This window comes from Janthinobacterium sp. BJB446, assembly GCF_002735655.1.
In the GTDB taxonomy this organism is placed as follows: Bacteria; Pseudomonadota; Gammaproteobacteria; order Burkholderiales; family Burkholderiaceae_D; genus Janthinobacterium; species Janthinobacterium lividum.
This window is the reverse complement of the sequence record NZ_PDZK01000001.1, coordinates 2,453,405-2,508,088: the sequence shown is the minus strand read 5'-3', so window position 1 is coordinate 2,508,088 and position 54,684 is coordinate 2,453,405. Positions and strand designations below refer to the sequence as shown.

At 62.4% G+C, this 54,684-nt stretch carries 55 protein-coding genes and 4 tRNA genes (2 of these 59 only partly in view); 38 read left to right on the top strand and 21 right to left on the bottom strand.

What is annotated here, in order from left to right; all coding sequences use genetic code 11:
• A protein-coding gene (locus tag CSQ92_RS11070; RefSeq protein WP_099394135.1) for a cysteine hydrolase family protein crosses the window boundary here: on the bottom strand, positions 1–265 show its beginning. Its footprint begins 380 nt before the window's first position; only the first 265 of its 645 coding nucleotides appear in the window; it begins with the start codon at positions 263–265; the stop codon falls past the left edge of the window.
• A 142-nt stretch (positions 266–407) separates the two neighbouring features.
• Here CSQ92_RS11070 and CSQ92_RS11065 point away from each other — a divergent pair, with 142 nt between their 5' ends.
• Positions 408–1,376: a GlxA family transcriptional regulator gene (locus CSQ92_RS11065; protein ID WP_441326512.1), complete on the top strand. Its 969-nt coding sequence runs from the start codon at positions 408–410 to the stop codon at positions 1,374–1,376.
• Here CSQ92_RS11065 and CSQ92_RS11060 read toward each other — a convergent pair.
• The 3 genes from CSQ92_RS11060 to CSQ92_RS11050 form a co-directional block, all read right to left on the bottom strand.
• A complete protein-coding gene (locus CSQ92_RS11060; RefSeq protein ID WP_099394133.1) occupies positions 1,353–2,213 on the bottom strand; it encodes a tetratricopeptide repeat protein in 861 nt (286 codons plus the stop codon). The two genes, CSQ92_RS11065 and CSQ92_RS11060, sit on opposite strands and share 24 nt — an antisense overlap.
• Before the next feature lie 100 nt (positions 2,214–2,313).
• Complete coding sequence (locus tag CSQ92_RS11055; protein WP_070280276.1) at positions 2,314–2,958, bottom strand: response regulator transcription factor; 645 nt, start codon at positions 2,956–2,958, stop codon at positions 2,314–2,316.
• Entirely contained in the window at positions 2,951–5,053 is a 2,103-nt protein-coding gene (locus tag CSQ92_RS11050; RefSeq protein WP_143450346.1) for a sensor histidine kinase, read from the bottom strand. Before CSQ92_RS11050 ends, CSQ92_RS11055 begins: the two co-directional genes overlap by 8 nt.
• A 173-nt stretch (positions 5,054–5,226) precedes the next feature.
• Here CSQ92_RS11050 and CSQ92_RS11045 point away from each other — a divergent pair, with 173 nt between their 5' ends.
• Positions 5,227–6,303, top strand: a complete 1,077-nt coding sequence (locus CSQ92_RS11045; protein WP_099394131.1) for a GGDEF domain-containing protein — start codon at positions 5,227–5,229, stop codon at positions 6,301–6,303.
• A gap of 86 nt (positions 6,304–6,389) precedes the next feature.
• Entirely contained in the window at positions 6,390–8,042 is a 1,653-nt protein-coding gene (locus tag CSQ92_RS11040; protein WP_099394130.1) for a methyl-accepting chemotaxis protein, read from the top strand.
• A 25-nt stretch (positions 8,043–8,067) separates the two neighbouring features.
• Here the strand turns inward: CSQ92_RS11040 and CSQ92_RS11035 are convergent, their stop codons facing one another.
• Together CSQ92_RS11035 and CSQ92_RS11030 are read right to left on the bottom strand one after the other, a co-directional pair.
• On the bottom strand, positions 8,068–8,415 hold the full coding sequence (locus CSQ92_RS11035) for a hypothetical protein (protein WP_099378671.1): 348 nt from the start codon (positions 8,413–8,415) through the stop codon (positions 8,068–8,070).
• A gap of 148 nt (positions 8,416–8,563) precedes the next feature.
• Positions 8,564–9,064 (bottom strand): Lrp/AsnC ligand binding domain-containing protein, encoded by a 501-nt coding sequence (locus CSQ92_RS11030; protein ID WP_070222192.1) that lies wholly within the window; start codon positions 9,062–9,064, stop codon positions 8,564–8,566.
• Positions 9,065–9,169: 105 nt separating this feature from the next.
• Here CSQ92_RS11030 and CSQ92_RS11025 point away from each other — a divergent pair, with 105 nt between their 5' ends.
• From CSQ92_RS11025 to CSQ92_RS10965, 13 genes are all read left to right on the top strand, one after another.
• A complete protein-coding gene (locus CSQ92_RS11025; protein ID WP_034783073.1) occupies positions 9,170–10,459 on the top strand; it encodes a D-amino acid dehydrogenase in 1,290 nt (429 codons plus the stop codon).
• Positions 10,460–10,472: 13 nt separating this feature from the next.
• Positions 10,473–11,591: an alanine racemase gene (gene alr, locus CSQ92_RS11020; RefSeq protein WP_257219189.1), complete on the top strand. Its 1,119-nt coding sequence runs from the start codon at positions 10,473–10,475 to the stop codon at positions 11,589–11,591.
• An 88-nt stretch (positions 11,592–11,679) separates the two neighbouring features.
• Positions 11,680–12,237, top strand: coding sequence for an NADPH-dependent FMN reductase (locus CSQ92_RS11015; protein ID WP_070280283.1), 558 nt, complete (start codon positions 11,680–11,682; stop codon positions 12,235–12,237).
• Between the two features lie 142 nt (positions 12,238–12,379).
• The gene (locus tag CSQ92_RS11010) at positions 12,380–13,954 is read left to right on the top strand and encodes a sensor domain-containing diguanylate cyclase (RefSeq protein ID WP_099394128.1); all 1,575 of its coding nucleotides are present in this window, start codon (positions 12,380–12,382) and stop codon (positions 13,952–13,954) included.
• 135 nt (positions 13,955–14,089) lie between these two features.
• Complete coding sequence (locus CSQ92_RS11005) at positions 14,090–14,626, top strand: hypothetical protein (RefSeq protein ID WP_143450345.1); 537 nt, start codon at positions 14,090–14,092, stop codon at positions 14,624–14,626.
• Positions 14,627–14,667: 41 nt separating this feature from the next.
• Positions 14,668–15,093 (top strand): hypothetical protein, encoded by a 426-nt coding sequence (locus CSQ92_RS11000; protein WP_099394126.1) that lies wholly within the window; start codon positions 14,668–14,670, stop codon positions 15,091–15,093.
• Positions 15,094–15,206: 113 nt separating this feature from the next.
• The gene (locus tag CSQ92_RS10995; protein WP_099394125.1) at positions 15,207–15,548 is read left to right on the top strand and encodes a hypothetical protein; all 342 of its coding nucleotides are present in this window, start codon (positions 15,207–15,209) and stop codon (positions 15,546–15,548) included.
• 1 nt (position 15,549) lies between these two features.
• A complete protein-coding gene (locus tag CSQ92_RS10990; protein ID WP_257219188.1) occupies positions 15,550–16,908 on the top strand; it encodes a TolC family protein in 1,359 nt (452 codons plus the stop codon).
• Positions 16,909–16,910: 2 nt separating this feature from the next.
• A complete protein-coding gene (locus CSQ92_RS10985; RefSeq protein WP_099394124.1) occupies positions 16,911–18,293 on the top strand; it encodes a multicopper oxidase family protein in 1,383 nt (460 codons plus the stop codon).
• A gap of 183 nt (positions 18,294–18,476) precedes the next feature.
• Entirely contained in the window at positions 18,477–20,132 is a 1,656-nt protein-coding gene (locus CSQ92_RS29575) for a methyl-accepting chemotaxis protein (protein WP_099394673.1), read from the top strand.
• Between the two features lie 77 nt (positions 20,133–20,209).
• Positions 20,210–20,977: a transporter gene (locus CSQ92_RS10975; protein ID WP_257219187.1), complete on the top strand. Its 768-nt coding sequence runs from the start codon at positions 20,210–20,212 to the stop codon at positions 20,975–20,977.
• Positions 20,978–21,069: 92 nt separating this feature from the next.
• Positions 21,070–21,573 (top strand): hypothetical protein, encoded by a 504-nt coding sequence (locus CSQ92_RS10970; RefSeq protein WP_099388251.1) that lies wholly within the window; start codon positions 21,070–21,072, stop codon positions 21,571–21,573.
• A 15-nt stretch (positions 21,574–21,588) separates the two neighbouring features.
• Entirely contained in the window at positions 21,589–22,887 is a 1,299-nt protein-coding gene (locus tag CSQ92_RS10965; RefSeq protein ID WP_034783085.1) for an NAD(P)/FAD-dependent oxidoreductase, read from the top strand.
• A 41-nt stretch (positions 22,888–22,928) separates the two neighbouring features.
• Here the strand turns inward: CSQ92_RS10965 and CSQ92_RS10960 are convergent, their stop codons facing one another.
• A complete protein-coding gene (locus CSQ92_RS10960) occupies positions 22,929–23,444 on the bottom strand; it encodes a DUF6265 family protein (protein ID WP_143450344.1) in 516 nt (171 codons plus the stop codon).
• 147 nt (positions 23,445–23,591) lie between these two features.
• Between CSQ92_RS10960 and CSQ92_RS10955 the strand changes: the two genes are divergently transcribed.
• Positions 23,592–24,191 (top strand): hypothetical protein, encoded by a 600-nt coding sequence (locus tag CSQ92_RS10955; RefSeq protein WP_099394122.1) that lies wholly within the window; start codon positions 23,592–23,594, stop codon positions 24,189–24,191.
• Between the two features lie 27 nt (positions 24,192–24,218).
• Here CSQ92_RS10955 and CSQ92_RS10950 read toward each other — a convergent pair whose 3' ends face one another.
• Positions 24,219–24,932, bottom strand: a complete 714-nt coding sequence (locus tag CSQ92_RS10950; protein WP_099394121.1) for a sensor histidine kinase — start codon at positions 24,930–24,932, stop codon at positions 24,219–24,221.
• 309 nt (positions 24,933–25,241) lie between these two features.
• On the opposite strand from CSQ92_RS10950, the gene CSQ92_RS10945 reads away from it, so the two are divergent.
• Positions 25,242–25,637 carry a hypothetical protein gene (locus CSQ92_RS10945; protein ID WP_034783088.1) on the top strand — a complete coding sequence of 132 codons (396 nt, stop codon included), beginning with the start codon at positions 25,242–25,244 and terminating at the stop codon, positions 25,635–25,637.
• A gap of 88 nt (positions 25,638–25,725) precedes the next feature.
• Here the strand turns inward: CSQ92_RS10945 and CSQ92_RS10940 are convergent, their stop codons facing one another.
• Both CSQ92_RS10940 and CSQ92_RS10935 read right to left on the bottom strand, forming a co-directional pair.
• On the bottom strand, positions 25,726–26,709 hold the full coding sequence (locus CSQ92_RS10940) for a GGDEF domain-containing response regulator (protein WP_070256637.1): 984 nt from the start codon (positions 26,707–26,709) through the stop codon (positions 25,726–25,728).
• Positions 26,710–27,059: 350 nt separating this feature from the next.
• Positions 27,060–29,543: a hybrid sensor histidine kinase/response regulator gene (locus CSQ92_RS10935; protein ID WP_099394120.1), complete on the bottom strand. Its 2,484-nt coding sequence runs from the start codon at positions 29,541–29,543 to the stop codon at positions 27,060–27,062.
• Between the two features lie 427 nt (positions 29,544–29,970).
• Between CSQ92_RS10935 and CSQ92_RS10930 the strand changes: the two genes are divergently transcribed.
• The 4 genes from CSQ92_RS10930 (at position 29,971) to CSQ92_RS10915 (ending at position 30,598) form a co-directional block, all read left to right on the top strand.
• Positions 29,971–30,047 (top strand) — tRNA-Arg (locus CSQ92_RS10930).
• Positions 30,048–30,129: 82 nt separating this feature from the next.
• Positions 30,130–30,206: transfer RNA gene (locus CSQ92_RS10925), tRNA-Arg, on the top strand.
• A 78-nt stretch (positions 30,207–30,284) separates the two neighbouring features.
• Positions 30,285–30,361: transfer RNA gene (locus CSQ92_RS10920), tRNA-Arg, on the top strand.
• Between the two features lie 160 nt (positions 30,362–30,521).
• A tRNA-Arg gene (locus CSQ92_RS10915) sits at positions 30,522–30,598 on the top strand.
• Between the two features lie 55 nt (positions 30,599–30,653).
• Here the strand turns inward: CSQ92_RS10915 and CSQ92_RS10910 are convergent.
• Positions 30,654–31,526 (bottom strand): helix-turn-helix domain-containing protein, encoded by an 873-nt coding sequence (locus CSQ92_RS10910; RefSeq protein ID WP_099394119.1) that lies wholly within the window; start codon positions 31,524–31,526, stop codon positions 30,654–30,656.
• A gap of 115 nt (positions 31,527–31,641) precedes the next feature.
• Between CSQ92_RS10910 and CSQ92_RS10905 the strand changes: the two genes are divergently transcribed.
• Positions 31,642–32,601: a phytanoyl-CoA dioxygenase family protein gene (locus CSQ92_RS10905; protein ID WP_092605824.1), complete on the top strand. Its 960-nt coding sequence runs from the start codon at positions 31,642–31,644 to the stop codon at positions 32,599–32,601.
• 94 nt (positions 32,602–32,695) lie between these two features.
• Positions 32,696–33,841 carry an alpha-hydroxy acid oxidase gene (locus CSQ92_RS10900; RefSeq protein WP_099394118.1) on the top strand — a complete coding sequence of 382 codons (1,146 nt, stop codon included), beginning with the start codon at positions 32,696–32,698 and terminating at the stop codon, positions 33,839–33,841.
• 145 nt (positions 33,842–33,986) lie between these two features.
• Here CSQ92_RS10900 and CSQ92_RS28720 read toward each other — a convergent pair whose 3' ends face one another.
• The 3 genes from CSQ92_RS28720 to CSQ92_RS10890 all read right to left on the bottom strand — a co-directional run bounded on the left by CSQ92_RS28720 (position 33,987) and on the right by CSQ92_RS10890 (position 36,182).
• Entirely contained in the window at positions 33,987–34,475 is a 489-nt protein-coding gene (locus tag CSQ92_RS28720; RefSeq protein WP_143450343.1) for a hypothetical protein, read from the bottom strand.
• A gap of 229 nt (positions 34,476–34,704) precedes the next feature.
• Entirely contained in the window at positions 34,705–35,373 is a 669-nt protein-coding gene (locus tag CSQ92_RS10895; protein WP_099394117.1) for a hypothetical protein, read from the bottom strand.
• A 41-nt stretch (positions 35,374–35,414) separates the two neighbouring features.
• A complete protein-coding gene (locus CSQ92_RS10890) occupies positions 35,415–36,182 on the bottom strand; it encodes a CPBP family intramembrane glutamic endopeptidase (protein WP_099394116.1) in 768 nt (255 codons plus the stop codon).
• Positions 36,183–36,361: 179 nt separating this feature from the next.
• On the opposite strand from CSQ92_RS10890, the gene CSQ92_RS10885 reads away from it, so the two are divergent.
• The 8 genes from CSQ92_RS10885 to CSQ92_RS10850 all read left to right on the top strand — a co-directional run bounded on the left by CSQ92_RS10885 (position 36,362) and on the right by CSQ92_RS10850 (position 41,757).
• Positions 36,362–36,925: a GNAT family N-acetyltransferase gene (locus CSQ92_RS10885; RefSeq protein WP_099394115.1), complete on the top strand. Its 564-nt coding sequence runs from the start codon at positions 36,362–36,364 to the stop codon at positions 36,923–36,925.
• Positions 36,922–37,269 carry an SMI1/KNR4 family protein gene (locus CSQ92_RS10880; RefSeq protein ID WP_180276990.1) on the top strand — a complete coding sequence of 116 codons (348 nt, stop codon included), beginning with the start codon at positions 36,922–36,924 and terminating at the stop codon, positions 37,267–37,269. The genes CSQ92_RS10885 and CSQ92_RS10880 overlap by 4 nt, the downstream gene beginning before the upstream one ends.
• Before the next feature lie 15 nt (positions 37,270–37,284).
• Positions 37,285–37,824, top strand: a complete 540-nt coding sequence (locus tag CSQ92_RS10875) for a GNAT family N-acetyltransferase (RefSeq protein ID WP_099394113.1) — start codon at positions 37,285–37,287, stop codon at positions 37,822–37,824.
• Positions 37,821–38,522, top strand: coding sequence for a response regulator transcription factor (locus tag CSQ92_RS10870; protein WP_099394112.1), 702 nt, complete (start codon positions 37,821–37,823; stop codon positions 38,520–38,522). The genes CSQ92_RS10875 and CSQ92_RS10870 overlap by 4 nt, the downstream gene beginning before the upstream one ends.
• Complete coding sequence (locus tag CSQ92_RS10865; RefSeq protein ID WP_099394111.1) at positions 38,519–39,742, top strand: sensor histidine kinase; 1,224 nt, start codon at positions 38,519–38,521, stop codon at positions 39,740–39,742. The genes CSQ92_RS10870 and CSQ92_RS10865 overlap by 4 nt, the downstream gene beginning before the upstream one ends.
• Before the next feature lie 76 nt (positions 39,743–39,818).
• Positions 39,819–40,694, top strand: a complete 876-nt coding sequence (locus CSQ92_RS10860) for an extracellular catalytic domain type 1 short-chain-length polyhydroxyalkanoate depolymerase (RefSeq protein ID WP_099394110.1) — start codon at positions 39,819–39,821, stop codon at positions 40,692–40,694.
• Positions 40,695–40,759: 65 nt separating this feature from the next.
• Positions 40,760–41,248, top strand: coding sequence for a hypothetical protein (locus CSQ92_RS10855; protein WP_143450342.1), 489 nt, complete (start codon positions 40,760–40,762; stop codon positions 41,246–41,248).
• The gene (locus CSQ92_RS10850; RefSeq protein ID WP_257219186.1) at positions 41,245–41,757 is read left to right on the top strand and encodes a DUF1993 domain-containing protein; all 513 of its coding nucleotides are present in this window, start codon (positions 41,245–41,247) and stop codon (positions 41,755–41,757) included. Before CSQ92_RS10855 ends, CSQ92_RS10850 begins: the two co-directional genes overlap by 4 nt.
• Positions 41,758–41,760: 3 nt before the next feature.
• On the opposite strand, the gene CSQ92_RS10845 is transcribed toward CSQ92_RS10850, so the two are convergent.
• From CSQ92_RS10845 to CSQ92_RS10835, 3 genes are read right to left on the bottom strand one after another with little or no spacing between them, the layout of a single operon-like run.
• Positions 41,761–42,219 (bottom strand): hypothetical protein, encoded by a 459-nt coding sequence (locus CSQ92_RS10845; RefSeq protein ID WP_099394108.1) that lies wholly within the window; start codon positions 42,217–42,219, stop codon positions 41,761–41,763.
• Positions 42,216–43,193: a D-2-hydroxyacid dehydrogenase gene (locus CSQ92_RS10840; protein ID WP_099394107.1), complete on the bottom strand. Its 978-nt coding sequence runs from the start codon at positions 43,191–43,193 to the stop codon at positions 42,216–42,218. The genes CSQ92_RS10845 and CSQ92_RS10840 overlap by 4 nt, the downstream gene beginning before the upstream one ends.
• Positions 43,190–44,152 carry a LysR family transcriptional regulator gene (locus CSQ92_RS10835; protein ID WP_034783117.1) on the bottom strand — a complete coding sequence of 321 codons (963 nt, stop codon included), beginning with the start codon at positions 44,150–44,152 and terminating at the stop codon, positions 43,190–43,192. Before CSQ92_RS10835 ends, CSQ92_RS10840 begins: the two co-directional genes overlap by 4 nt.
• A gap of 189 nt (positions 44,153–44,341) precedes the next feature.
• On the opposite strand from CSQ92_RS10835, the gene CSQ92_RS29045 reads away from it, so the two are divergent.
• From CSQ92_RS29045 to CSQ92_RS10810, 6 genes are all read left to right on the top strand, one after another.
• Positions 44,342–44,512, top strand: coding sequence for a hypothetical protein (locus CSQ92_RS29045; protein WP_161784164.1), 171 nt, complete (start codon positions 44,342–44,344; stop codon positions 44,510–44,512).
• Positions 44,509–45,369, top strand: a complete 861-nt coding sequence (locus tag CSQ92_RS10830; RefSeq protein WP_052140188.1) for an alpha/beta hydrolase — start codon at positions 44,509–44,511, stop codon at positions 45,367–45,369. The genes CSQ92_RS29045 and CSQ92_RS10830 overlap by 4 nt, the downstream gene beginning before the upstream one ends.
• A 271-nt stretch (positions 45,370–45,640) precedes the next feature.
• The gene (locus tag CSQ92_RS10825) at positions 45,641–46,885 is read left to right on the top strand and encodes an efflux RND transporter periplasmic adaptor subunit (protein ID WP_034783118.1); all 1,245 of its coding nucleotides are present in this window, start codon (positions 45,641–45,643) and stop codon (positions 46,883–46,885) included.
• Between the two features lie 2 nt (positions 46,886–46,887).
• On the top strand, positions 46,888–50,088 hold the full coding sequence (locus tag CSQ92_RS10820; protein WP_092605785.1) for an efflux RND transporter permease subunit: 3,201 nt from the start codon (positions 46,888–46,890) through the stop codon (positions 50,086–50,088).
• Positions 50,089–50,132: 44 nt separating this feature from the next.
• Positions 50,133–51,578 (top strand): efflux transporter outer membrane subunit, encoded by a 1,446-nt coding sequence (locus CSQ92_RS10815; RefSeq protein ID WP_099394670.1) that lies wholly within the window; start codon positions 50,133–50,135, stop codon positions 51,576–51,578.
• Between the two features lie 175 nt (positions 51,579–51,753).
• Positions 51,754–52,311: a fasciclin domain-containing protein gene (locus tag CSQ92_RS10810; protein ID WP_099394106.1), complete on the top strand. Its 558-nt coding sequence runs from the start codon at positions 51,754–51,756 to the stop codon at positions 52,309–52,311.
• A gap of 67 nt (positions 52,312–52,378) precedes the next feature.
• Here the strand turns inward: CSQ92_RS10810 and CSQ92_RS10805 are convergent, their stop codons facing one another.
• The 4 genes from CSQ92_RS10805 to CSQ92_RS10790 all read right to left on the bottom strand — a co-directional run.
• Positions 52,379–52,651: a cell envelope biogenesis protein TolA gene (locus CSQ92_RS10805; protein ID WP_099394105.1), complete on the bottom strand. Its 273-nt coding sequence runs from the start codon at positions 52,649–52,651 to the stop codon at positions 52,379–52,381.
• Between the two features lie 42 nt (positions 52,652–52,693).
• Complete coding sequence (locus CSQ92_RS10800; protein ID WP_099394104.1) at positions 52,694–53,032, bottom strand: hypothetical protein; 339 nt, start codon at positions 53,030–53,032, stop codon at positions 52,694–52,696.
• 115 nt (positions 53,033–53,147) lie between these two features.
• Positions 53,148–54,167, bottom strand: coding sequence for a serine hydrolase domain-containing protein (locus CSQ92_RS10795; RefSeq protein ID WP_099394103.1), 1,020 nt, complete (start codon positions 54,165–54,167; stop codon positions 53,148–53,150).
• Between the two features lie 223 nt (positions 54,168–54,390).
• On the bottom strand, positions 54,391–54,684 hold the 3' portion of the coding sequence (locus CSQ92_RS10790) for a hypothetical protein (protein ID WP_092605777.1). It continues 48 nt past the right edge of the window; only the last 294 of its 342 coding nucleotides appear in the window; the start codon falls outside the window, past its right edge — the gene reads right to left on this strand; its stop codon occupies positions 54,391–54,393.

The window sequence follows — 54,684 nt, the reverse complement described above, 5'->3', positions numbered from 1 at the left end:
GGTCGGCGGTGAAGGCGGCCACTTGCGGATGCAGTTGCCAGCCGTCGCTGCCCTTGGCAAAGATGGGGGAAGCTTCCGGCGCATCGTGCTGGACGACGATCACGGGCACGCCGGCGGCGCGGGCGGCGGCCATGGCAGTGACGATGTTTGGCAGGGAAATATCGACGGACGGATATTCGATGGGCATGTCGCCCGTGAAGTATTCATTTTGTACATCGATGACGAGCAGGGCGCGGCGCGGGGTGGTGGATGTTGCGGCAGACATGGATAACTCCTGGCATGGTTGAGCGGGGAAGGCTTCCCCGATACCGTCATTGTCTGCGCGTATGCTGTCAATAAAAAGTGGCCCGAAGGCATATCTACGATAAAATCGGGCCATGACTACTATTCCCGCTTTTGCCTCTCCCTTGAGCGTGGCCGTGATCGCCTTTGACGGCATGACGCCGTTTCACCTGTCCGTGCCCTGTCTCGTGTTTGGCGCCCAGACGGACGAGGCCGATCTGCCGCCTTTCCACGTGCGCGTGTGCGCCGCCGATCCCGCACCCTTGCGCACGGCGGCCGGCTTCGGCATCACGCCCGAGTTCGGCCTGGAAGGACTGGAGGGGGCCGATATCGTCATCATGCCCGCCTGGCACGACGATTGCCGCGATGCGGCGGCGCCCCTGGTCACGGCGCTGCAGGCGGCCAGCCGGCGCGGGGCGCGCATGGTGGGCCTGTGCCTGGGCGCGTTTCCCCTGGCACAGGCAGGCTTGTTGGATGGCAAGAGCGCAGCCACGCACTGGGGCATGGCGGACCGGCTGGCGGCCCGTTATCCCAAGGTCAGGGTGGACCGGGAAGTGCTGTATGTGGATGATGGCGGCGTACTGACGTCGGCCGGCGTGGCGGCCGGCCTCGATTGCTGCCTGTATCTGCTGCGCCAGTTGGCGGGCGCCGAGGTGGCCAACCGGGTGGCGCGCCGGCTGCTGGTGGCGCCGCACCGCCAGGGCGGGCAGGCGCAATTCATCGCGCGCCCGCTGCCCGTGTCCGGCAGCGAAGGACGTTTTGCCGAGGTGCTGGCCTGCGTGACGGCCAATCTGGGCATCCCGCACAGCATCGATGCGCTGGCCGAACAGGCCGCCATGAGCCGGCGCAATTTTACGCGTCACTTCCGCCAGGCCATGGGCACCTCGTTCAAGCAGTGGCTGCTGAACCAGCGCCTGGCGCATGCGCAAGGCTTGCTGGAGAAAAGCGCGGCATCGATCGATGTCGTGGCGCAAGAGGCTGGCTTCGGCACGGCCCTGTCGCTGCGCCAGCATTTCCGGGCCAGCTTGCAGACGTCGCCATCGGCGTATCGCAAGCTGTTCCGGCAGCAGCTAATTCCTGCCGGACGACCATAGCGCCGCCGGGTCGCGGCTGCCCTGCGGCAGCTTCGCGCTGACGGCGATTTGCCGCGCAAGGAAGGCGGCCGGCTCGAAGGCGTAGCGCTCCTGGAAGGAGACGGTTTCCGCGCTCATCAGCTCGGCGTAGGTTTGCATCAGGGTCGAGGCGCCAACATGGTTGCCTTGCTCCAGGTAGGTGGCGATGGCGGCCAGCAGCACCGGGTAATCGGCATTTTCCTTGCTGCCGCCAAAGTTGAACGACAACTGCCCGCAGGCGCGCCAGATGGGGTCAAGTTCCCCCTCCGGCACCGCCTGCGTGCGCAGCCATTGCAAGGCCTTGAATGGCGGGCCGCCAAATGACGGCGGCGAAATGATCGCCTGGATGGCCACCTTGACGGCTTCATCGATTCTTCCCGCACGCACATACTGGCCGTGCAGCAGCACCAGCGCATCCGTATATTCGGGCACGATGGCGAGCGCCGCTTCCAGCAGCGCGATGGCCGCGTCCGGGTTGCGCTGCGCAATCAATTCCTTGGCCTCCAGATAGGCGGCGCGCGGCGAAGCGGGGTCGTCGGCCAGCGATGGCGCGCCGACATATTCGTCCTCCGCTGCCGCGCAGGCTTGCAAGAACGTCGTCAGGCTGGAAAAGTGCGGCTGGATGCGCCACTCGTCGTGCCACGTCTCGACGACGATCGGTTCCGCCGCTTCGCGGCCGATGGGCCAGTACAGGCCGAAGGTGTCGCCATTGCCCAGCGCGCCTTCGGAAAAGGGGGTGAAGCCGAGGGGCGGGTAAGGCGTGTCGTGTTGCCAGTCCTTGTCTGTCGAGATATGGGCGAGGCGTGCGGGTAATAGCATGGGGGCACCGGAGAATAAAACGCCAGTGTAGAACAAGAGGACGCCGCCGGGCGTCCGCCAGGGCGGGCTTGGCACGGCAGGCCCATCTGACTCGCCCCGATCAGCGTCCGCTGGCTTGCGGCTTGAGCAGGCGCAGGGTATTGATCGTTGTCATCAGGTCGGAGAAAGAGTCGGCCTGCATCTTGCGCATGACGCTGGCGCGGTGCAATTTGACCGTATGTTCCACCGTTCCCAGTTCCGCTGCGATTTGCTTGTTCAGCCGGCCAGCGACCACCAGTTCCATGACCTGGTGTTCGCGTTTCGTCAGCCTGCCCAGGCGCAGTTCGATGGAACGCAGCAGCGCCCGGTCCGCAGTGAGCCTGCCATTCAGCTTGAGCGCCAGTGTCACGGCATCGAACAGGCGCAGGGCGTCGACGGGCTTGGTCAGGAAATCAACCGCCCCCAGCTTCATGGCCTTGACGCTGCTTGCCACGTCGCCATTGCCTGTTAAAAAAATCACCGGCAGCAGCGATTCGCAGTGCAGCAGGTGTTCCTGGAGCAGGGGACCGGACATGGCGGGCATGGACAGGTCCAGGACGAGGCAGCCCGCCTGCTGCAGGTCGGCCTCGGCCAGAAACGCTTCAGCGGAAGAGAAGGACTGTACCTGGTGGCTGGTACAGGAAAGAATTCTTTCCAGTGCGCGCAGGATGAACGGGTCATCGTCGACGAGGAAAACGCAGGGCGCGGCGGCACTGGTGTTATTCATCAATGGGTATGGTGAATTCAATGGTGGAGCCGAAGGGATAGGCGGAGCGGGCCCAGATTTCGCCATAGTGGGCAGCGATAATTTTCTTGCAAATATTCATGCCCAGGCCCATGCCGCCTTCCTTGGTGCTATAGAAAGCATCGAATATCCTGTCGTGATGGTCGGGCGGCAAACCGACCCCCGTATCGCTGACGGTAAACAAGGCATATTTGCCCAGATAGTGGCGCACCGACAGGTAGATGCACTTGCGCTCGTCGGGCAAGTCCTTGACCGCGTCGATTGCATTGGCCAACAGATTGATGAGGACTTGCTGAATCTGCACTAGGTCTCCGCTGACATGCATTTCGTGGTCGCAATATTCCGTCAAGCGAATATTTTTGAGCGCCAGGTCGTGCCGCATGAATTGTCGTACGCTGGCCAGTACGTCATTGACGCGGATACGTTCCGTGCACTTCTTGCCGGGATACAGCAGTTTCCTGATTTTCGTGAGCACCGTGGCAGCCCGTTTGGTCTGATCGATGATGTCGCGGATGATCGCCAGTTGTGCGGGTTCATTGAAGTGCCGGTTCCTGATCATGAATTCCGCAGCCTGGGCATTGCCCAGGATGGAAGTGAGCGGCTGGCTCAGTTCATGGGCGATGGCGCCGCTCAATTCGCCGGCCAGGGTGACGCGCGATAGGTGCATCAGTTTGAGCTCGTTGTCTTGCAGCGCGATCGTGGATGTCATTTCGCGCGAGCTAGCCTCTTGCATCGCCTGCCGCATGATTTTCATCGAGTAAGCGATGGAAAAACTTAAGGCGATCACGGAAAAAATCGTGCTTTCCGCCATATGGAAATTATGTTCAAACAGATGCTGGGAGGTAATGAAGTTATCCAGGCTAAGTAGTTTTAAGGAAAGTGTTGTTCCAAGCGGAAAGAAAGCAATCAATAGAAAAATGGCATTCATATTTTTGTTCAGGCATAGAGGAATAAGCAGAATCAGAAGGACAAGTATATTGGTCTGCACGAGTATCGTATTGATGGTATAGCTGGCTGCATAGCCAATCAGGAATGCCAGCGGCGATGCCAGTAAAATGGCGACAGTGATGATGTTGTAGATTGTGATGAAACTGTTGGATGGAAGATCCGGCATTTTCAGATAGGATCTGGCGAAAATGAAAAAAAAGAACATGCACAGTGAAAAGAGGAATGGCAGTAGTGAATTGTTGAATTCGGGATTGCTATAAAAGAGAAATTCAGCGCTGGCACCATAATAGAAGAATGTGGTGGAACTCAGCAGGGCGAGAAATGCCGCGTAGATGATATGAATATTGTCTTTGGTGGAAATAAAAAGAAAGATGCTGTAAATGCAGAAGGCCAGCAGGCAGCCAAAATACATTCCCATCAAGAGTTTTTCCTTGGATTTCTGCAGGAAAAACGTATCGCTGGCCTGCACGGTAAGGGCAAGCGGTTCCTGAAAACCGTCCAGGCTGGCAAGCCTGGCATACACTGCCAGCTGTTGTCCGGCAGCGATGGCCAGCGGTAAGGACAAGGTCCAGGACTGTTGGTAGCGGAAATTGAAATTGCGCCGGTCGCCGCTATGGATGCTCGTCATGAGGCGTCCATCGGCCCTGTCCAGCACATGCCAGTCTACAAAATCCTGCAAGGGTGTGCCCAGGTCAACCGTCACCTGCGCCGGCTGCGGGCCAGAATTGTCGAGGTTGAACCTGATCCACCGGCAAGCGCCAGCGGGGCCGACGTTGGGCGGCTCCCCCGTCACGGAAATCCAGTGCGGGCTATGCCTGACGGCATCGACTGGCTGTTCACAGCTGCTGTCTTCCAGTGCCTGGTAGTGCCGGAGCAAACCTAAGCTCGTCGGCTGCGCCGCATCTATCGTCTCCCTCCCTTGCGCCCCGACATGCGCCGCAAATCCCAAGACACTGATTGCTATTGAAAAGACAATGTAGGTAATGAGAAGCCAGTAATTTCTTTTGAAAATAATTTTCCCATATTCCCTAAATAGCAACATTGCTGTTATCTCCATCAGTGAGACGATTTGGTTGAAGTTGCCGAGCGAAATGCTACGGATTTCGCGTGCCGCTATCAATAGAACCAAAGTGTAGTATCGCTTGCTTCAGGATAAATGTACCGTGTCGTGGTTAGATTTCCAAGTGGAAATATCATGATTGCATGGCGAATAAGGAAATATTAGTAAAATAAAATTTACAAAAAACGCACCCTTGCTTAAGCGGTAAGTATTTTTTAAATAATGGCGATGTGGGAGCGGAGATGCGTGCATTACACAAAAAAATGGCGGAAATATGCAGGGTGCCTCATGCCGGTGCGTATGATTTATCGCAGCAGCGATACTTTTATCTGGAATTGAAGACGCCGAGTCTGGCATTGCAATGCATGGCCTTTATTGGCATGCTCGCGTCATATTTCCTGGCTGGCAGATTATCTTATGCGGTGGGTCAGGAATATTTGATTTGTGTAGCCGGAGTCTTGCTTGGAATTGTGATCAGCTGCAGGGCAGGAAATTTACGGTATCTGAATATTGGCGGCCTGGTGACCGCCATTTTTTCCTGTGCCGGCTTTCGCGTGCTCATGTCGGCAAGCGGCATTAGTGGGTACTGGATGTTTCCACTCGGAGTCTTGATGACGGTTTCCATTTCGGCCATCGCCAGTGATCCATTGACGTATCTGGTGCTGATACTGGTTGTGTGGTTTTTACTGGGGCTGGGCGGTTTCGAGCAGGCATTGCTGGCCAGCGGCGAATGGTCGGTAATGTATGCGGCGGCGGGGGTGTTGATCGGCCTGCTTTTCAGCAGCTGTTTTTTTCGCCTGCGCTATATGCACCATGTCGCCACGGCGCGCCTGGAAGACATGGCTTACCGCGATTATTTGACTGGCATACCCAATCGCCGCTGTTTTCTCGATGCGCTGCATGCGGCAATGAGAGATGGCAAGTCGTCGCCTGCTTACCTGTTAATGGCCGATGTCGATGATTTCAAGATGATTAACGATGAATTTGGACATGATACCGGCGATATCGTCCTGCGGGAGCTGGGCCAGATTATTGCCGCGTCGGCGGCAGGTTGTCCGCACGGGCGGATCGGCGGCGAGGAATTCGCCATGCTGATCGATGCCGACCTGGCGTGCGTGGCCTACATTGCAGATCAGCTGCTGGACAGGGTGCGGCGCTCGACGGCAGTCAGGCGGGGCGTGACGATCAGTGTCGGTATCGCGCGCATGCAGGGAAATGCCGTGGCGGACAGTTTCCGCAGGGCCGATGAGGCGCTATACAGCGCGAAACTGTCCGGCAAGGATTGCGTGGTCTTTTTTCCCGACGCAGCGCCAGCTTAGGCGCCGTACCTCAAGCAATGCAAGCAAGAAGATGCGTGTGCAAGTGCGCAGGCCGCCGTGGCTATACCATTCACAGGGGAAATGATATGAATATCCGTACGATCAAGGGCAAATTGGCCATCGCCTTTGCCGGACTGGCGCTGATGGTGCTGGCCGTTTCCGGCATTTCCATCACCTCGCTGCTGGATGCGAATGCGCGTTTCGATTCCTATTTGTCCGAAACGAATGCCCGTTCCGTCCTGGTTGCCAAACTGCAGGAGGCGGTTGATAGCCGGGCCATCGCCGCACGCAACTTGCTGCTGTTTGTGAATGCACAAGATATCGCGCAGGAAAAGGAGCGCGTCGCCGAAGCCCACGCCCGGGTGCAGGCGCAGTTGCGGCAATTGCAGCGCAGCGCTGCGCAATCGGCCCAGATCACCGAGACCGCGACGAGACTGATACGGGAAATGGAAGCGGTGGAAGCCCTGTATGGGCCGGTGGCGTTGTCCATCGTCGATTTGGCGCTGACTGGTCAGAAGTCTGCCGCCATCGACAAATTGAACCGCGAATGCCAGCCATTGCTGATGCGCCTGGAAAGGACGACCAATGAGTACGCGCGTTATGCCGCGGCCAGGGCCGAGGCGCGCTTGCTGACGGGTAAGCAGGCGTTTGCCGCCCAGCGCAATCTGCTCGTCGGCGTTTGCCTGCTCGCTTTCATGGCGGCCGGCGGCGCCGGGCTGTGGATCGTGCGCACCTTGTTCCGTTCCTTGGGTAGCGAACCGGCGCTGCTGGGCGCGGCGGCTCAAAAAGTTGCCGGAGGGGATTTGAGCCATGCAGGCGAGCAAGTGCAGGCGCCGGGCGGCAGTGTCATGGCCTCGCTGGTGGCCATGCAAACAGCTCTGGCGACGATGGTGGGCCAGGTGCGCGAAGCGTCGCAGGCGATGTCCACGGGGGCAGTGGAAATCGCCATGGCCAATACCAGCCTGAGCATGCGTACGGAGGAGCAGGCGTCCAGCCTGGAGCAAACGGCGGCCTCGATGGAGGAATTGACTGGTGCTGTCAGCAATACGGCCAACGCGGCCAGGAAAGCTACCGAGCTGGCCAACTCCGCCTCGCGGGTCGCCAGCCGGGGTGCCGACGTCGTTGCCCGGGTGGTGCAGACCATGAATGCGATCAATGCGGGTTCCCAGCGCATTGCCGATATTCTTGGCACCATTGACGGCATTGCCTTCCAGACCAATATCCTGGCCTTGAACGCGGCCGTCGAGGCGGCGCGCGCGGGGGAGGAGGGACGGGGCTTTGCCGTAGTGGCCAGCGAGGTGCGTAACCTGGCGCAGCGCAGTGCCGTCGCGGCCAAGGAAATCAAGGTGCTGATCGACGCCTCCGTGGCCAGCGTGGCGTCGGGCAGCCGCCTGGTGCAGGATGCCGGCGTGACGATGGATGAAATCGTCGACAGTGTCGGCCATGTCATGGCCATGATAGGCGAAATCAGCACTTCGGCCAGGGAGCAGAGTGATGGGATCGGCCAGGTCAATGTGGTAGTGAGCCAGCTTGATCGCATGACACAGGAGAATGCGGCAATGGTGGAGCAGACGGCGGCCGCCGCCGAGCAGTTGAAGGAGCAGGCCATCCAGATGGCGGCACTGGTCGGTACGTTCAGGCTCGGCGACGAGCGCGATGGGGCGGGCAGTCCACAGGCAATCGATGCCGGCGCGCGCAGGCTTGCCCTGGGCGCCGTTGCCGCACCATGCCCGGCCTGAGCCGTTTATTCACGGGCGCAGGTGTCTACTTGCGCGGCTCGTGTATCCGGAATTTCCTCACGATGCCCGCCTGGTCGAACATGACGGCCACTTCGCGCGTGCCTTTTTCGCCCAGCAGGGGGATCAGGCGCGTCATCTTGGGCGCTTGCAGCTGGTTCTTGTAGACCCAGACTTCATAGCCGGGATCGAAGCTGACGACGGTGGCGTTGCCCAGGGCAGCGTCGAGGTCGAGGCGGGTGGTCTTGCCCACCTTGATGTTTTGATAGATGGCGCCATTGTCCGGCGCGCGGTTGACCTTGTATTCACTGGCGGTGCACATGGCCACGGCCAGGCCCGCGAGGCAGGAAGCTGCCAGTTTTATCAATGTGTTCATACGGACTCCCAGTGTGCATCACTGCTTCCAATCTCAGAGGGGACGGGCGTGATGTCAGGACAGGAGTGTGCTTGCGTGGCCGCGAATGTGCTACAAGATTATACAAAGGCGCAAAATTTGATGCTGTCGGTACCGGCAGGCGGTACCTTCACCGATTTTGCAGCACGTCGGTCGACAGCGCCAGGGTTTCCTTGATTTCTTCCATCACCACATAGCTTTTCGATTGCGCGGCGCCGGGCAGCTGCAGCAGCATGTCGCCCAGCAGCTTGCGGTACTCGGCCATTTCATGGATGCGCGCCTTGATCAGGTAATCGAAGTCGCCCGACACCAGGTGGCATTCCTGTACCTCGGGAATTTGCAGCACTTCGCGGCGGAATTGCTCGAAGGCGGACGCGGATTTTTGATTCAGCGTAATCTCCACAAAGACGAGCAGCTTGGCGCCCAGCGCGGCCGGGTTCACCTTGGCATGGTAGCCCGTGATGACGCCGTCGCGCTCCATGCGCTTGACCCGCTCGATGCAGGGCGTGATGGACAGTCCCACCTGTTCGCCCAGGTCTTTCATCGAGATACGGCCATCCTGTTGCAGGATGCGCAGGATGTGGCGATCCAGCTTGTCGAGGCCACGTGCCGATTCTTTAAGGATTCTCATGATTTATTGCTGAATATCTCGATTTATACGTGAACAAATACTGGCTCTTTCCCAATATGATAGCGGTTAATCTGGCGTCAGCCTAAAAAATATAATGAGGAAACTATGCGTATCGTGATTCTGGGTAGCGGCGTCATCGGCGTCACCAGTGCTTACTATCTGGCCAAGGCAGGACATGAGGTGACCGTCATCGACCGCCAGCCGGGCCCGGCACTGGAAACCAGCTTCGCGAATGCGGGGCAAATCTCGCCCGGCTACGCTTCGCCATGGGCTGCGCCCGGCATTCCCCTGAAAGCCGTGAAGTGGATGATGCAGCGCCACGCACCGCTGGCCATCTCGCTCGACGGCAGCGCCGCCCAGCTCAAGTGGATGTGGCAGATGTTGCGTAATTGCACACCGGAAGCGTATGCGGTGAACAAGGAACGCATGGTGCGCCTGGCCGAATACAGCCGCGATTGCTTCAAGGTGCTGCGCGCCGAGGCCGGCATCACGTATGAAGGCCGCCAGCAAGGCACGATGCAATTGTTCCGCACCGAAAAGCAATACAACGACGCCGCCAAGGATATCGAAGTGTTGAAAGACGCGGGCGTGCCATATGAAGTGTTGCAGCGCAACGAGCTGTCGCGCGCCGAACCGGCCCTGGAAGCGGTCAAGGATAAACTGTTCGGCGGCTTGCGCCTGCCCAACGATGAAACGGGCGATTGCCAGCTGTTTACCACGCGCCTGTCCGAAATGGCCGTGGCGCTGGGCGTGAAGTTCCGCTATGGCGTCGCCATCGATGCATTGCTGACGCAGGGCGATGAAATCGCTGGCGTGCAATGTGGCGCGGAAATCGTCAAGGCCGACTCCTACGTCGTGGCGCTCGGTTCCTACTCGACGGGCTTCATGAAGCCGCTGCTCGACATCCCCGTGTATCCGCTGAAGGGCTATTCGATCACCGTGCCTATCGTCAACGCGGCCAAGGCGCCCGTGTCGACCATCCTCGATGAAACCTACAAGATCGCCGTGACGCGTTTCGACGACCGCATCCGCGTGGGCGGCATGGCGGAAATCGCTGGCTACAACCTGAACCTGAACCCGCGCCGCCGCGAAACCCTGGAAATGGTCGTCAACGACCTGTTCCCCGGCGGCGGCAACACGGCCGAGGCCACGTTCTGGACGGGCTTGCGTCCGATGACGCCGGACGGCACGCCGATCGTCGGCCGCACGCCGCTGCGCAACCTGTTCCTCAATACGGGCCACGGCACCCTGGGCTGGACCATGTCCTGCGGTTCGGCGCAATTGCTGGCCGACCTGATGTCGTCGAAAAAGCCGGCCATCCTGGCCGACGACCTGTCCGTCAGCCGCTACAGCGGCGCACAGGGCAATGGCAAACTGCAACACGCGGTGGCCTGAGATGGGGGCCAGCATGCCTCCAAAGGAACGTAGCGGCGCCATCCTGACGGTGGACCTCGACGCCGTGCGCGCCAACTACCGCTTGTTGCGCGACAAGGCGCATCCTGCCGCCTGCTCGGCCGTCGTGAAGTCCGACGCGTATGGCCTCGGCGCCGCGCAAGTGGGCGCGGCCCTGTATGAAGAAGGTTGCCGCCATTTCTTCGTGGCCCACCTGGAAGAGGGTATCAGCCTGCGCCCGCATGTGGCGCCGGATGCCGCCATCTTCGTGCTGCACGGCCCGCCCGTCGGCACGGAAGGCGAATTCACGGCCCATGGCTTGACGCCAGTGCTCAACAGCGAGCCCCAGGTGGCCGGCTGGCGCGCGCATGCGAAGGCGCTGGGCAGTACCCTTGACGCCATCGTGCAGGTGGATACGGGCATGTCGCGCATGGGCCTGTCGCCGCAGGAAATCGACGCCTGGCTGCTGGACTCGCATTTTCTCGACGGCATCAAGGTGCGCTACATCATGAGCCACCTGGCTTGCGCCGACGAGCGCAGCAACCCCATGAATGGCGAGCAGCTGGCCCGTTTCACCGCCATCCGCGCCCGTCTGCCGCAGTACCGCGCCAGCCTGGCCAATTCCTCGGGCATCTTTTTATCACCCGATTTCCACTTTGACCTGGTGCGTCCCGGTGCGGCCCTGTATGGCATCGGGCCGCAGGGCGGCGAACCGAATCCCCTGCGCTCCGTGGTGCGCCTGCAAGGCAAGGTCATGCAGACGCGCACGATTGCCGCCGGCGACCACGTGGGCTACAGCCGCCGCTACACGGCCAGCGAGCCGCGCCAGGTGGCCACTGTTTCCGTCGGCTACGCCGATGGCTGGCTGCGCAGCATGAGCAACCAGGGCCTGGCCATCGTCGACGGCGTGAAAGTGCCGCAGATCGGCGCCATCTCGATGGATTCCATCACGCTCGACGTGACTGCCATCGCCGGCGACCGCGTCGCGCCGGGCAGCCTGGTCGACCTGATCTGCGCCGAACATCCGGTCGACGCGGTGGCGGCCATGGCCAATACCATCGGCTATGAGGTGCTGACCAACCTGGGCGGACGCTATTACCGCGAGTATCGAGGCCTGGCTGGCGGCGCACGCTAAGCAGCGCAAAACCGATGATTGTGTGGCAAGATAGCCCCGGTGTGAACTCCACTCCGGGGCTTCTTTTTAATCATCATCGGGGATTTATATGAGTCAATATAACGTTGCTATCATCGTCGGCAGCCTGCGCAAGGATTCCTTCAACCGCAAACTGGCTGATGCGCTCGTCAAGCTGGCGCCGCCCGAATTTTCCTTCAAGCACATCGAAATTGGCGACTTGCCGTTGTACAACCAGGATGACGATGGCGCGCAGTCCGAGCAGGTGCTGCGTCTGAAGTCGGATATTTCTGCTTCGCAAGCTTTGCTCTTCCTCACCCCCGAATACAACCGCTCGATCCCCGGCGTGCTGAAAAACGCTCTCGACCACGGCTCGCGTCCATATGGCCAGAGCGTGTGGGGCGGCAAGCCGGGCGCAGTGCTCGGCGTTTCCGTGGGCGCCACGGGCACGGCGCTGGCGCAGCAGCATTTGCGCAATGTGCTCGCTTACCTGGACGTGCCGCTGCTGGGACAACCGGAAATGTTCATCCAGGCCAAGGAAGGCTTGTTCGACGAGCATGGCGGCATCGGCCCGGCCAGCCTCGGTTTCTTCCAGGGCTGGATGCAGCGCTACACGGACTGGGTCCGCAAGCACGCCATCCACGCTTGACGCATATCAAGGCGGCAGCGCTCTGCGTTGCCGCTTGTACACATTCTTTGACCATGGATGCCAACATTTCAATATTGGCACGGGTGTCTCGGTATAATGCGCCCTTTCTTTAGCGCAATACTTTCCGATTTTTTGCCGACCCATGTGGACTAAACCTGTTCTGCGCATGAATTTGCGCCGTTTGATCGTGCTCGTGGCCTTCGCCAGCGCCCTGGTGTCCCTGGCCAATACCTTCTATGCCAGCTACAGCGTGCAGCGCCAGTTGCTGATCGATACCACGCTGGAAGCGAACCACGCTTACGCGAGCAAACTGGCCAGCACGGCCGAGGATTTCCTGCAGTCGGCGCGCCAGCAACTGGCCTACAGCGCCGGCAGCCTGCCATCGCGCATGGGCGACGAGCACTGGCTGACGGACGAGGCGCAGCGCCTGCGCCTGCAAACGAACAGCTTCAATTCCGTGCTCATCGTCGATGCCCAGGGCAAGGTGCTGGGCGTGTCGCCGGAAACGCTGGCCCTGAAAAACCGCACGCTCGATTCGGCCGGTGCCGTGCAGGCGCTGCGCGAACGGCGCCCGCTGGTGACGCAGCCGTACGTCTCCTCGGCCGGCAACCTGGTGGTCTTCATTTCGCATCCCATCCTGGGCAAGGATGGCCGCTACCTCGGTTATGTGGGCGGCAGCATCTACCTGAAACAGAAAAACATCCTGTACACCATGCTGGGCCAGCATTACTACCGCGACGGTTCCTACCTGTACGTGGTCGACCAGAGCCGGCGCCTGCTGTACCACCCGGACCCCGAGCGCCTGGGCGACGTGGCCGGCAGCAATGACGTCATCGACGCCATCATCGCGCAGCAGGGCGGCGGCAACCGGCGCATGCACAACAGCCTGGGCGTGGACATGCTGGCCGGCTACGCCATCATGCCGTCGACGGGCTGGGGCATCGTGGCGCAGCGCCCCACGGCCATGACCCTGGCCCCGCTGAACCAGCTGATGGCCAACACGGTATGGCATTCCCTGCCGATTGCCTTGCTGAGCCTGCCATTCATCTGGTGGCTGGCCAGCCTGATTTCGCGGCCCCTGGTGCAGCTGGCCGAGGGCGCGCGGCGCATGGATGCGCCCGGCACTGCCGAGCACATCGCCGCCATCCGCTCCTGGTACGTGGAGGCGGCGCAAATCAAGAAAGCCCTGCTGAAGGGCCTGGCGCTGTTGCAGAACAAGATCGGCAAGTTGAAGACCGACGTGCAGACGGACCCGCTGACGGGGCTGTCGAACCGGCGCGGCATGGCGGCGGCGCTGGATGCGTGGCAGGCACAGGCGCGGCCGTTTTCCGTCATCGCCATCGATATCGACCATTTCAAGCAAGTCAACGACCAGTGGGGCCATGCCGTGGGCGACGAAGTCATCCTGCGCCTGGCGCAGCTGATGCGCGCCTGTTCGCGCGATGCCGACGTGCTGTGCCGCAATGGCGGCGATGAATTCATCATGCTGCTGCCCGATGCCGACCTCGACGTGGCCATGCAGGTGGCCGAGCGCTTGCGCGCCAAGGTAGCCGCCGCCGTGATTCCCGGCGCGGGCTTTGTCACGGTATCGCTGGGCGTCGTATCGTCTGAACAGGAGGCGGGCAATACGGACGCCGTGCTGCGCGCCGCCGATGCGGCCCTGTACGTGGCCAAGGAAAATGGGCGCAATTGCGTGGGCATCACGGAGCCCGCCTGACAGGCGGGCCGTGCGGCATGAACTGATACGCTGTTTTCTGTTGCATCTGAGCCTGTTTCGTTTGCCTGCCAGCGCTTACCATATAGCCCTGATGAGGTACAACGAGGATAACGGACATGGCAGGGTTGGATGTTGATGACGTTTGAGCAAGAACTTGGTATCCGCTGCGACGTCAATGGGCGGCCACACCCGCTGGCCTTCCTCGGATGCCGCGGACTCAACTATGGCCAGCACAGCGTGCTGCCGCTGCACCCTTTTCGCCTGAGCGTGCCGGAAACGGCGCTGGCGGGCCTGCTTGACGAGCCGTTCAACAGTTTTATCCAGACTTGCCGCGAAGACGACCTGCAGGACGAGGAAAGCGACTTGCCCGAGCTGATGCAGGCCGGCTATCCCGACATCACGGCCATGCTGGCGGGCCACCGGCCGCTGCTGGCCGAAATGCTGTACGACTTCATGATCAGCGATTTGATGGACGCGATCGGGCGCGCCAGCGGCTACCGGCCCCTGCGCGCACGCTACTGGGGCGATGTCGAGGCGGCAGATGCCCGCGCGTATTTCACCGTCAATGAAGTGCAAAAAGTGTCTTTTGCCGATGGCCAGGCCATCTTCGAAGGGCAGGGCTACTACGGCATCTATGTCATCTGGCTGACGCACGGCTACGGGCGTAAATAGGGGCTTGACCTTCCTCATGTGGGAAGGTTTATAGTGGCGCCATGAACCGTGCCTTTTTCCGCTTTCTCGCCCGCTCGCTGCTCTGGCTGCTGGCCGTCACGCTGCCCATGCAGGGCTTTGCGTCGGCCATGCGCAGCTGCTGCGTGGACGAGCTGGCGGCCGCCGTCACGGTTGCCGTCGAGGCCATGCAGGCACCCCAGTGCCATGACATGGGCGACATGGCCGGCATGCACATGCAGGACCAGCCGATGAGAATGGCCATGGACGATGGCGGCGCCACGCACCACGGCCACGATTGCAGCAACCATGGCGCGTGTACGGTGGGCGCCACGGCGCCGCCCGGCATGCCAGCTTTGCACGCCTGGACCCTGCGCGCGCCGCCTCCCGCGCTGGCGCCCGATTCCCTGTTCGCCGGGCATATCCCGCCTGGTCCCGAACGTCCCCCGAGAAGCACGCGCTCCGCCTGACCGCCCGTTGAACTTGGCGGTGCCGCCGTCGCACGTCCCTGCACGTTGCACCGGCCGCGCCAGCGTTCCAGCCGCGCGCCCGCCGCGCCACACCCTGTCATTCAAGGAATACCATGAAACACCTGTTCAGCCTTGCGCTGGCTGTACTGCCGCTGGCCGCCGCAGCGCAATCCCCGTCCGCCCCGCAAGAGGCGCAGGCATCCGTGCCGGCCACCACTTACCGCTCCGCCTTCCTGGGCTACCGTCCCGCCGCCGAGGACGACGCCACGCCCGACCAGGCCTGGCGCGCCGTCAACGAGAAAGTCGGCAAGGCCGGCGGCCACATGGGCATGATGAAGATGGACGGCCACAAGATGGATGGCCACAAGATGGAGGGGCACAACATGCCGATGGATAAGCCGGGTCCCAAGCCCGATGCCCAGCCCGCCCCGCAACACCAGCATGAAGGACACTGACATGACGCGTTTCAAACAATCGTATTGCCTGACGCCATTGGCGCTGGCGGCCGTCCTGCTGCTGAGCGGCTGCGCCAGCTTCAGCCAGGATGGCGGCATGCAGGCGGTGTCCGCGCTGGCCGACGCCCGCACGGGCGCTCGCGCAGCGCTGGCCGACAAGGGCGGCGAGGAAAAATTGGCTGCCCTGCTGGCCCAGCCTCTGGATGCCGACAGCGCCGTGCGCATCGCCCTGATGAACAACCACGGCATGAAGGTGGCGCTGGCCGAACTGGGCGCGTCCGAAGCGGATCTGGTGCAGGCGGGGCGCTTGCGCAATCCCGGCCTGTCGTTCGGCCGCTCGCATGGCAGCCATGGCAACGAAATCGACCGCGGCGTCAGCTTCGACCTGGCCGGCCTGCTGACCATGCCGATGCGCGTCAACATCGAGAAGGGCCGTTTCGAGCAAGCCAAGCTGCAGGCCGCCAATAGCGCCGTGCAACTGGCGTCGGACACGCGCCGCGCCTACTTCAATGCCGTGGCCGCCGTGCAGACGGAAGCTTTCATGCAGCGGGCGCTGCTGTCGGCCGAGGCGGGCGCCGAACTGGCCACGCGCTTGCAGCAGGCGGGCAACTGGAGCCGCCTCGACCAGGCGCGCCAGCAAGTGTTTTATGCGGACGCCGTTGGCGACCTGGCCCGCGCGCGCCACCAGGCCACGGCCACGCGCGAGCACCTGACGCGCTTGCTGGGCCTGTGGGGCAAGCAAACGGCCTTCACCTTGCCGTCGCGCTTGCCCGATTTGCCAGCCAAGCCAGCCGAGGCGGGCAATATCGAGGCGCAAGCGATGGAGCAGCGCCTCGACGTGCAGATGAGCAAACTCGACGCGCACGCCACGGCCAGCGCGCTGGGCCTGTCCAAGGTGACGGGTTTCATCAACGTGCTCGACGTGGGCTACACCAACAAGAGCACGAGCGAGGCGCCGCGCGAAAATGGCTATGAAGTTTCGCTGGAATTGCCCCTGTTCGACTGGGGCTCGGCGCGCAATGCCAAGGCGCAAGCGTTGTACGAGCAGTCGCTGCAGCGCACGGCGGGCACGGCCGTACGGGCCCGCTCGGAAGTGCGCGAGGCTTATTCGAGCTACCGCACGGCCTATGACCTGGCGCGCCACTACCGCGATGAAGTTGTGCCGCTGCGCAAGACGATCTCGCATGAAGTATTGCTGCGTTACAACGGCATGCTGGCCAGCGTGTTCGAACTGCTGGCCGATGCGCGCGAACAGGTTGCCAGCGTCAACAGTGCCATCGAGACCCAGCGCGATTTCTGGATTGCGCAAACTGAACTGCAAGGCGCCATCAATGGCAGCGGCCCAGCCAACAAGGAATAATGATGATTACACGTAGAAACTTTTTCATGAACGCGGGCGCTGTCGCCCTGAGTGCCGCCGCTGTCAGCAGAGTCGGTGCGGCATCGTTGCCGGAAGCCGTCAGCATGGCTGGCGCCGCCACCAAGGCGCCGCCACCGCCGCCGAACGGGCGTCCATACAACCCCGTCGTCACCCTGAATGGCTGGTCCTTGCCCTGGCGCATGAACAACAATGTCAAGGAATTCCATCTGGTGGCCGAGCCCGTCGTGCGCGAACTGGCGCCCGGCATGATGGCGAATCTATGGGGCTACAACGGCCAGTCGCCAGGGCCCACCATCGAAGTGGTGGAGGGCGACCGCGTGCGTATCTTTGTCACCAATAAATTGCCGGAGCACACCAGTGTGCACTGGCATGGCCAGCGCTTGCCCAACGGCATGGATGGTGTCACGGGCCTGACCCAGCCCGGCATCGCCCCGGGCAAGACCTTCGTCTATGAATTCGTCGCCAAGCGGCCCGGCACCTTCATGTACCACCCGCATGCCGATGAAATGACGCAGATGGCCATGGGCATGATGGGTTTCTGGGTGACGCACCCGAAAGACCCGAACTTCATGAAGGTGGACCGCGATTTCGTCTTCTTGCTCAGCAACTACGACATCGATCCTGGCAGCTACACGCCGAAGATCATGACCATGACGGATTTCAACCTGTTCACGTTCAACAGCCGCGTCTTCCCCGGCATCGACCCTATGGTCGTGCGCCAGGGCGACAAGGTGCGCGTGCGCGTGGGCAATCTGACCATGACGAACCACCCGATCCACATGCATGGCCATGAATTCGAGGTGACGGGCACGGATGGCGGCTGGACGCGCCCCGAATCGCGCTGGCCCGAAGTGACGACGGACGTGGCCGTGGGCCAGATGCGCGCCGTGGAATTCACGGCCACGGACCTGGGCGACTGGGCCTTCCACTGCCACAAGTCGCACCACACGATGAATGCCATGGGGCATGACGTGCCCACCATGATCGGCGTCGACCACCAGGGCGTGGCCGCAAAGATCAACCAGCTCGTGCCCGGCTACATGGTGATGGGCGAGCGGGGCATGGCCGACATGGGCGAGATGCAGATGCCGATCCCCGACAATACCTTGCCGATGATGGCCGGCGACGGCCCGTTCGGCGCCATCGGCATGGGCGGCATGTTTACCACAGTCAAGGTGCGCAAGGACCAGAAACCGGGCGACTACCGCGACCCGGGCTGGTACAAGCACCCGGCCGGCAGCGTGGCCTATGAATGGACGGGCGCCTTGCCGGAACCCGTGCGCGGCCAGGGTGCGGGCAAGCAAGTGGTGAAAGGCGGCGTCGAGATGACGGTGCGTAAACCTGGCGCTCACACGGGCCATTAACGCGGGCAATCAGGTACCGTCCTGAACGGCTTGCCTAGCATGGCAAGCCGTTTCGTGTGTTGCTATAAATCAATGAATTGTTGTTTGGTGACAATCCGAGCATTTTTTTCCGTGTTTTTTCTTTATATTCAAGCCAGTACGCTCCAGTTACATCGAGTATCGGCCAGTCTTATGGGAGAAATCATGTTGAACCGGATGAAGGTGGGAACGCGTTTGCTGGCGGCTTTTTTTTGCGTCGCGCTAATGGGGGCCATCGTGGCCGGCATCGGTATCTTCAACATGGGCAAGATCGATACCATGGCGGGGCAGATGTACAACCATGAATTGCTGGGCTTGTCGTACATCAAGGAAGCCAATATCGCCTTGATCAAGGTGGGCCGCGCGCGCAGCAATTTCTTGCTGGCGACGACCGCCGAGGAACGCGCCACGCGTCAGGCCGACATCGCCAAATTTCTCGATTCAAACAGGGCCTATCTTGCCAAGGCCCAGCCGCTGTTCGTCACGCCGGCCGCCAAGGAACTGTTTGCCCGCTTTGCCGCCGTCGAAGCCGAGTACGTCGTCACCATGCAGCAGGCGCTCACGCTGGCCGCGGCCGAACCGCTGGCCCAGCGCAGCGCGCAGCTGATCGAACTGCTCAACAAGACGCGCCTGCATGCCGATGAGCTCGACGGTGTGCTCGACAAATTATCATTGCAGAAAGAAGAGCGCGCCAAGGCCGCTTCCGAGCAAGCCTCGGGCGTGTACCAGGCCAGCCGCAGTTTCATGATCGCGCTGGTGCTGGGCAGCGTGGCCGCCGGCCTGGCGCTGGGCGCGCTGATCACGCGCGGACTGACGCGCCAGCTGGGCGGCGAACCGGCGTATGCCGTCAAGATCGCCGGCGCCATCGCCGAGGGCGACCTCACCGTCGATATCCGCACGGCCAGCCACGATAGCGCCAGCCTGTTGTTTGCCATGAAAACCATGCGCGACAAGCTGGTGGGCATCGTCAGCCAGGTGCGCTCGGGAACGGACACCATCAACACGGCCTCGGGCGAAATCGCCCAGGGCAACCTCGACCTGTCGTCGCGCACGGAAGAGCAGGCCAGTTCGCTGGAAGAAACGGCGTCATCGATGGAGCAGCTGACGTCGGCCGTGCGGCAGAACGCGGACAATGCGCGCCAGGCGAATGCGCTGGCCGGCGCCGCGTCCGACGTGGCGGGCAAGGGCGGCGCCGTGGTGGGGCAGGTGGTGCAGACGATGGAATCGATCAACGCATCGTCGCGCAAGATCGTCGACATCATCAGCGTCATCGACAGCATCGCCTTCCAGACGAATATCCTGGCCTTGAACGCGGCCGTGGAAGCGGCCAGGGCGGGCGAGGAGGGGCGCGGATTTGCCGTCGTGGCATCCGAAGTGCGCAACCTGGCGCAGCGCTCGGCCAGTGCCGCCAAGGAAATCAAGACCCTGATCGGCGACTCCGTCGAGCAGGTGGAGATCGGTTCCAAACTCGTGCATGACGCGGGCAAGACGATGGATGAAGTGGTCGCCAGCGTGCGCCAGGTGGCCGACATCATGCAGGAAATCACGGCCGCCAGCGCCGAGCAAAGTGCCGGCATCGAGCAAGTCAACGAGGCCGTGCTGCAGATGGACCAGGTGACGCAGCAAAACGCGGCCCTGGTGGAAGAGGCGGCGGCTGCCGCCGAATCGCTGCAAGACCAGGCGCAAACCCTGACGGAACTGGTGGGCGTGTTCCGCCTGCATGCCCAGGCGCAGCAGATGGCCGTGCCCGCGTCCAGCAACGTCACGCCGCTGCGCCGGCCGGCGCCACCCGCCAGGCAGCGGGTGCGGCGCCTGGCCTGACGGCGGCGGGATCGGGCGCAATCGGCGCGGCGGTGGTAGGCTGTCGCTATTGCGCGTTTACCACTTCCGGGTCTTTCATGCCGTCTTCCTGCTTGCTGTGCTTACCTCTGCTGTTGCTGTCCCTGGCGCCCCTGGCGCAGGCGCAGGACAGCGATCCCGTCCTGCCTTACCGTCCTTCGGTGGCCAGTCCCGCCCAGCTGCCCGTGCCGGGCCAGCTGGAATTCGAGGCCGGCGGCCTGCTGTCGAAAACGGACGACACGCGCCGCGCCAGCCTGCCGTACACGTTCAAACTGGCGTTTACGCCCGAATGGGGCGTGCTGCTGGAAGGCGAGGGTTTTGTGCGCGCGCGCGACGCAAGGGGCCGGCGCGAAACGGGCGTGGGCGACACGACGGTCGTGCTCAAGCGGGCCTTTTTGCTCGACAGCGCCACGGCGCTGGGTCTGGAGCTGGGCTGGAAGTTGCCGACAGCCAAGGACAGCATCGGCAGCGGCAAGAGCGACGTGTCGCTGAACGGCATTCTCAGCCGCGACCTGGGCGCCGTGCACGTGGATGCCAACCTGAACGCCACGCGCCTGGGGGCATCGGACCCTGGCGCGGGCAGGGTGCAAACGGGCTGGGCGACCTCCTTTTCCACGCCCGTCAGCGACCACTGGGGCGCCACGGCGGAAGTGTCGGGCACGCGCTTGCGCGGCGCGCCGGCCACGGCGCAGCTCTTGTTGGCCGCCACCTACAGTCCCACGCCGCGGCTGGCCATCGATATCGGCTTGGCGCGCGGTGTGACGGCGTCGTCGCCGGACTGGTCGTTGTTCAGCGGCCTGGTCGTGCCGTTGGGTAAGCTGTGGTGAGATTGCCACGGCTTTCCTTATGTGTCCTTGCGAACAAACAGTTGGTTGTACAAGGTCTACAATTGCGGCATAACTGATAAAAGGAGTGCCCCATGAAAACCCTCATTCTCGCCGCCGTCTTGCTGTCGGCCGCTACCGCTGCCGTCGCCCAGGTTGGTGTCTCCGTCACCGTCGGCCAGCCGGGCTTTTACGGACGCATCGACATAGGCGATTATCCAGCGCCGCAATTGATCTATGCCCAGCCCGTCATCGTGCAGCGCCCGCAATACTATTCGGCGCGCCCCATTTATCTGCGCGTGCCGCCCGGCCATGCGAAAAACTGGTCGAAGCACTGCCGCAAGTATAATGCCTGTAACCAAGAGGTATATTTCGTCCAGGATAGTTGGTATAACAACCAATATGTGCCCCGTTACCGCCAGCAGCATGGCGACCATGGCCGTCCCGATTATGGTGACCGCGGCCGTCATGACAACAAGCATGACAAGCACTTTGACAAGCATGATGACAAGCGCGACAAGCATGACAACAAGCATGACAACAAGCCGGGCAAGGGCCATGGCAATGGTCACGGCAATGGCAACGGGCACAGGGATTAACACGCAGGAGGATCTTTGCACAGTAAAATCGTTATCGTAGGGGGAGGAGCAGGCGGCCTGGAGCTGGCCTGCAAACTCAGCCGCAAGCTCGGCGCCGGCCAGGTCACCCTGGTCGACAGCCGGCTGTACCATATCTGGAAGCCTTCGCTGCATGAAGTGGCGGCCGGCACCCTGGACATTCATCAAGAGGGCCTGTCGTACCAGATGCTGGCGCATGACAATGGTTTTACCTATGTCTATGGTCCTTTGATCGGGCTCGACGCCGCGTCGAACAGCCTCACCGTGGGCGCCATCGCCACCGACAAGGATGAGCAGCTGCTGCCGCAGCGCACTGTCAGCTACGACCAGCTGGTGCTGGCCGTGGGCAGCACCTCGAATTACTTCGGCGTGCCCGGCGCCCAGGAAAACACGATTTCCCTGAATGCCACGGAAGATGCCGAACGTTTCCGGTTGACCCTGCTGAAACTGCTGGCCATGGCCGAGCAGCGCCAGGGCGACGCGGGCCACCCCGGTGTCGACATCGTCATCATCGGCGGCGGCGCCACGGGCGTGGAACTGGCGGCCGAATTGCGCGAAGCGAGCGGCGTGTATGCGGCGTATGGCTTCCAGAATCTCAACGCCATCAAGGATGTGCGCATCACCCTGCTCGAAGGGGCGCCGCGCATCCTCGCGCCGCTGCCCGAGCGCGTGTCCATCGCCGCCTCGAAACTGCTGCATAAACATGGCATCACGGTGGTGACCGACACGCGCGTCACCACGATCGAAGCCGACAAGGTGACGGTGGCCAGCGGCACCAGCTATGCGGCCGACATCTGCGTGTGGGCCGCCGGCATCCGCGCGCCGGAATTCCTGTCCACCCTGGGACTGCCGACCAACCGCGCCGGCCAGCTGGAAGTGACGGGCATGCTCAATGTGCAGGGCCACGCGAATATTTTCGCGCTCGGCGATTGCGCCGCCTGTACGGGACCCGATGGCAAGCTGGTGCCCCCACGCGCCCAGGCGGCCCACCAGCAAGCCGATTACCTGCTGAAAACGTTCCTGCTGCAAGCCAAGGGCAAGCCGCCGCAAACGAAGCCGTACGAATACCTGGACTACGGTTCGCTCGTGTCGTTTGGCCGCACCACCTCGGTCGGCACCCTGATGGGTTCCCTGAAGGGCCTGAGCTGGTTCGTCGAAGGGTTTGTCGCGCGCATGATGTATGTCAGCCTGCACCTGATGCACCACAATGCCGTGCTGGGCAGCGTGCGCACGGCCGTCATGGCCATGGGCCGTTTCCTGATCAAGCGCAGCACGCCGCAGGTCAAGCTGCACTAAGCCGTTGCTATCCCATCAAAAAGGGGCCTTGCGGCCCCTTTTTATTTGCCGCGCGCGATGGGCGCCGCTTCGCAGCGTCCCCGCGTCATGGGGAAATCGATGATGGTGAGCTTGCCCTTCAAGGTGCCGGTGATGCTGGCATGCAGGATGCGCTCGCTGTCGTGGCGGTAGATGATGCGGCTCGGGAAGTCATTGTCCAGGTTGGCGAAGATGAATTCATTCGGCTTGTCCTGGCGCAGCAGATTGAAGATCACGGGCGGCTGACCCGACGGCTGCACGATGTAGGCCAGCTGGCCCGGCTCGGTGAGGCGGATCTGCACGAATTCAAAGGCCGTCGTCTTGCCGCCCTTGACGGTGCGGCTGGTGCCGAGGATGGTGCCGCCGGCGGCCGTGCTCCATTGTTCGCCGGAGCCGGGCTCGGCGCCATCGACGTTCCAGCAGCCGGCCAGCCAGGCCAGCTTGTCCACGGTTTCCGGCGGCGGCACGGTGTTGTCGGCGGCCTGGGCGGCGCCCATGGCCAGCAGCGCTGCCAGCAAGGTCGTTGCGAGTCGTTGCATGCCATCTCCTGTCGTTGCGATGTTAGCGGTCACTAGGGCACGCCGGCGGCGCGCCTGCCCAGTGTAGCCGATGCTGGGCTGCACACGGCAAACACTTTATACTCGGGAAAGATGCCGACCGTCACTATCATCACGCCAAGGACAATCATGCACGATACTTCCACGCAGCCGCGCGGCGCCGCCAGGCCGGGCCAGTTCGACGAGCGCTACATCAGTCTGAAAAGTCTGGGCCTGGACCCGGAGCAGCTCGATTTTTACCAGCTGCTGCTGGCCTGCAGGGCGAAGGGGGAAGCCGGGGAAAGCCTGCGGCAGGTCGCGCGTTTCCGCACGGATGGCTATGGCAAGTCCCGCTTCATCAGCAGCCTGGATGCGTTGCCGGCGCCGTTGGCCACGTTTCCCCTGTGGCGCGCCGAGCTTGACGGCTGGCCCGGCGAACTGGCGCGCGAGGACTTGCTGGCGCGGGCCTGTGTAGCGCTGGAGCAGCCGGTCGGCGTCTTCCTCGCCTCGGCCGGCTGGCGCACGGCATTGCCCGACGTTTGGCAAACCCTGCTGGCGCTGGGATGGCGGCAGGCGGGTTCTCCGGCCGATGCCGCCCTGGTGGCGCAATTGACGGATGTGTTGCGTGTTGGACATTTCTTGCAGGTGCTGGCAGGTGATCGCACCAGCCTGGCCGGGCATGGCGCGCGTCGCGATGTGCTGGGGGCGCAACTGCTGTTGCCGGAAGAGGGGATGCCGCTGCCCCGTTGAGGCGGGCAGAGCGCCCGTTGCGGGAAATTATTCTTTTGGCGTAACGCGCGGCAAGACGACGGTCAGGGCCGTGCCGCCTTGCGGATTGGCCGTCAGGCTCAGGCTGCCGCCCAGGTAATGCACGCGCTCGCGCACGGAGCGCAGGCCGTGCTTGCTCATTTCGACGGGCTCGCTCTTCGGCAGCCCCACGCCGTCATCCTTGACGGTCATCATCAGCGCTTCCTCATTGTCGTCGATGATGATATCCACTTGCGTGGCGTGGGCGTGCGCGGCGATGTTGCCGAGCGCTTCTTCCAGGGTGCGCAGCAGGGCCACGCCCACGTTGCGCGGGCAAATCAGTTCATCTTCCGGCAGGCTGCAGCGCACGGTGATCTTGTGCTGTTCGGCAAATTGCGCGGCCAGCTCGCCCAGCGCCACATTCACGCCGAGAAACTCGAGCTTGTCGTTCCACAGCTTCATCTGCATCTGGCGGTTGGTCTCGATCACATTCAGCAGCAATTGCTTCATGGTCGCCGCGCGGTCGAGCAAGGCGGCTTCCTGCGGCATCTTTTGCGTCAGCAGCGACAGGTGCATGGTCAGCGCCGTCAGCGAGGAGCCGAGGCTGTCGTGCAACTGGCGCGACAGGGCGCGCCGTTCATTGTCCCAGCTGGTGTTGACATGACCCAGCAACTCGCTGAGGTCGGCGGCGCGTTCCGCATCGGCCTGGGCCGCTTCCTTGTTCGGATCTGTTTGTGCGGACATAGCGCCCCGTGAATGGTGAAAGGTGAGGACCAAATTCAAGTTGTGGATCATACATGAGGATTTCATCGCGGGGCGCATGGATGGAAAATTTCTGTCTTTTCGGCAATTTTGATCTCCTTCCATCATTTTTATATGATAGGCAATATTATCGCTTTCGCCAGCAGGCAAAGTTCCCGCCGTTACGTACGGCTGCGCACATACCGGGACGCTGCGCGCTGCCATAGTGGGGCTGTGCATCCCCATGCAGCATAGCCGCCCCGCGGCGCAGGGCGCGATACAGGCCCGCTTACCGAAACGAAAGGACATGCCATGAATATCGATACCATCGTCGACAAGGAATACCTCGACAAAAGCTTCCGCGACATCGTCAATGCGCCCATCAGCGCCCTGCGCGGCGTCAGCGCGAAGGATGCCAAGGCCTTGCAGCAAGCGTTTGGCGTGAACACCGTGCGCGAACTGTCCAACCTCAATTTCGTCAAATGGGCCAGCGCGCTGGCCATCCTGGCCGATGAGGAGGGCATGAGCGGCGAAGAGCGGGCCAAGGAAGAATTGCTCGATGATGCCGTGGAAATGACGTTCCCTGCCAGCGACCCGATTTCTGTCGATGCCGGCATCACGCGCATCGAAGTGCCGCCGGAAACCGTCAATGCGCAAACGGATCACCAGCATGCGGGCCAGCATGAAGTGAGCGCTGGCAAGAAATAAAGCGTCCAAAGCAAAAAAACCGGCTGGCCGTGAGGCTTGCCGGTTTTTTTACGTGCCGCTCAGTAAAGAACTTCAGGCGATCGGAACTTCAGGCGATCGATGGAATGCTGCTTTTCTGCATGTTGACCTGCGAGGCGATCACTTCGTGCGGCGTGCAGCAAAAGCGGTTCTTGCCGGCGCGCTTGGCTTCATACAGGGCAGTGTCGGCCGCGCCCAGCAGGGATTCGACGGTGCTGGCGTCGTCCGGGTAGATGGCGATGCCGATGCTGGTCGACAGGCGCAGGGTCAGGTCGTTGATGAAATACGGCTCGGAAATGACTTCGATCAGCTTGGCGGCCGGTTCGCGCGCGTCGCCCTTGCCGGCCAGGTTGCCCAGCACGATGACGAATTCATCGCCGCCGATGCGCGCCACCGTGTCTTCCTTGCGCGATGCGCCCACCAGGCGGCCCGCCACCATTTTCAGGATATCGTCGCCATAGCCGTGGCCGTAGCTGTCGTTGATGGCCTTGAAGCCGTCCAGGTCCAGGTACAGGATGGCGGACTTGCCGCGGTTGCGGGCCGATTGCTGCAAGGTATGCTCGATGCGGTCTTCCAGCAGGCGCCGGTTCGGCAAGCCCGTCAGCGGATCGTGCAGCGCCAGTTCCTGCTGCTGCTTGCTGTATTGCGCCAGTTCCTTGTACAGCAGGCGCACTTCCAGCATGTTGTGGATGCGTTTGTGCACTTCCATCAGGTCGAAGGGCTTGCTGATGAAGTCGCGCGCGCCCGCTTCCAGGGCGGCGATCTTGAAACTCGGCTGCGCCGTCAGGGCCAGCACGGGCAGGTAGCCGCCATGTTCGATTTCCTTCAAGCCTTTCATGACCTGGAAACCATTGAGTTCCGGCATTTGCAGATCCAGCAAGATCAGGTCGTAGCAATGCTCCTGGTGCAGGGGGCAGACCTGCGCCGGACGCATGGTGGCCGTGACATTGGTGTAGCCGGCATCGCGCAGGATTTCCAGCATCAGGTCGACATTGTCGGGTGAATCGTCAACGACCAAAATTTTGGCTTTCAAAATCTCATCTTGGCTGGGCATGTAGGGTCTCGGTTATACGGTCTATGCAACACTGGCTTCTACCGCAGCGAATAGGCTGGCGGCGCGGCTGACGGCGGTCGGATGATAGTAGCGCCTTGCAACAAGATAGGGCGCACAACAGCGCTTGAACTCGCTTCTGCCAATGACGGCAGCCAAGGTCGACAGTCTCCAGCCTGCCATGCAGGTGTGCTTCTGCATTTCAGTGTAGCAAACTTCAGCTTAGTTGCTTGTAGGACAGTGCCGCGTCTGAAAGTAGGAAGGCTAAACCACAAAATAGTTATTTTGTTCTGCACTATGTATTTCTTTGCATCATCTTTTTGCCGACTATCTTGCCGCCCTGGCGGCGCTGTTCAAGGCGGCGAGCCGGCCACGCGCGCGGCGGCCAGTTGCGCCACTGCCGCCACCAGTTTGGCCGGGTCGAGCGGTTTCGACACCCAGTCCTGGAAGCCGCTGGCCAGCGCCCGCTGGCGATCCTGCGGTTGCGCAAACGCCGTCAGGGCCAGCGCGGGCAGCCGGGCCGCCTCAGGGGAGGCGTGCGCGCGGACTTGGGCCAGCAAGTCGAAACCGTCGGCATCGGGCATGCCGATGTCGCTGACCAGCACATCCGGGCGCACCTGGTCCAGCAGTTGCAGCGCTTGCGCCACGCTGCCGGCGCTGTGCACTTCGGCGTTGTTGTCGCGCAAGATACGCTCCGTCAGCTCGCGCGCATCGGCTTCGTCATCGACCAGCAGCACCGTGACGCCGCGCAAGTCATGGCTGGCGGACGGGGCGCTGCCCGCCTGGCGCGCGGCAATGGCCGGCGTCCCCAGGGGCAGGCGCACGGTAAAGCTGGCGCCCTGCATGTCGCCGGCGCTGCTGACGGTGACCGTGCCGCCGTGCTGCTCCACCAGGTGCTTGACGATGGCCAGCCCCAGCCCCAGGCCGCCATGCCGGCGCGTGGTCGAGGCGTCGGCCTGGCGGAAGCGGTCGAATACGTGGGGCAGGAAATCTTTCTTGATGCCGACGCCGTTGTCGGCCACAGTGATGGCCAGGCGGGTCGCTTCGCGGTGCACGCCGATATCGACCCGCCCTCCTTGTGGCGTGAACTTCAGGGCATTCGACAACAGGTTCCAGATCACTTGCTGGATGCGGCTGGGGTCACCCGTGATGCGGCCCGCATCGCTGGCGATATTGCTGTGGATGGCGATGTGCTTGGCGTCGGCCGCCGGGCGCAGGGTTTCGACGGCCGAGGCGATGATGCTGGCGGGCACGATGGTTTGCAGGTCGAGCAGCACCTTGTCGGAGGTGATGCGGCTCATGTCGAGCAAGTCTTCGATCAGCTGCGCCTGCGCGCGCGCATTGCGTTCGATGCTTTGCAAGCCGCGGTGCAGGTCGGCCTCGTCGCGCGTGCCGCGCCGCAGCACCTGGGCCCAGCCCAGGATGGCCGACAAGGGCGTGCGCAGCTCATGCGACAGGGTGGTGAGAAAATCGTCTTTCAGCTGGTTCGTGCGCTCGGCCTCGGCGCGCGCCTCGCGTTCGCTGTCGAGCAGCACCTTGCGCTCTTCGGCGGCGCGCGTGGCGGCCGCGTACAAGCGCGTATTGTCGAGCGCGACGGCGGCCTGGGCCGCGATGGCCGAAACGATGCGTTCGCTGCGCGCACTGAACATGCCCGCCTGCGGATGACCGAGCAGCAAGCGCCCCAGCAACAGGCCCGAGCGCGAGCTGACGGGCAGGCTCAGGCAGCTGCGCAGCGGCGGTGCGCCGCCGGCGCTGGCGTCGGGCGCGGCCAGCAAGTCGTTCTGGCGCATGGCTGGTCCCTGGCGCAGTTCCGTGGCAATGGCATCGGCCTCGCACAGGCTGATGCCGTTGACGGCGCGCGCCGCGGGCAGCGGGGCGGCGCTGTCGTGGAGCTCGCCCGCATCGTCATAATACAAGGCGCCGAAGTGCGCGCCGCTGATGCGCGTGGCCGCATCGACGGTTTCCTGCAGCAGGGCCGGCAAGTCCAGGGTGCCGGCCAGGGCCGCGCCCGTATTGTTGAGCAACTCCAGCACGCGCGTTTCATCGCGCAGGGCTTCCTGCGCGCGCTTGACCTGGTCGACATCGGTGCTCGTGCCAAACCAGCGCAGCAGCTGGCCGCCCCGATCGCGCACGGGATTGGCGCGCGTCAGGAACCAGCGGAACTGGCCGTCGGCGCCACGGATGGGGAACTCCATTTCGAAGGGCGTGCCATCGCGCAAGGCGGCCTTCCAGGCATGCAGCATGGGTGGCAGATGCTGCGCGTGATAGGCGATGCTCCAGCCATCGCCCGCCATCTGTTCGGCGCTGGTGCCCGTATAGTCGTGCCAGCGCTGGTTGTACCAGGCAATGGTGCCATCGAAGCCGGCGATCCAGGCCAGTTGCGGGATGGAATTGGCCAGCGCACGCAAGTCTTCTTCGCTGTGGCGCAAGCTTTCTTCGCTGGCCTTGCGCTGGCTGATGTCCTGGATATACGTGGTCAAGCCATCGCTGGAAGGGAAGATGCGCACTTCCAGCCAGCGCCCCAGCGGCGTGTACAGCAGTTCGAAGCTGCCGCCGTGCTGTTGCGCCATGGCGCGCCGATACTGCGTTTCCAGTTCCGTGCCCAGCAGTTCCGGGCAGGCTTGCCACAGGCTGCTGCCTGCCAGGCTGGCGCCAGGCGGACGCTGCGGCGCCAGCATGTCGGTGCCGCGCGTATTGATATAGCGGATGCGCCAGTCGCGGTCGAGCAGGCAAAAGCCATCGGTGATGCCCTCCAGCAGGTTGGCCAGGCGCTCGTCGGATAGGCTCAGCGGCGCTGATGGGGGAAGCAGATCTTGCTCGCGGTCATGCTTGGCCATCGGAAATCCTGCAACAGTGAGTCTGCCGCACGGGCGCTTGCCCCGCCGGGCCGCCGCCGCTAAGCTCAGTTAAATGGAGCATGATGGAATTACCCGCCGTCATGAATTAGGGGAGGCACAAGCGCCCCTGCCTGAGTGGTATTGTAGCCCCAAGCGCCACGCCGCCACCGCACGCTTGCGCGCCGCCTGCAGATAGCACTGGACAGGCTGGAAAGCAGTCCCTATAATCCCGCTTCTTTCGAGACAGCAACTTCTCGATTCGCTGGAGGCTCCTGTGAAAGCAGAAGTGTCCATCGATAAAAAGGCGTGAGCTTTTTGGCAGTGAAAAGGTAGTCGATCATGCGGGGCGGTATTCTGCAAAATCAGCTAAGCGATTGAAAAATCGAACTTTTCAAAGCGAAATGAATACGCTATAATGTTTGCCTGCGCGGCTGTAGCTCAGCTGGATAGAGTACTTGGCTACGAACCAAGGGGTCGTGGGTTCAATTCCTGCCAGCCGCACCAGAATACTGAAAATCAGACTTTGCCTGGTTTTGTTGTAAGCAGTTTCACCTCCATGCTGTCGATGGAATGTTGTAGAAGTTTTGCGGCTGTAGCTCAGCTGGATAGAGTACTTGGCTACGAACCAAGGGGTCGTGGGTTCAATTCCTGCCAGCCGCACCAGTATTGCCAAGATGGAGTTCGCTTCATGTTGATGAAAGTTTCAAGCTTCGCGCCATCCGGCGAAGTGTGTCAGAGTTTGCGGCTGTAGCTCAGCTGGATAGAGTACTTGGCTACGAACCAAGGGGTCGTGGGTTCAATTCCTGCCAGCCGCACCAGTATTTGCAGTAGTGAAAAAACCCGGAAAGTTCGCTTTCCGGGTTTTTTTTCGTCCTGACGGGACGCGGGCAGGGTGCATGTTGGCGGCCTGGGCAATTGTGAAATATCCGCACGGCGCCCTTTGCCATTCTGCAAAGCCCTGCTATAATCTTGTCTTAGGCGGCTGTAGCTCAGCTGGATAGAGTACTTGGCTACGAACCAAGGGGTCGTGGGTTCAATTCCTGCCAGCCGCACCAGAATATCGGGGGTCAGATTGTAAAATCTGATCCCCTTTTTCGTTTCTGAATGGATTTACGCTGCGCCAGTGGCGCCACGCCGGTATTGCAGGCGAAACGCGCGTGGCGTGACTTGCCTGGCGGCGCGGAACTGGCGGTTAAAATGCGCGAGGTTGCGGTAGCCAGCCTCTTGCGCGATGACGGCGATGGCGAGATTGCTTTCGATCAGCTGTTGGCAGGCGCGGCCGATACGCAGCCGCGCCAGGTATTCGCCCGGCGTGCAATGCGCGTGGCGCTTGAAACAGCGGTGAAAGGCGCCCAGCGACAGGGCCGCCCGCTGCGCCAGCGTTTCCAGTGCAATCTCTTCCCGGAAATGCGCGTGCATGAAGTCAAACACGATTGCCATGCGCTTTTGCTGCCCATCGGGCATCGGCGCCTGCGCTGTTGACGCCAGCGGCTGCGCACCACCGTCGCCCGCCAGATCCAGCAGCACGTCGAGCAGCAGCGGCAAGCGCTGCGGTACGGGCAGCGCATTCAATTGCAGCAATCTGGATGCGTTGCGCGCGCTCGTTGCCGGCGAAAAATGCAGGGCAGGGCCGGCGCGGCGCGCCAGTTGCCGGACGCTGTGCAACTCCGGAAAACAGGCCGCCAGCTGCTCCACCCATTCGAGGGAAAACCACACGACGACGGCCAGCATGGGCTGCGTGCCGTCGATGCGTTCGCTGGCCGACCACGTGTGCGGCAAATTCGGCCCCAGCAGCACCAGGTCGCCCGGCTCGAAATCGCCCAGGTGGTCGCCGATGTAGCGTTGCCCCCGCGCATTGACCGTCAAGGTCAGCTCGAACTGCGGGTGGTAGTGCCAGATGAAGGGAATGGCATCGAGTTCGCGCCACAGCAAGCCCCAGGAGTGGCCCGTCGGGATCGTGACTTGTTCGAATAAAGGCGTCATCGTGACGTTTTAAGGTAGTCGATAGTCAGAATAGTATCAGTATTGGTTGCTGCGCACCCATTTTACACGGCACTGCCGAAGCACAATCTGTCTCACACCAACACAGGAGACAGCGATGCAAGAAGACCGATATCAATACGGCGAAGACCGTCCCGGCAACCCGTCCGTGGCCTACACGGAACAAACCCAGTTGCGCGACATCCAGAAACAGCTGCCCCTGCGCGTGCTGTCCGACAGCGATTTTTTGCACTGGCAAACCTACGGTTACGTCATCGTCAAGGATGCCGTGCCGCCGGAACAGGTACGCCGCACAACCGATTTCCTGTGGGAATTCCAGGGACTCGACCAGCATGACCCCGCCACCTGGAACCGGGACCAGTTGCGCGACCACGCCATGAAAGAGCTCAACGGTTCCGGCATGGTCGAGGCTTACCACAACCAGACCCTGTGGGATAACCGCCAGACCCAGCGCGTGTACGACGCCTTTGTCGACATCTGGGACCGTCAGGATTTGTGGGTCACCATCGACCGCGCCAACCTGAACACGCCGAACAATGGCAAGCGCAAGTTTGGCGGCTTCATCCACTGGGATGCCGACACCACACTCGACCCGCTGCCCGTCAACGTGCAGGGTGTGCTGGCCCTGTCCGACACCTCGCCCGAGAGCGGCGGTTTCCAGTGCTATCCGGAGCTGTTCAACAACTTGCTGGCGTGGCGCAAGACCGTGCCGCTTGATCGCAACCCGTGGCAGCCGGACCTGGCGACGGTGCCGTACCCGATGGAATTCATCGCCATGAAGAAAGGAGAGCTGCTGATCTTCAACAGCCTGCTGGCGCATGGCATCCGCCCGAACACATCGGCGGACCAGGTGCGCCTGGCGCAATATATTTCCTTCACGCCAGCGCAGGAAGACAATCAAGCCTTGCGCGACTGGCGCGTGCAAAGCTGGCGCGAGCGCAGCGCGCCGCAGGGCTATGCGTTTCCCGGCGACCCCGAGGAAAAGGAAAAGCTGCGCTATCCGCAGGCGCGGTTGACGGCGCTGGGCGAGCAGATCCTCGGCGCGCGCGACTGGTAAGTGTGGCGAGACGTCTGATGGCATTGCCTGCCGGATAGACAATTGCAGGCAAATGCACGATCATGGTTCGACTTGCCATCGACCGAGGAAACGCATGAGTATCATCACCTGCATCGAAGACTTGCGCGTGCTGGCCCAGAAACGGGTGCCGCGCATGTTTTACGACTACGCCGATTCCGGCTCCTGGACGGAATCGACGTACCGCGCTAACAACAGCGATTTCGCCAAGATCAAATTCCGCCAGCGCGTGGCCGTCAACCTGGAAAACCGCAGCCTGGCTTCGACCATGGTGGGGCAGCACGTATCGATGCCGGTGGCCCTGTCGCCCACGGGCTTGACAGGCATGCAGCATGCGGATGGCGAAATCCTCGCGGCCCAGGCGGCCGAGCGTTTCGGCGTGCCATTCACGCTGTCGACCATGAGCATCTGCTCGATCGAGGATGTGGCGGCGAACACGACGAAACCGTTCTGGTTCCAGCTGTATGTGATGAAAGACCGCGAATTCATCAACCGCCTGATCGACCGCGCCAAGGCGGCCAAATGCGGCGCGCTGGTGCTGACCCTGGACTTGCAGGTGCTGGGGCAGCGCCACAAGGACTTGCGCAACGGCCTGTCGGCGCCACCGAAATTGACGATTCCCAACATCATCAACATGGCCACCAAGCCGCGCTGGGTGGCGGGCATGCTGGGCACGAAGCGGCGCGGCTTCGGCAACATCGTCGGCCATGCCACTTCCGTGTCGGACATGTCGTCCCTGTCGGCCTGGACGCAGCAGCAGTTCGACCTGAGCCTGTCGTGGGCGGACGTGGAATGGATCAAGCAGCGCTGGGGCGGAAAACTCATCATCAAGGGCATCATGGACGCGGAAGATGCGCGTCTGGCCGTGGAAAGCGGCGCCGACGCGCTGATCGTCTCGAACCACGGCGGACGCCAGCTCGATGGCGCGCAATCGTCGATCGAAGCCTTGCCCGCCATCGTCGACGCCGTCGGCAGCCAGATCGAAGTGCACATGGACGGCGGCATCCGCTCGGGCCAGGACGTGCTCAAGGCCGTGGCCCTGGGCGCGAAAGGCGTGTACATCGGCCGCCCCTTCCTGTATGGCCTGGGCGCCATGGGCGGCCCGGGCGTCACCAAATGCCTGGACATCATCCGCAACGAGCTGGACCTGACGATGGCCTTTTGCGGCTTGCGCGACCTGCAGCAGGTGGACAAGAAGATCCTGCTGCCGGGCACGTTTTAGGCGTTTTGAAGGGTGAATATCTCTGATGTTCACCCTTCAAACTTGTCGTCAGCACTTTGTCTGCTCTGAACCAGGGCAGGGACGTGATTAAGATTGTGAAGAATAGTCGGCAGGATTTCGATCTTGCGAATAAAGTGTAACCTACTTAAAACTCTTCACTGCTACCATCAATATAAATTACATTTTTTACGATAAACGAGAACTTCATATCAGATTCTTGAGTTACTAACATCCATTGATGTTCCTGCATAAATTGATTGTAAGTAAAGCCAATTCCTTCCTGAGTAAAAGGCCGGCCAGGATCTATTCTGTCATTAACTGTGACATTGACCCGGAACTTGATTTCGCCAAATATGTCAGAAAAACACAACACTCCTTTTAGTGCTCTAGTTGGCTTATTTAGGGTGCCAGCCGAGTAGGTCACATTAAACCAGATATGATCCTCATACTCCCCCATATCTGGATTTGCCGGAGAATATTTCTTTTTTGAAATATTGACGTTTATTAATGGTGCGGCGCGGTCTAAAGCAGGGTTCTTATTTGTCGTTGCCTCGTTATCACCCTGGGAGATAATCCCTTCAATAAGCGCTAAACGTCGTTCCAAGTCTGCAATTCTTTCTTCCATTTCCGCCATAAATTCTCCATTGGGTAAAGGTGAAGATACTTCAGGGTTTTAATTATAAGACATAAATTAATTTTTTAACCATTGCTCTGAAAAATTATCAAATATCATAATCTTGAAGGTGGTGGTGAGTACCTATGATTTTACTGAAAAATGGCAAATATTTTATTTGTGAAATTTTAGATTGCTTGATGTGATACTTTAATTTCAGAAGGGAAGAACGGGCGAGTATACGTATTGCTTAGCTATGGATATTGGGCGCCACAAGAAAATTCCATGGCTCTTTGAAGCTATTTTTATCGAGCGGCCGCGCATGCGGGTCGTCGGGCTGGAACAGGCCGCCGATCAGCATATCCTGGATGGCGCCCGTGAAACCGCCGTACGCGGCGCGGCCCCACTGGCGTTGCGTGCAGGCGAAGAGGACGGCGTCTTGCTGCGCCGCCAGCTGCGTCAAGGAGTGCCGCAAGGTGGCGCTCGCTTCCGGCCCCATGTCCGTGGCGATGGCGCACACCAGGCGCTGGCCAAATTGCAAGGGCTTGCCTGCTCGTCCCAGCAGCGACTCATTGGCCAGGGCGAGGAACACATCGGGCGCCTGGTCGTCCTTTTCGCAGACGGTCCAGGTGGGCGCCCACGCTTCCAGGCTCATGAAGCGGGCGTCGCGTGTTTCCGGCGTATGCGTCCACTTGGCGTGTGATTTGTCGTCCCAGCCCAGGCGGCCATAGGGAATCGACTTGCCCTTGGGATTGTATTGATGACTGCGCACGCCGGGCTTGCCCCTCGCGCTTGCCTGCGCCATGAGCCCATCGAGGCTGGCGGCAAATGGCATCCATTGCGCCGCATCCCACAGCGGCGGCGCATCTGGCGCGGCCAGCAGCAGGAATACTTCGTAATCACGGGAAAAAAACGCCATGCAGCTTCCTCAGCAAGTGGATGGAAAATTGTGTCGCAATATTATAGTTGCGCTTGCGACAGGGCGGCGCGCTGGCTGGGACGCAGCAGGTAGACGCCGTACAGGCACAAGGGCAGCACGGCCAGCAGGGCGATATATGGCAGGATCGATGCGCCGTCTTCGGCCGGGTTGGGCAAGGTGGCCGTCACCAGCGCGTAGTCCCACAGTCCATGCACGAGCACCATGGGCCAGATGGAGCGGGTACGCAGGCGGATGGCCGCGTAGCCGACGCCCTGCAGGGTGGCGGCCACGGCTTGCCACAGGGCGCCGCTGACGTCGCCCGTGGCCAGGCCGTTGGCCGTGTGGGCCAGACCGAACAGTGCCGAGGACATCAGGACGGCCGGCCAGACGGCGTAGCGCTCCAGCATGCCTTGCAGCAAGATGGCGCGGAACATCAGCTCTTCCGAGACGGCCACCAGCGCCGCATTGCAAGCGACGATCAGCAGCACGCGCGGCTGCGGCCAGCCGCCGGCCCAGGCCAGCAACAGCATCAGCAGCGCATACAGCAGGGGCGGCCAGACGAGCCACAGCGTTTTCCATGGCTGCGGCGCGCACAGGCCCGCCGCGCGGCGCCGGCTTGAGGCCAGCAGCAGCGCCAGCGCGAATAAGGCGGCCAGTGCCCACGATAGGCCGATACGGCCGGTGACGGCGGCGCCTGGCAAGGCGTAGCCGGCCGCTTCCAGCCAGCGGCCGCCCAGGCTCAAGCCCAGCCAGATGGCCAGTGCGATGAGGGTGACGGGCATGGTGAGAGCGATTCTAGGGAAGGGCATGGTTGGCTTCGGTGTTGGCCGCGTCGGTTACTGCGTGCATAAGCGGCTCATGAAGTTGCATCAATGATATGGTGGAAATATTGCCATACTACATTAAAAGCAGGCGTACAAAATTGCCACATCGTTATAGTTGCATGGAATAATAAGCATTCGTCCGTTTGCCGCCAGACTGGAGCGCCATGACCTACAGCAAGACCATCACCACTGAACGATTGATCCTGCGCAAGCCGCAACCATCGGATGAGGCGGCGCAATTTGCCATGCATTCCGACCCCGAAGTGATGCGCTATTTCAGCGAACCACCATGGACCGATGCCAGCCGCGCCGCGCGCCAGATTGCCGAGGACATCGCCGCTTTCGAGAAAGAGGAATTCTTCCGCTTCGCCGTCGAGCTGAAGGCGACGGGCGAATACCTGGGCAGCTGCAGCCTGTTTTCCGAGCACCGCCAGAACCGCCGCGCCGAGATCGGCTACGCGCTGGGCCGCCCATACTGGGGCAAGGGCTATATGCACGAAGCGCTGTCGGCGCTGCTGGAATTTGCCTTCATCGAGCGCGACCTGAACCGCCTGGAAGCCGATATCGACCCGCACAACGCCGGTTCGGCCAGCGCCCTGGAACGCCAGGGTTTCAACAAGGAAGGTTTTCTGCCCGAACGCTGGATCGTCGGAGGCCAGGTCAGCGACTCGGCCCTGTACGGCTTGCTGCGCCGCGAGTGGGAAGCGCGGCGCAAGGGCGCCGCGTGAGCGGGCAAGCTATCGACGCGTTCCAGCACTGGCTGGGCCACGCCTTGCCGGCGCACTACCTGCGCTTTCTGCAGGACGGGCAAGAAGGCTTGCGCGGCGAGCAGGTATTGCTGTACGGCGTGGAAAGCTTGCGAGAACGCAACGAAACTTATGACACGCAGCAATCCTGTCCTGGCTATATGACCATCGGCGACGACAGCGGCGGACGCGCCGTCATGCTGGCGCTCGATGGCGCTGAGCGCGCCGTCTACCTGGTGGGGCATGGCTCGATGCAGCGCGATGATTTCGAGCTGGCCGCCGATGATTTCGCATCCTGGCTGGCCGCCGATTGCCCGCTTGACTAAAAAGGATGCAAGGCGATGAAAGCTGCTGATTTACCCGCTTCAGGCCACCCGCTGGTGACCTTGCGCCCGCTGGAACGTAGCGACGCGCCCGCCTGGTATGCCTACTTGGCCGACCCTGCCGTCGTTGAGCACACGAGCTGGAACTTGCATTGCGTCGACGATCTGCAGGCCAATTTCGATGACTACGCATCGGCAGAACCGTCTTCGTCCATACGGCTGGCTGTCGTGCTGCGCGAGGGTGGCCAGCTGGTGGGCACGATCGGCTTCAACGCCATTTCTCCGCAGCACCGCACGGCGGAGATCGCCTACGACCTGGCCCCAGCTGTATGGGGGCAGGGCGTGGCCACGTCCGTCGTGAACGCTGTCGTGGATTGGGGTTTTCAGCGCCTTGGCTTTCTGCGCATCCAGGCCACTGTGCTGGAAAGCAATGAACGTTCGATCCGCGTGCTCGAACGCTGCGCTTTCGAGCGGGAGGGCTATCTGCGCTGTTACCGGCAAGTTCGCGGAAGATCCGGCAATTTCTGGCTGTATGCGCGCATTGCCGGCGTGCGATGAACAAGCTACCCTTGAGTATCCTGCTGGTGGAAGACCACATGGCCATCGCGCGCCAGGTGCTCGATTTTCTCGACGGCTTGCGCTGGCAGACGGACCATGCGGGCACGGGCGCGCTGGCGGTGCAATTGGCCACGTGCAACAGCTATGACGTGGTGCTGCTGGACCTGAACTTGCCCGACATGGATGGCTTGCAAGCGTGCCGCGCCATCAAGGCAGCCGCTCCCAGCAATGTGCCGATTTTGATGCTGACGGCGCGCGACGCGTATGAAGACAAGGCGCGCGGTTTTCGCGACGGCGCCGACGACTACCTGACCAAGCCGTTCGACCTGCGCGAGGTGGCTTTGCGCTGCGAAGCGCTGGCGCGCCGGCAGCAGTTGCACGTGCACCAGGAAATACGCGTGGGACCATTCACCTTGCAGACGCGCGCAGGGCGCGCCCTGTATGGCGACGCACCTCTGCCATTGACGCAGACGGGTTTCAAGATATTGCTGCTGCTGTGCCGCGAACATCCGCATGCCGTCTCGCGCTCGGTCTTGCTGCAGCAACTGTGGGGCAGCCAGCCACCCGACAGCGACGCCCTCAAATCGCACATCTATGCGCTGCGCAAGCAGCTGGAGCTGGTTGGCGGGGCGGGCGTGCTGGTGACCATACCGCAGCTGGGCTACCGCCTGGCCTTCGATGCTGCGGCGTCTGCATGAGCAAGTCGATCCGGCAGCGCCTGTTCGCCGCCCTGGCCGGCTTCGCCGTCCTGCTGTGCCTGTGCTACACGGGCCTGGCGCTGGTGATCGCGTATGTGACGGAAGACATGCTGGTGCAGCGCCTGCTCGAGCGCGAAGCGGCGGCCGTCAGCATGCGCTGGCAGCAGCACGGCAAGCTTACGCCTTCCGGCAGCGACCTCATCACGGTTTATGGCAGCTACCTTGACTTGCCTCAGGCGGTGCGCGCGCAAGTGCCGCAGTCTGCCCCGCGCGGGGAAGTGTTTACCACGACGGGCCAGCATTATCATGTCTTGGCGCTCGATGTCGTTGCCGGCGGCAAGCCGGCCCGCTGCTATCTGCTGGCCGACGTGGCGCCCGTGCTGGTGGTGTCGCGCCTGGCGCGGGAAGTGGGTGGTGTCGTGGCTGGCGTGGCGCTGGCGCTGATCGCCCTGGCCTTGCTGCTGGCATACTGGCTTGCGCGGCGCCTCGTGCTGCCCTTGCAGCGTCTGGCCCAGGAAGCACGCCAGCTGGCGCCCGGCAGCGCCGTCCATTTCAGCGAGCGCGACCGCCCCGACGAGATCGGTTTCCTGGCGCGCCGCCTGGAAACCACTTTTGCCGAACTGCAGTCGGTCTTGCGGCGCGAACAGGCATTCACCCGCGACGTCAGCCATGAATTGCGCACGCCGCTCACCCTGATGCATAACACCCTGGCGCTGGCGAATGCGCAGCCCCTGGGCGGGCAGGAGCAGGCGCAGCTGCGGCAATCCACGGACGAGATGCGCGCCACCATCGACGTGCTGTTCGCGCTGGCGCGGGCGGAACAGCTATCGGGTGTAGTGGTGGAGTTGCGCGCCTGCATCGAGCAATGCCTGCTGCGCCTGCTCGACGAACATCGCTGGGATGCCAGCCTGCTGACCCTGGACTTGCCTGAGCGGCTGGAGGTGCTTGGCAACCCGCAACTGCTCATGTTGCTCATCAATAATTGCCTGGCGAATGCCCTGTTCCATGGCGGCCCCGACTGCCGCATCAGCATTGCGTTTGCGCAAGGCCGCCTGAACATCGCCAATACCGTGCAGGCGGGGCATCCACGGCGCATCCACGGTTTCGCGCATGGCCAGAACCTGTTGCTGCGCCTGGCACAAGCCATGCAATGGGACATTGTTTTCCACCCCGGCGCGACGCAATACCGTGTCGCCATCCTTCCCGTCCAGGCGCCATAAAAGAAGTCGCCGGATTTCACCGCGATTTCACCTCGCCTTGCTTATGCTGGCTGCTCTTTTACTTGAAGGGAAGCCCATGAAAATCGCCATCAGCCTGTTCATCCTGTCCTGCCTGTGTACGCCAGTGCTGGCGCAGGTGCAATCGCTGCAGCACAAGGAAGACAAGCGCCGCTACATCGTCTATACGCCCGCCGCCTACGACAGTACGCCGCAGCAAGCCTTTCCCGTCGTCTTCAATTTCCATGGCGGCGGCATGAGCATGGCCGAGCAGATGCTGTACACGCAGATGAACAAGACGGCCGAACGGCACCAGTTCATCGTTGTGTACCCGCAAGGTATCAAGCAGGACTGGAACGTGGGCTTCGGCATGGATTACCTGGCGGGCACGGATGATGTCGGCTTTACGCAAGCCATGCTGGCCAAGCTCAAGCAGACTCACCGCATCGATGAGAAGCGCGTGTATGCCACGGGCTTGTCGCGCGGCGGCTTCTTTGCCCTGCGCCTGGCGGCCGAGTTGCCGCAGCACTTCGCCGCCGTCGCCTCGGTGGGGGCGCCGATGCCGGAACCCGTGCTGCAGCATCATAAAAAGACGGACAAGGTCGGCATGCTGTTGATACAGGGGACGGCCGACAAGGTCGTGCTGCATGAAGGCAAGGCTGCCAGCTACCTGTCGGCAGCAGGCACGTTCGATTACTGGCGCAGGCACAATGGCATCGTAGGCGCCACGCCACCGGCGCGCCTGCTACCCACCGTGGCAGGTGACGATACGCAAGTGACGCATGTGGCGCAGGGCAATGGCGCGCAGCAGGTGGCTTTGCTCACCGTCAAGGACGGCGGCCACACCTGGCCGGGCGCCGATGCCTTCAATATCGGCCTGCCCATCGGCAAGACCACGCGCGCCATCGATGCGAATGAAGTCATGTGGGAATTTTTCAGCCGCCATCGCCGCTGACGCCATGCTAGGATGGCGGCCATCGCTGCAGTGCTATGCGGCAACTTAAGGGGAGCATGGTGGCAATGTCAGAAGCAGGTATCGCGGCCATGGCCGAGGCGATCTTCGCCAAGCCCGGCGCGGCCGTGGCGCAGGCGTATTCGGAGGCGGAACAGGAAACGCTGCACTTTCATTCGCCGGCCGAGCTGTGCGCGTATGCGGCCAGGCTGGAGGCCGAAGGCGCCAGCGAGGTGCTCCTGGCCGTGCATTACCCGGACATGGGTGGGCAGTTTGCCCCGCGCCGTATCGCGCTCGACCCGGCCAAGTGCGATGGCCTCACCTACCGCTACGTTTGCGAAGGCTGGGGCCTCATCCGCGTGTACCTGCGCCTGTCCAGCGGCAAGGGACTGGCGTCGCATGTGGGCGCCAATTCGCAGAAGCGCGCGGAAAAATGGCAGCCGCATTACCCGGAATTCGGTCCGACCGACGCCTGGCACTGGGATGCCGTGGGCCGCCATGAACGCCGGCTGATCCGCGTGCTGAAGAAGGTCGCCGCGCAGGAAGGCTTGTCATGACGGACGCGATGCACATCAATCCCGCCACCATCTTTTGCCGCTCGCTGGCGCAGCTCTCCGCCATGCTCGACAAGACCGGCACCGAGCCGCATATGCTGGCGGCGCGTTTGCACCCGGATATGCTGCCGTTCGCCCAGCAAGTGCGCGCGGCCGTGAGCTTTTCCCTGCGCGGCTGCTGTCCGCTGGCGGGGCTGGAAGTGGCCGATTTCAGCGCCGCCGCCAGTCTGCAGGAGCAGATCGCGCACACCATGCGCTACCTCAAGACCATCCCCCCGGAGCGCTTTGACGGGCCGCCCGGGCGCATCTGCCGCGACCGCGCCGGCTTTGCCGACATCGCCTTGCCCGCCGACGAATATTTGAATTTGTACATCCTGCCGAATTTCTATTTTCACTTCAGCATGGCGTATGCGATCGCGCGCAGTGGCGGCGCGGCCATCGGCAAGGGCGATTTCGATGGTTATCACGCGTATGCGCCTGGCTTTTCCTTTGAGCGGCCTGCTGCGCCGTAGTTCCTACAAGCCCGCATCCTTCCACGATGCCAGCCCCAGCCGCCGCAACAGCCGGCCCGACAGCCCGCAGCTCCAGCAGCTCATCTGGATTTGCCGGTGCCGGGCCGGCCCCTGCGCATGCCAGGCTTGCTCGGCGTAATCGAGCAAGGCTTCGCTGAGCGCAGAGGCGTCGGCCACGGGCGGCAGGCGCACCATCAGCTCGAACACGCCGTGGGTGGTTTCCTTGATCTGCAGCAAACCTGCCAGCAGGGCGCGCAGCACGGCGGTGTCGATGCTGGTGCTCGCTTGCGTGTAGCGCTGCTGCCAGCACAGGCTGCGCTGCGGCCACAAGGCCAGCAGTGCAGGCACGTCGGCCGACCGCAGTTGTCCGATCAGCTCAGCCGCCTCCTGAAACAGGTCGAGGCGGTCATACTCGCCGCTGTCCATGCCCAGCAGCTCATCGAGTTCGTGCAATACGCTCATGCCACCACGTTCGTGGGCGCGCCGCGCTCGAACGCTTCCACGTTGCCGATCAAGATGTCGGCCAGCTTTTGCATGGCCTCTCCGCTGGCCCAGGCCGTGTGCGGCGTGAGGATGAAGTTGGGCAGGCGCAAATTGAGCAGCGGGTTGTCCGGCAGCGGCGGCTCCTTGGATAATACGTCGAAGCCGGCGCCGGCGATCACGCCGTTCGTCAATGCCTCGGCCAGCGCCGCTTCATCGACGAGGCCGCCCCGCGCCGTGTTGATCAGGAGGGATGTGGGCTGCATGCGCGCCAGCTCTGCCGCACCGATGATGTTGCGCGTCTTGTCCGTCAACGGCAGGTGCAGGCTGAGCACATCGGAGGTGGCCAGCAATTTGTCGAAGCCCACTTGCGTCACGCCGTCCTCATCGACAGGGGAGCGGTTGTGTACCTGCACCTGCATGCCGAAGGCGCGGCCCAGCTGCGCCACGGACTTGCCCAGCGCGCCATAACCGAGCAAACCCAGGCGGCTGCCGGCCAGGTCGCGGATCGGGTGGCCGAACAGGCAGAAGCGGTCCGATGCCTGCCACAGGCCAGCTTCCACATCGGCGCGGTAGGCAAACAGCTGGCGGCGAAGGGCCAGCATCAGGGCCAAGGTATGCTCGGGCACGGTGGCGCGCGCATAGTCGCGGATATTCGCCACGACGATGCCCCGCTCGCGGCAGGCGGCCAGGTCGAGGATGTCCGTGCCGGTAGCGGCCACGGCGATCATCTTCAGATCCGGCAGCTGCGCCAGCTCGGCCGCGCGCAGCGGCACCTTGTTGGTGATGGCGATGCTGGCGCCTTGCAGGCGAGACACCGTCTGTTCGCTGCCCTTGGTGTGCGGATACTCTTCCCAGCCGTGCGCAAAGGCGGGCGGGCGCACGGTAGCGATCAGGCTGTCGCGGTCGAGAAAGACGATGCGGTGCGGCTGCGGCGATGTGCTTGCTGTTGTCATGGCTGGACCTCGGTCAGGTTGGCGCGCGCGCTCGCGGGACTGCTCTTGCCCTTGAGCTGCGTGGCCGGGTGGTTGGTAAACATGTCGGCGACCCATTCGACAAACACGCGCACCTTGGCGGACAGATGGCGGTTGGGCGGATAGATCACGTGGATGGGCAACGGGTCGGATTCCCATTCGCCGAGCAATTCCACCATTTTGCCCTGTTCTATCAGGGGCGCAAGCATGAAGTGCGTCATTTGCACGATGCCCAGGCCCGCCAGGCCGGCGGCCGTGTAGGCGTTCGAATCGTTCAGGGCGATATGGCTGGGCATGGCGATCTGGATGCGTTCGCCGGCGCGCGTGAAATCCCAATCAAACGTTTTGCCTGTCTTGGCGGAGAAAAAATTCACACCCCGGTGCTGTGCCAGGTCGTCCGGATGCAGCGGCGTGCCGTGCTGCGCCAGGTAGCCGGGCGAGGCGCACGTCATGAAGTGCAGCACGCCGACCCGGCGCGCGATCAGGTTCAGGTCGCCCAATTCGCCGCCGCGCACGGCGCAATCGACGCCTTCCTCGATCAGGTCGACGGGACGGTCGCTGCAGCCCAGCTCCAGCGAGATGTCCGGGTAGCGGGCAAAGAAGTCGGGCAGGGCTGGTATGATCAGTTCGCTGGCCAGGGCCGTGGGCGCATCCACGCGCAGGCGTCCGCTGGGACTCAGGCGCGTGCGCGATAGCGATTCCTCGGCCTCGCGCACGTCCGACAGGATGCGCACGCAGCGTTCGTAATAGGCGGCGCCGTCGGACGTGATGCTGACATGGCGCGTAGTGCGGTTGAGCAACTTAACCGACAGGCTTGCTTCCAGCGACTGGATCAGGGTCGACACGGTGGCTTTTGGCAGCTGCATGTTTTCCGCCGCGCGCGTAAAGCCGCCCGCATCGACGACTTGGATGAAAACTTCCATGGCTTGCAGCTTGTTCACTTGAATTCCTATCACTTTATGCGTGATTATTCAGAATCCTGAACAATCAATTCGTCATTGCACTCTTTATCAGATTGTAGATCAAGTCTATAGTTGTTGTACTGCAGCATAAGATGATTGCCGCAGGAAGTTCACAGGAGAAAAATCATGGGTCATCGGAATGGAATCTTTGCAGTGCTTGCTCTCGCTATGAGCTCGCTCGCTCTGGCCGCGATGGTATCGACGGATGCATACTCGATGGCGGCGCAAAGCGAAGCCAGCGGTTATAGCGCCCTGACCCATGAAGTGGGCGGTGCCGCCCTGTTGTGCCTGAACGACACGGTGCTCGATGTTGCGGTGCAGCCGGTGGTGGCGCAATGAGCTTTGCCGACACCGCGGCCGAACTGGCGCCTGGCCAGGCGCTGAAGATACGCGACATCCAGGTGCAGGGCGCGCAGGATGCGCTCGGCGCGCGCGTCTACACGGCGGGCGTGCCGGGCGCCAGGCAGCCGAACCTGATGGTTTTCTTCCATGGCGGCGGCTTTGTCGACGGCGACCTGGACGATGCGGACGACTTCCTGCGCTGCCTCGTGCTGAGCAACCCCGACCACGTGGTGCTGGCCGCGAACTACACCCTGGCCCGTGTGCGGCCATTCCCCGCCGCCGTGGAAGACGCGCATGCCGTGCTGCTGTGGGCAAAAAAGAACAAGTCCAAGCTGGGCTGGACGGGCAAGCAGATGGTGGTGTCGGGCATCGAAGCGGGCGCCAACCTGGCTGCCGTATGCGCCATGATGTCGCGCGACCGGGGCGGACCGCCCCTCGCAGGCCAGGTGCTGATCATGCCCATGCTCGATCCCGGCCTGTCGACCTGCTCGATGCGCAACTTGCCGACCTGTCCCGACCTGGCGGAAGTGGCCGATCAATGCGCCGCCGCCTACCGCGGCTACCTGCCGAATGCCGCTGACCGTACCCATCCGTATGCGTCGCCATTGCAGTCGAGCCGCCTGAAGAACCTGCCGCCGGCGCTCATCCTGTCCAGCGAAGACGACCCATTGCGCGACGAGGCTGAACAATACGGCAGCAAATTGATCGCCTGCGGCATCAAGACCACCGTGCGGCGCATGGCCGCCGCGCCGCTGCAGGACGCCACCGCCCGCAATGAGTGCGCTTGCAAGGTGCAGGTATTGAGCGAAATTAGCAGTTTCGTCGCCGGACTGGGGCAGGAGCCCGAGTCATGACGCCGCCATCCGCGGCACCGCAAAAAAACTTACACTAATCAGTTTACTTTTTGAGTTTTGGTTGCTACACTACGCAGTGTAGTTCCCTTCATGCCTGAGTTGTGCGTTCGCACAGCCAGCTTCGTCGTCCCCGTCCGCTTTTAAGCAGCTGGCGGCCTGTTTACCTTTGATCGAGCGCCGTCGGGCGCCATGGCACCACCATTCACTTTTTCAGTTGGGTTGCTTCCTGCCGCCCATACCATTAGAAATTTTCATAAAACAGGGAAATAAAATGAAAAACGTTCAACAATTTTCCACTCTGCTGAAGCCCCTGGCTGCCTCGCTCGCGCTGGCAGGACTGGTGGCCGTGAGCCTGGCTGGCTGCGATTCGGCCAACAGCAAGGTGCCCGACGCGCCAGCGGCCGGCGGCCCGCCCATCTCGGCCGCCGCCGTCGTTGAAAAACAGATCACGGAAACACAGGAATTCTCGGGCCGCCTGGAAGCGATCGAGCGCGTGGAAATCCGCTCGCGGGTCGGCGGCTTCATCACGGCCGTCAATTTCAAGCCCGGCAGCGAAGTGAAAAAGGGCGACGTGCTGTTCGTCATCGATCCGCGCCCATTCCAGGCTGAAGTCTCGCGCGCCGAAGGCACGGCCGCTTCGGCCCGCGCCAAGGCGGAACTGGCCAAGCTGGAACTGTCGCGTGCTGAAAAGCTGCTGGCCGAAAAAGCCATCGCCCAGCGCGAATTCGATGAAAAAGCGTCGGGCTTGAAAGAGCTGGACGCGAACGCCCGCTCGGCGCAAGCCGCGTATGAAGCGGCCAGGCTGAACCTGTCGTACACGCAGGTGCAAGCGCCGATCAGCGGCCGCGTCAGCAAGGCGGAAATCACCGTCGGCAACCTGATCGACGCTTCCGCCATCCTCACTTCCGTGGTGTCGACGGACCGCATCTACGCCAGCTTCGACGGCGATGAAGATACCTACCTGCGCGTGGCCGGCACGGCGCAAAAAGGCACGCCCGTCACCGTCAAGGTAGGCCTGGCCAACGAAACGGGCTTCCCGCACGAAGGCAAGCTGGAATTCGTCGACAACCAGCTCGATCCGGCCACGGGCAGCGTGCGCATGCGCGCCACCTTCGCCAACGCCGAGCGCCAGCTGGTGCCGGGACTGTTCGCGCGCATCCAGCTTGACGGCGGCAACGGCCCGCAGGCGCAAAGCACGGCGCTGTTGATCAGCGACCGCGCCGTCGGTACGGACCAGAGCCGCAAATACGTGTACGTGGTGGGCGCCGACAACAAGGCCGAATACCGCGCCGTCAAGCTGGGCCCGGCTTCGGATGGCTTGCGCGTGGTGCGCGAAGGCTTGAAGGCGGGCGAGAAGATCGTCGTCAACGGCTTGCAGCGCGTGCGCCCCGGCGCCCCGGTGACGCCGCAGATGGTGGCCATGGACTTCGACCCGACCGCGCCTGCCGCTCCCGCAAAACCTGAAGTAAAAGACGCCAAGATCGCCGCGAAAGCAGCATCGACCTCCAAGGAATAAACATGAATTTTTCCCGCTTTTTCATCGACAAGCCGATTTTCGCGGCGGTGCTGTCGATCGTCATATTCGTGGCCGGGCTGCTGTCGATTTTCGGTCTGCCCATCTCCGAATATCCCGACGTCGTGCCGCCATCCGTGGTGGTGCGCGCGCAATACCCGGGCGCCAACCCGAAAGTGATCGCCGAAACCGTGGCCGCGCCGCTCGAAGAGCAGATCAACGGCGTCGAGAACATGCTCTACATGTCCTCGCAAAACACGTCCGATGGCGCGATGATGCTGACCGTGACCTTCAAGATCGGCACCAACGTCGAGCAGGCCGAGACGCAGGTGCAGAACCGCGTGCAGCGCGCCTTGCCGCGCCTGCCCGAGGAAGTGCGCCAGATCGGCGTGACGACCGTCAAATCGTCGCCCAATCTGACCATGGTCGTGCATCTGGTTTCGCCGAACAAGCGCTATGACGACATGTATCTGCGTAACTACGCGGTGCTGAACGTCAAGGACCAGCTGGCACGTCTGCCCGGCATGGGCGACATCCAGATCTTCGGCGCCGGCGACTACGCCATGCGCATCTGGCTCGACCCGCAAAAGGTGGCGGCGCGCGGCATGACGGCCAATGACGTCGTCGACGCCATCCGCGAGCAGAACGTGCAGGTGGCTGCAGGTGTCATCGGCGCTTCGCCGGCGAAGAACTCGGACTTCCAGCTGACCGTCAATACCCAGGGCCGTCTGCAGACGCCCGAGGAATTCGGCGCCATCATCGTGCGCACCAATGCCGACGGCGCCGTGACGCACCTGAAGGACGTGGCGCGCGTGGAAATGGGCGCCAACAGCTACTCGCTGCGTTCGCTGCTGAACAATAATCCGGCCGTCGGCATGGGTATTTTCGAAGCCCCGAATGCCAACGCGCTGCAGCTGTCTTCCGACGTGCGCGCCAAGATGGACGAACTGAAAAAAGACTTCCCGCAAGGCGTGGAATACCGCATTGAGTACGACCCCACACAGTTCGTGCGCTCGTCCATCGAAGCCGTGATCCATACCCTGCTGGAAGCCATCGCCCTGGTGGTGCTGGTGGTGATCATCTTCCTGCAAACCTGGCGCGCATCGATCATTCCGCTGCTGGCCGTACCCGTCTCCATCGTCGGAACCTTTGCCGTGATGCTGGGCTTTGGCTTCTCGATCAACACGCTGTCGCTGTTCGGCCTCGTGCTGGCCATCGGTATCGTCGTCGATGATGCCATCGTGGTGGTGGAAAACGTCGAGCGCAACATCGAGGAAGGCTTGTCGCCGCGCGATGCCACCATCCAGGCCATGAAAGAGGTGAGCGGTCCTATCGTCGCCATCGCCCTGGTGCTGTGCGCCGTGTTCGTGCCGATCGCCTTCGTGCCTGGCCTGTCGGGCGAGTTCTATCGCCAGTTCGCGCTGACCATCGCCATTTCGACCGTGATCTCCGCTTTCAGCTCGCTGACCCTGGCGCCAGCCCTGTCGGCCGCGCTGCTGAAACCGCACGATGCGCCGAAAGACGCGCTGACGCGCGGCATGGACATGGTCTTCGGCCGCTTCTTCGCCTGGTTCAACCGCTTCTTCGGCCGCGCTTCGCACCGCTATGAAGCGGGCGTGAAAGGCGTGTTGGGCCGCAAGAGCGCTTCGCTGGGCGTGTATGCGCTGCTGGTCGTTGCCGCCATCTTCACCTTCAAGTCCGTGCCGGCCGGCTTCGTGCCGGCGCAGGACAAGCAATACCTGGTGGGCTTTGCGCAATTGCCTGACGCCGCTTCGCTGGACCGCACGGAAGATGTCGTGCGCCGCATGTCCGACGTCATCAAGTCGGTGCCTGGCGTCGAATCGACCATCGCCTTCCCCGGCCTGTCGATCAACGACTTCACCAATGCGCCGAACGCCGGTATCGTCTTCGCCACTCTGAAGCCGTTCGACGAACGCAGCAGCAAGGAACTGTCGGGCGGCGCCATCGCGGCCGAGATCAACAAGCGCCTGGGCGGCATCCAGGACGCTTTCATCATGGTCTTCCCGCCACCGCCGGTCAACGGCCTCGGCACCATCGGCGGCTTCAAGATGATGATCGAAGACCGCGGCAACCTCGGTTACGACGCGTTGTACAACGCCACCCAGGCACTGGCCGCCAAGGCGTACCAGACGCCGGAACTGGCGGGCGTGTTCTCGGGCTACCAGATCAACGTGCCGCAGCTGTTCGCCGACGTCGACCGCGTGAAAGCCAAGCAGATGGGCGTGCAGCTGCAAACGATTTACCAGACCTTGCAGATCAACCTCGGTTCGCTGTACGTGAACGACTTCAACCAGTTTGGCCGCACCTACCAGGTGCGCGTGCAAGCCGATGCCGCGTTCCGTTCGCATGCCCAGGATATCGCGCAGCTGAAGGTACGCAATGACAAAGGCGAAATGATCCCGCTGTCGTCGTTGATGCGCGTCAAGGATAGCTATGGTCCGGACCGCGTGCAGCGCTACAACGCGTATGCCGCAGCCGATTTCAATGGCGGCGCCGCCCCTGGCGTGTCGAGCGGCCAGGCGCAAGCCGCGCTGGAACGCATCGCCAAGGAAGTGCTGCCGCAGGGGATTTCGTATGAATGGACGGAGCTGACCTACCAGGACATCTTGTCCGGCAATACGATGATCTACGTCTTCCCGCTGTGCGTGCTGCTGGTGTTCCTCGTGCTGGCCGCCCAGTACGAAAGCTGGACCCTGCCGCTGGCCGTGATCCTGATCGTGCCGATGTCGATCCTGTGTGCCTTGCTGGGCGTCAAATTGACCGGCGGCGACAACAATGTGTTCACCCAGATCGCGCTGTTCGTGCTGGTGGGGCTGGCGTCGAAGAATGCGATTCTGATCGTGGAATTTGCCCGCGAACTGGAAGAGCATGGCCGCACCGTCGTGCAAGCGGCGCTGGAAGCGTGCCGCCTGCGTCTGCGTCCGATCCTGATGACGTCGATCGCCTTCATCATGGGCGTGGTGCCCCTCGTATTCTCGCACGGCGCCGGTTCGGAAATGCGCCATGCCATGGGCGTGGCGGTGTTCGCCGGCATGCTGGGCGTGACCTTCTTCGGCCTGTTCCTGACGCCCGTGTTCTATGTATTGCTGCGCACCCTGGCGCAGCGTTTTGAGAAAAAACCAGCCGATGCTGCCGCCAAGCCTGCCGCCGCGCCAGCATTGAACCTGGAAGGAGATATATATTGAAAACCAAGGAAATCATCTGGCGCGTCAAGCCCGTGCTGACCGCCATGGCCGCAGCCGTGCTGCTGGCCGCCTGCGCGGCGCCCGAGTTCAAGCAGCCGCAGATCGAGACGCCGACGGCGTTCAAGGAAGCGCAAGCCTTGCCCGCCGTGCAGACGGCGGCCGACGGCACGCGCTGGAAGCAGGGCGTGCCCGCCGAGCGCCAGGCGCGCGGCGAATGGTGGCTGGCCTTCAATGACCCGGCTTTGACCAGCTTGATCAACGAAGCCACGCAGGCCAACGCCAACCTGGCCGTCGCCGCCGCCCGCGTCAAGCAGGCGAGGGCGATTGCCGGCATCGCCGAAGCGGACCGCATCCCGCAAGTGGGCGTGAACGTGGGCGGCCAGCGCAACCGCGCTTCCGCCGTGTCGCTCGGCTTGCCGAACGGTGCGCCGGTGGCGGCCACGAATGTCTACCAGGCCAACCTGACGGCCAGCTACGAAGTCGATTTGTTCGGCAGGGTCGCATCGAACGTCAGTGCCTCGCGCAGCGATGCGCTGGCCGTGGAAGCGACTTACCGCTCGGTGCTGCTGTCCTTGCAGGCCGACGTGGCGCAGACCTATTTCCAGCTGCGCGCCACGGATGCGGAACTGGCGACCCTGGAACAGACGGTGCGCCTGCGCGAGGAAAGCGTGCATGTGAACCAGCGCCGCTACGACCTGGGCGACATCGGCGAATTCGACCTGTCCCGTGCCCGCACGGAGCTGTCGACGACGCGCGCCGAAGCCATCGGCCTGCAGCGCCAGCGCGCCACCAGCGAACATGCGCTGGCCGTCCTGCTGGGTAAACCTGCCGCCAGTTTCACGGCGACCGTCAACCCGCTGCAGGACAGCGGCTTCCTGCCCGTGATCCCGGCCGGCATGCCGTCGTCCCTGCTGGAGCGCCGTCCCGACATCGCGTCGGCACAGCGCACCATGGAAGCGTCGAATGCGCGCATCGGCGTAGCGAAATCGGCCATGTTCCCGGCCTTGACCTTGAACGCCTCCGGCGGCGGCGCGTCCGATACCTTCTCGGACATCTTCAAGTGGAGCAGCCGCTCCTGGCTGCTGGGCGCCCTGATGTCGATGCCGATCATCGACGGCGGACGCAATAAAGCGGCCGTGAGCCGCAGCGAAGCGCAGCTGGAAGAGTCGGTGGCGACGTATCGCCAGAGCGTGCTGGTGGCCTTCGCCGAGGTGGAAGACAACCTGGCCGGCTTGCGCATCCTGTCGGGCCAGACGCAGCAGATCGACGAAGCCGTCGTTTCGGCACGCCGCTCGGCCGACCTGGCGCAAAAGCTGTACGACGCGGGCCGTTCCAGCTACCTCGATCTGCTGGACGCACAGCGCAACCTGGCGGCCATCGAGCGCAATGCCGTGCAGCTGCGCGGCAACCGCGCCGTCACCACGGTGGCGCTGATCCGCGCCCTGGGCGGCGGCTGGGGCGAAACGGAGCCGCAGGTCGCGGCCAACTAGTTTCCCGGCACCGCGGGCTGGATCAATCCGGCCCGCGACGCGGGAGCCTGCCAAGAACGGCGTCGTGCACTGCACGGCGCCGTTTTTCTGTTTTCAGCGAGTTGAATCCGTTTGCGGAACGGCGGCGTAAGTACTCCTGCAATCACGCAAACGCAGTCATCCAGGAGATATCATCATGCGCACCTTCGTTCCCGCAGCATTGTTCATTACGTCCATGCTGGCCGCCAGCGCCCCGTTTGCCGCCGACATGACGACCATGGTGGGTGGCCAGAGCATGTATCCGTCCAAGGACATCGTCGATAACGCCGTCAATTCGGCCGACCACACGACTCTGGTCGCTGCCGTCAAGGCGGCCGGCCTGGTCGATACCCTGAAAGGCAAGGGTCCATTTACCGTGTTCGCGCCGACGAATGCGGCCTTCGGCAAGCTGCCCGCAGGTACCGTCGAGACCCTGGTGAAGCCGGAAAACAAGGCGACCCTGACGAAGATCCTCACCTATCACGTGGTACCGGGAAAATACGACTTCAAGGCGCTGGCCCGGGAAATCAAGGTGCACGACGGTAAAGCCACCTTGCCCACGGCCAGCGGCGGCAAGCTGATGTTCGCCATGAACGGCATGCACAACATCGTCGTGATGGACGAGGGGGGCAACAGCGCCACTATCAGCACCTATGACGTGTACCAGTCGAATGGCGTGATCAATGTGATCGACACGGTGCTGATGCCGAAATAAGCGCACAAAAAAGCGGACGCAAAAAAAGACAGGGAAAACCCTGTCTTTTTTGATGGTGCCGCCGCGATTACTTGGCTGGCGCAGCTGGCGCTGCTGGCGTTGCCGGTACTGCTGCTTCCGCAGGCGCTGCCTTGTCGGCTGGCGCGGCTTTCTTCGCCTTGTGATGCTTGGCTTTCTTGTGCGCCGCTGGTTTGACGGCGGCTGCCGGCGCTTCGGCCTTGACGACAGGGGCGACGACAGGAATCGGTGCCACTGGAGCGACTGGCGCGACGGCTGGCGTCTGGGCGAAAGCGGCGGTGGCGAACAGGCTGGCGATCAGGGTGGCGATAACTTTTTTCATTTTAAGATCCTTGGTATGCGTGGTCAGTAAAGTGTGTCGGAATTACTTGGCTGGCGCCGCTTCGGCGGTGGCCGATGCCAGCTTTTCGTCAGCCTTGGCCTTGGTTTTCTTGGCTTTGTGGTGTGCCTTGGCTTTGGTGGTGGCCGCTTCCGCTTTGGCGCTGGCGACGTCCGTTTTTGCGGCGACGACGGCTTTCGCTTCCTTTGCATCCGCCTTCACGACGGCTTGCGCTTCCTTGGCGTCCGCTTTCACGACGGCCTTGGTGTGGGCCGCTTCCACTTTGGCGGGCGCTGCCGGAGCGGCCGCAGGTGCTGCCGGGGTTTGGGCGAAGGCTGCAGTTCCGAACAGGCCGGCGATCAGGGTAGCAATTACTTTTTTCATGGTGCAGTCCTCAGTGGTGGTTTGTCTGGTATGTCTGTTGGTGCCGGGATGATTCCCGTGTCACTGAGCATAAAACGCGCCCCCGGACGCTTGCGTTGACGGTCATTACAAACGCTTACATCTGCGTTGCATCCGCTTTCAGGATGGCCTTCAGGATGTCTTCCGAACGGCGCTGTCCATACCCCTTGCCATACGCGCTCGATGCGATGCTGACCACTATGCGACGGGCGGGTATCACATAGATCTTGTTGCCGCCATTGCCCGAGGCGAAATGCACGGCAATCTTCTGTCCTCCGACGTCCTGCGTCTTCGCGTACCAGAAATAGCCGTAGCTGTCGGCGTAGCGGTCCACGGCGCCGATGGCCACGCGCGGCGCCAGCGCGGCTTGCAGCCAGGCGGCATCGATTACCCTCTTGCCGTCAAATACGCCTTCGTCGAGCACCATCTGGCCGATCCTTGCCGTGTCGCGCGCGCGCAGCGACAGATTGCCCTGGCCTTTCGGGTGGCGTGCCACGTCGCGGCCCCAGCTCCAGCGGGTGATGCCCAGTGGCGCGAACAGCACCTTGGCGGCGTAGTCTTCCAGGTCGGCGCCGCTGGCGTTTTCCACCACTCTGCCCGCGACATATGATCCCAGCGAGTTGTAGCGATACATGCTGCCCGGCGCCGTGGCAGCCGGTATCGCACGCACGAAGGCGGCCGGGTCGGGCGCCGCATCGAGCTTGTCTTCATTGCCAGGCGACTGTTCGTCTTCATCGAAGGCGGCCAGGCCCGAACGCATGGTCAGCAAATCGTCGAGGGCGACCTTGCCCGCTCGGCTGCCAGCGACTTCGGGCCAGTAGTCGCCCACCGTTTTTGTTGTCGCCAGCTGGCCGCGCGCCACGGCCGCGCCCACCAGCAGGGCGGTGATGCTCTTGCCGGCCGAGCGGATGTCGTGCAGGGTATCGGCCGTCTCGCCGTTGTAATAGCGTTCGGCCACGACGGCACCATCGCGCAGCACGACGACGGCGCGCAAATCGCCATGGCTGTCGCGGTCCTGGGCTTGCAGGACTTGCGCCAGGGTGGCGGGGATATCTTGCGTATTGGCGGCGCAAGGCAGATACAGGGCGGTAGTCAGGATGAGGGGCAGGTGGCGCATGGTATAGGCTTCGCGGCGATGGTGGAAGTGCCAGTGTCCTCCATGTGCACCGCTTTGTCGCGCGCAAGCTGGCCGGTTCGATGAAGTTTGCATGAAGGCGCGCAGGAAGCCATGTCATTTGGCGCCGCGCCATGCAAAAAGGACAGCCGAAGCTGTCCCTGGTAATCGGCGTGGTCACGCAAGCGCAGACCCGGCGGACGCGCTCCCGTGACGTCGTTCGCGCTTACTTCGCTGGCGCTGCCGGCACTGCGGGAACGGCTTCCGCCGCTTTGGCCGCATCCGCTTTCACTTTGGCTTTGCTGGCCTTGTGATGGGCCTTGGCCTTGGTGGCTTTGGCGTCGGCCTTGGCGCTGGCCACATCGGCTTTCGCATCGGCGGCGACGGCCGCTTCCTTGGCATCGGCTTTCACGACGGCCTTGGTTTCCTTGGCTTCAGCCTTGGCCACGGCTTTCGTGTGGGCCGCTTCCGCCTTGGCGGGAACCGATGCTGCTGGAGCGGCAGGGGTTTGGGCGAAGGC

What these genes read in the sequence shown, in the direction of transcription:
- CSQ92_RS10910 (WP_099394119.1), bottom strand. Translation starts at nt 31,526, where the DNA reads ATGACGCCTTTATTCGAACAAGTCACGATCCCGACGGGCCACTCCTGG.
- CSQ92_RS10795 (WP_099394103.1), bottom strand. Translation starts at nt 54,167, where the DNA reads ATGCGCCACCTGCCCCTCATCCTGACTACCGCCCTGTATCTGCCTTGC.
- CSQ92_RS11060 (WP_099394133.1), bottom strand. Translation starts at nt 2,213, where the DNA reads ATGCTATTACCCGCACGCCTCGCCCATATCTCGACAGACAAGGACTGG.
- CSQ92_RS10890 (WP_099394116.1), bottom strand. Translation starts at nt 36,182, where the DNA reads ATGCCCTTCCCTAGAATCGCTCTCACCATGCCCGTCACCCTCATCGCA.
- CSQ92_RS11025 (WP_034783073.1), top strand. Translation starts at nt 9,170, where the DNA reads ATGCGTATCGTGATTCTGGGTAGCGGCGTCATCGGCGTCACCAGTGCT.
- CSQ92_RS10885 (WP_099394115.1), top strand. Translation starts at nt 36,362, where the DNA reads ATGACCTACAGCAAGACCATCACCACTGAACGATTGATCCTGCGCAAG.
- CSQ92_RS10825 (WP_034783118.1), top strand. Translation starts at nt 45,641, where the DNA reads ATGAAAAACGTTCAACAATTTTCCACTCTGCTGAAGCCCCTGGCTGCC.
- CSQ92_RS10860 (WP_099394110.1), top strand. Translation starts at nt 39,819, where the DNA reads ATGAAAATCGCCATCAGCCTGTTCATCCTGTCCTGCCTGTGTACGCCA.
- CSQ92_RS11035 (WP_099378671.1), bottom strand. Translation starts at nt 8,415, where the DNA reads ATGAACACATTGATAAAACTGGCAGCTTCCTGCCTCGCGGGCCTGGCC.
- CSQ92_RS10805 (WP_099394105.1), bottom strand. Translation starts at nt 52,651, where the DNA reads ATGAAAAAAGTTATCGCCACCCTGATCGCCAGCCTGTTCGCCACCGCC.
- CSQ92_RS10815 (WP_099394670.1), top strand. Translation starts at nt 50,133, where the DNA reads ATGGCCGCAGCCGTGCTGCTGGCCGCCTGCGCGGCGCCCGAGTTCAAG.
- CSQ92_RS10850 (WP_257219186.1), top strand. Translation starts at nt 41,245, where the DNA reads ATGACGGACGCGATGCACATCAATCCCGCCACCATCTTTTGCCGCTCG.
- CSQ92_RS10900 (WP_099394118.1), top strand. Translation starts at nt 32,696, where the DNA reads ATGAGTATCATCACCTGCATCGAAGACTTGCGCGTGCTGGCCCAGAAA.
- CSQ92_RS10985 (WP_099394124.1), top strand. Translation starts at nt 16,911, where the DNA reads ATGATTACACGTAGAAACTTTTTCATGAACGCGGGCGCTGTCGCCCTG.
- CSQ92_RS10960 (WP_143450344.1), bottom strand. Translation starts at nt 23,444, where the DNA reads ATGCAACGACTCGCAACGACCTTGCTGGCAGCGCTGCTGGCCATGGGC.
- CSQ92_RS10950 (WP_099394121.1), bottom strand. Translation starts at nt 24,932, where the DNA reads ATGTCCGCACAAACAGATCCGAACAAGGAAGCGGCCCAGGCCGATGCG.
- CSQ92_RS10970 (WP_099388251.1), top strand. Translation starts at nt 21,070, where the DNA reads ATGAAAACCCTCATTCTCGCCGCCGTCTTGCTGTCGGCCGCTACCGCT.
- CSQ92_RS11005 (WP_143450345.1), top strand. Translation starts at nt 14,090, where the DNA reads ATGACGTTTGAGCAAGAACTTGGTATCCGCTGCGACGTCAATGGGCGG.
- CSQ92_RS10870 (WP_099394112.1), top strand. Translation starts at nt 37,821, where the DNA reads ATGAACAAGCTACCCTTGAGTATCCTGCTGGTGGAAGACCACATGGCC.
- CSQ92_RS10875 (WP_099394113.1), top strand. Translation starts at nt 37,285, where the DNA reads ATGAAAGCTGCTGATTTACCCGCTTCAGGCCACCCGCTGGTGACCTTG.
- CSQ92_RS10810 (WP_099394106.1), top strand. Translation starts at nt 51,754, where the DNA reads ATGCGCACCTTCGTTCCCGCAGCATTGTTCATTACGTCCATGCTGGCC.
- CSQ92_RS10935 (WP_099394120.1), bottom strand. Translation starts at nt 29,543, where the DNA reads ATGGCCAAGCATGACCGCGAGCAAGATCTGCTTCCCCCATCAGCGCCG.
- CSQ92_RS28720 (WP_143450343.1), bottom strand. Translation starts at nt 34,475, where the DNA reads ATGGCGGAAATGGAAGAAAGAATTGCAGACTTGGAACGACGTTTAGCG.
- CSQ92_RS10895 (WP_099394117.1), bottom strand. Translation starts at nt 35,373, where the DNA reads ATGGCGTTTTTTTCCCGTGATTACGAAGTATTCCTGCTGCTGGCCGCG.
- CSQ92_RS10855 (WP_143450342.1), top strand. Translation starts at nt 40,760, where the DNA reads ATGTCAGAAGCAGGTATCGCGGCCATGGCCGAGGCGATCTTCGCCAAG.
- CSQ92_RS10975 (WP_257219187.1), top strand. Translation starts at nt 20,210, where the DNA reads ATGCCGTCTTCCTGCTTGCTGTGCTTACCTCTGCTGTTGCTGTCCCTG.
- CSQ92_RS11015 (WP_070280283.1), top strand. Translation starts at nt 11,680, where the DNA reads ATGAGTCAATATAACGTTGCTATCATCGTCGGCAGCCTGCGCAAGGAT.
- CSQ92_RS10845 (WP_099394108.1), bottom strand. Translation starts at nt 42,219, where the DNA reads ATGAGCGTATTGCACGAACTCGATGAGCTGCTGGGCATGGACAGCGGC.
- CSQ92_RS10940 (WP_070256637.1), bottom strand. Translation starts at nt 26,709, where the DNA reads ATGCCCAGCCAAGATGAGATTTTGAAAGCCAAAATTTTGGTCGTTGAC.
- CSQ92_RS10865 (WP_099394111.1), top strand. Translation starts at nt 38,519, where the DNA reads ATGAGCAAGTCGATCCGGCAGCGCCTGTTCGCCGCCCTGGCCGGCTTC.
- CSQ92_RS29575 (WP_099394673.1), top strand. Translation starts at nt 18,477, where the DNA reads ATGTTGAACCGGATGAAGGTGGGAACGCGTTTGCTGGCGGCTTTTTTT.
- CSQ92_RS10995 (WP_099394125.1), top strand. Translation starts at nt 15,207, where the DNA reads ATGAAACACCTGTTCAGCCTTGCGCTGGCTGTACTGCCGCTGGCCGCC.
- CSQ92_RS11010 (WP_099394128.1), top strand. Translation starts at nt 12,380, where the DNA reads ATGTGGACTAAACCTGTTCTGCGCATGAATTTGCGCCGTTTGATCGTG.
- CSQ92_RS10830 (WP_052140188.1), top strand. Translation starts at nt 44,509, where the DNA reads ATGAGCTTTGCCGACACCGCGGCCGAACTGGCGCCTGGCCAGGCGCTG.
- CSQ92_RS10955 (WP_099394122.1), top strand. Translation starts at nt 23,592, where the DNA reads ATGCACGATACTTCCACGCAGCCGCGCGGCGCCGCCAGGCCGGGCCAG.
- CSQ92_RS29045 (WP_161784164.1), top strand. Translation starts at nt 44,342, where the DNA reads ATGAGCTCGCTCGCTCTGGCCGCGATGGTATCGACGGATGCATACTCG.
- CSQ92_RS11040 (WP_099394130.1), top strand. Translation starts at nt 6,390, where the DNA reads ATGAATATCCGTACGATCAAGGGCAAATTGGCCATCGCCTTTGCCGGA.
- CSQ92_RS11000 (WP_099394126.1), top strand. Translation starts at nt 14,668, where the DNA reads ATGAACCGTGCCTTTTTCCGCTTTCTCGCCCGCTCGCTGCTCTGGCTG.
- CSQ92_RS11030 (WP_070222192.1), bottom strand. Translation starts at nt 9,064, where the DNA reads ATGAGAATCCTTAAAGAATCGGCACGTGGCCTCGACAAGCTGGATCGC.
- CSQ92_RS11055 (WP_070280276.1), bottom strand. Translation starts at nt 2,958, where the DNA reads ATGAATAACACCAGTGCCGCCGCGCCCTGCGTTTTCCTCGTCGACGAT.
- CSQ92_RS10945 (WP_034783088.1), top strand. Translation starts at nt 25,242, where the DNA reads ATGAATATCGATACCATCGTCGACAAGGAATACCTCGACAAAAGCTTC.
- CSQ92_RS11045 (WP_099394131.1), top strand. Translation starts at nt 5,227, where the DNA reads ATGCGTGCATTACACAAAAAAATGGCGGAAATATGCAGGGTGCCTCAT.
- CSQ92_RS10905 (WP_092605824.1), top strand. Translation starts at nt 31,642, where the DNA reads ATGCAAGAAGACCGATATCAATACGGCGAAGACCGTCCCGGCAACCCG.
- alr (WP_257219189.1), top strand. Translation starts at nt 10,473, where the DNA reads ATGCCTCCAAAGGAACGTAGCGGCGCCATCCTGACGGTGGACCTCGAC.
- CSQ92_RS10990 (WP_257219188.1), top strand. Translation starts at nt 15,550, where the DNA reads ATGACGCGTTTCAAACAATCGTATTGCCTGACGCCATTGGCGCTGGCG.
- CSQ92_RS10800 (WP_099394104.1), bottom strand. Translation starts at nt 53,032, where the DNA reads ATGAAAAAAGTAATTGCTACCCTGATCGCCGGCCTGTTCGGAACTGCA.
- CSQ92_RS10820 (WP_092605785.1), top strand. Translation starts at nt 46,888, where the DNA reads ATGAATTTTTCCCGCTTTTTCATCGACAAGCCGATTTTCGCGGCGGTG.
- CSQ92_RS10840 (WP_099394107.1), bottom strand. Translation starts at nt 43,193, where the DNA reads ATGACAACAGCAAGCACATCGCCGCAGCCGCACCGCATCGTCTTTCTC.